This window comes from Nonomuraea sp. NPDC050663, from assembly GCF_044456985.1.
In the GTDB taxonomy this organism is placed as follows: domain Bacteria; phylum Actinomycetota; class Actinomycetes; order Streptosporangiales; family Streptosporangiaceae; genus Nonomuraea.
Map to the genome: position 1 here is coordinate 1 of NZ_JBITGL010000009.1, position 57,671 is coordinate 57,671.

42 protein-coding genes (1 of these 42 running past the window's edge) are annotated in these 57,671 nt (G+C 71.8%); 29 read left to right on the plus strand and 13 right to left on the minus strand.

All coding sequences use genetic code 11. The features are described from left to right. Window positions 1-170: 170 nt before the first annotated feature. The gene (locus ACIBH1_RS27370) at window positions 171-575 is read right to left on the minus strand and encodes a hypothetical protein (protein WP_397316788.1); all 405 of its coding nucleotides are present in this window, start codon (window positions 573-575) and stop codon (window positions 171-173) included. A 179-nt stretch (window positions 576-754) separates the two neighbouring features. Between ACIBH1_RS27370 and ACIBH1_RS27375 the strand changes: the two genes are divergently transcribed. Next, window positions 755-4,762 carry a hypothetical protein gene (locus tag ACIBH1_RS27375; protein ID WP_397316789.1) on the plus strand — a complete coding sequence of 1,336 codons (4,008 nt, stop codon included), beginning with the start codon at window positions 755-757 and terminating at the stop codon, window positions 4,760-4,762. 107 nt (window positions 4,763-4,869) lie between these two features. Here ACIBH1_RS27375 and ACIBH1_RS27380 read toward each other — a convergent pair whose 3' ends face one another. From ACIBH1_RS27380 to ACIBH1_RS27390, 3 genes are all read right to left on the minus strand, one after another. Further along, on the minus strand, window positions 4,870-5,763 hold the full coding sequence (locus tag ACIBH1_RS27380; protein WP_397316790.1) for a cation diffusion facilitator family transporter: 894 nt from the start codon (window positions 5,761-5,763) through the stop codon (window positions 4,870-4,872). A 91-nt stretch (window positions 5,764-5,854) separates the two neighbouring features. Continuing rightward, the gene (locus ACIBH1_RS27385) at window positions 5,855-6,286 is read right to left on the minus strand and encodes a hypothetical protein (RefSeq protein WP_397316791.1); all 432 of its coding nucleotides are present in this window, start codon (window positions 6,284-6,286) and stop codon (window positions 5,855-5,857) included. Beyond that, window positions 6,283-7,563 carry a galactose oxidase-like domain-containing protein gene (locus ACIBH1_RS27390; protein WP_397316792.1) on the minus strand — a complete coding sequence of 427 codons (1,281 nt, stop codon included), beginning with the start codon at window positions 7,561-7,563 and terminating at the stop codon, window positions 6,283-6,285. Before ACIBH1_RS27390 ends, ACIBH1_RS27385 begins: the two co-directional genes overlap by 4 nt. 2 nt (window positions 7,564-7,565) lie before the next feature. Between ACIBH1_RS27390 and ACIBH1_RS27395 the strand changes: the two genes are divergently transcribed. The 5 genes from ACIBH1_RS27395 (at window position 7,566) to ACIBH1_RS27415 (ending at window position 12,771) form a co-directional block, all read left to right on the plus strand. Beyond that, window positions 7,566-7,796, plus strand: coding sequence for a hypothetical protein (locus ACIBH1_RS27395; RefSeq protein WP_397316793.1), 231 nt, complete (start codon window positions 7,566-7,568; stop codon window positions 7,794-7,796). Between the two features lie 276 nt (window positions 7,797-8,072). Next, window positions 8,073-8,369: a hypothetical protein gene (locus ACIBH1_RS27400; protein ID WP_397316794.1), complete on the plus strand. Its 297-nt coding sequence runs from the start codon at window positions 8,073-8,075 to the stop codon at window positions 8,367-8,369. A gap of 93 nt (window positions 8,370-8,462) precedes the next feature. Next, window positions 8,463-10,271, plus strand: a complete 1,809-nt coding sequence (locus ACIBH1_RS27405) for a glycosyltransferase (protein ID WP_397316795.1) — start codon at window positions 8,463-8,465, stop codon at window positions 10,269-10,271. Then, window positions 10,268-11,827 (plus strand): glycosyltransferase family 39 protein, encoded by a 1,560-nt coding sequence (locus tag ACIBH1_RS27410; protein WP_397316796.1) that lies wholly within the window; start codon window positions 10,268-10,270, stop codon window positions 11,825-11,827. Before ACIBH1_RS27405 ends, ACIBH1_RS27410 begins: the two co-directional genes overlap by 4 nt. Continuing rightward, window positions 11,827-12,771, plus strand: a complete 945-nt coding sequence (locus ACIBH1_RS27415) for a glycoside hydrolase family 6 protein (protein ID WP_397316797.1) — start codon at window positions 11,827-11,829, stop codon at window positions 12,769-12,771. The genes ACIBH1_RS27410 and ACIBH1_RS27415 overlap by 1 nt, the downstream gene beginning before the upstream one ends. 4 nt (window positions 12,772-12,775) lie before the next feature. Here ACIBH1_RS27415 and ACIBH1_RS27420 read toward each other — a convergent pair whose 3' ends face one another. Further along, window positions 12,776-14,272, minus strand: a complete 1,497-nt coding sequence (locus ACIBH1_RS27420) for a serine/threonine-protein kinase (RefSeq protein WP_397316799.1) — start codon at window positions 14,270-14,272, stop codon at window positions 12,776-12,778. Window positions 14,273-14,345: 73 nt separating this feature from the next. Here ACIBH1_RS27420 and ACIBH1_RS27425 point away from each other — a divergent pair, with 73 nt between their 5' ends. The 9 genes from ACIBH1_RS27425 (at window position 14,346) to ACIBH1_RS27465 (ending at window position 31,315) form a co-directional block, all read left to right on the plus strand. Further along, on the plus strand, window positions 14,346-17,435 hold the full coding sequence (locus ACIBH1_RS27425; protein ID WP_397316801.1) for a BTAD domain-containing putative transcriptional regulator: 3,090 nt from the start codon (window positions 14,346-14,348) through the stop codon (window positions 17,433-17,435). 96 nt (window positions 17,436-17,531) lie between these two features. Continuing rightward, the gene (locus ACIBH1_RS27430) at window positions 17,532-18,734 is read left to right on the plus strand and encodes an ROK family protein (RefSeq protein ID WP_397316803.1); all 1,203 of its coding nucleotides are present in this window, start codon (window positions 17,532-17,534) and stop codon (window positions 18,732-18,734) included. Continuing rightward, window positions 18,731-19,669: a carbohydrate ABC transporter permease gene (locus ACIBH1_RS27435; RefSeq protein ID WP_397316804.1), complete on the plus strand. Its 939-nt coding sequence runs from the start codon at window positions 18,731-18,733 to the stop codon at window positions 19,667-19,669. Before ACIBH1_RS27430 ends, ACIBH1_RS27435 begins: the two co-directional genes overlap by 4 nt. Then, window positions 19,662-20,468, plus strand: coding sequence for a carbohydrate ABC transporter permease (locus tag ACIBH1_RS27440; RefSeq protein WP_397316805.1), 807 nt, complete (start codon window positions 19,662-19,664; stop codon window positions 20,466-20,468). The genes ACIBH1_RS27435 and ACIBH1_RS27440 overlap by 8 nt, the downstream gene beginning before the upstream one ends. Before the next feature lie 13 nt (window positions 20,469-20,481). Beyond that, complete coding sequence (locus ACIBH1_RS27445) at window positions 20,482-21,735, plus strand: ABC transporter substrate-binding protein (protein WP_397316806.1); 1,254 nt, start codon at window positions 20,482-20,484, stop codon at window positions 21,733-21,735. A 28-nt stretch (window positions 21,736-21,763) separates the two neighbouring features. Beyond that, complete coding sequence (locus tag ACIBH1_RS27450; protein WP_397316807.1) at window positions 21,764-22,957, plus strand: glycoside hydrolase family 15 protein; 1,194 nt, start codon at window positions 21,764-21,766, stop codon at window positions 22,955-22,957. Then, window positions 22,954-25,224 (plus strand): TIM-barrel domain-containing protein, encoded by a 2,271-nt coding sequence (locus ACIBH1_RS27455; RefSeq protein ID WP_397316808.1) that lies wholly within the window; start codon window positions 22,954-22,956, stop codon window positions 25,222-25,224. Before ACIBH1_RS27450 ends, ACIBH1_RS27455 begins: the two co-directional genes overlap by 4 nt. Before the next feature lie 17 nt (window positions 25,225-25,241). After that, the gene (locus ACIBH1_RS27460; RefSeq protein WP_397316809.1) at window positions 25,242-28,493 is read left to right on the plus strand and encodes a TIM-barrel domain-containing protein; all 3,252 of its coding nucleotides are present in this window, start codon (window positions 25,242-25,244) and stop codon (window positions 28,491-28,493) included. After that, the gene (locus ACIBH1_RS27465; RefSeq protein ID WP_397316810.1) at window positions 28,490-31,315 is read left to right on the plus strand and encodes a TIM-barrel domain-containing protein; all 2,826 of its coding nucleotides are present in this window, start codon (window positions 28,490-28,492) and stop codon (window positions 31,313-31,315) included. Before ACIBH1_RS27460 ends, ACIBH1_RS27465 begins: the two co-directional genes overlap by 4 nt. A gap of 60 nt (window positions 31,316-31,375) precedes the next feature. On the opposite strand, the gene ACIBH1_RS27470 is transcribed toward ACIBH1_RS27465, so the two are convergent. Further along, entirely contained in the window at window positions 31,376-33,268 is a 1,893-nt protein-coding gene (locus tag ACIBH1_RS27470; protein ID WP_397316811.1) for a glycosyl hydrolase family 8, read from the minus strand. A gap of 247 nt (window positions 33,269-33,515) precedes the next feature. Here ACIBH1_RS27470 and ACIBH1_RS27475 point away from each other — a divergent pair, with 247 nt between their 5' ends. The 4 genes from ACIBH1_RS27475 to ACIBH1_RS27490 all read left to right on the plus strand — a co-directional run bounded on the left by ACIBH1_RS27475 (window position 33,516) and on the right by ACIBH1_RS27490 (window position 38,632). Continuing rightward, window positions 33,516-35,189 carry a discoidin domain-containing protein gene (locus ACIBH1_RS27475; RefSeq protein WP_397316812.1) on the plus strand — a complete coding sequence of 558 codons (1,674 nt, stop codon included), beginning with the start codon at window positions 33,516-33,518 and terminating at the stop codon, window positions 35,187-35,189. Further along, a complete protein-coding gene (locus ACIBH1_RS27480; protein WP_397316813.1) occupies window positions 35,189-36,358 on the plus strand; it encodes an MFS transporter in 1,170 nt (389 codons plus the stop codon). Before ACIBH1_RS27475 ends, ACIBH1_RS27480 begins: the two co-directional genes overlap by 1 nt. After that, entirely contained in the window at window positions 36,355-37,284 is a 930-nt protein-coding gene (locus tag ACIBH1_RS27485; RefSeq protein ID WP_397316814.1) for a hypothetical protein, read from the plus strand. Before ACIBH1_RS27480 ends, ACIBH1_RS27485 begins: the two co-directional genes overlap by 4 nt. Before the next feature lie 64 nt (window positions 37,285-37,348). Continuing rightward, the gene (locus ACIBH1_RS27490) at window positions 37,349-38,632 is read left to right on the plus strand and encodes an RNA polymerase sigma factor (protein ID WP_397316815.1); all 1,284 of its coding nucleotides are present in this window, start codon (window positions 37,349-37,351) and stop codon (window positions 38,630-38,632) included. 85 nt (window positions 38,633-38,717) lie between these two features. Here ACIBH1_RS27490 and ACIBH1_RS27495 read toward each other — a convergent pair whose 3' ends face one another. Then, complete coding sequence (locus ACIBH1_RS27495) at window positions 38,718-39,248, minus strand: helix-turn-helix domain-containing protein (RefSeq protein ID WP_397316816.1); 531 nt, start codon at window positions 39,246-39,248, stop codon at window positions 38,718-38,720. Window positions 39,249-39,300: 52 nt separating this feature from the next. Between ACIBH1_RS27495 and ACIBH1_RS27500 the strand changes: the two genes are divergently transcribed. After that, on the plus strand, window positions 39,301-40,197 hold the full coding sequence (locus ACIBH1_RS27500; protein ID WP_397316817.1) for an alpha/beta fold hydrolase: 897 nt from the start codon (window positions 39,301-39,303) through the stop codon (window positions 40,195-40,197). Window positions 40,198-40,261: 64 nt separating this feature from the next. On the opposite strand, the gene ACIBH1_RS27505 is transcribed toward ACIBH1_RS27500, so the two are convergent. Continuing rightward, window positions 40,262-41,164 carry an alpha/beta hydrolase family protein gene (locus ACIBH1_RS27505; protein WP_397316818.1) on the minus strand — a complete coding sequence of 301 codons (903 nt, stop codon included), beginning with the start codon at window positions 41,162-41,164 and terminating at the stop codon, window positions 40,262-40,264. A 36-nt stretch (window positions 41,165-41,200) separates the two neighbouring features. Between ACIBH1_RS27505 and ACIBH1_RS27510 the strand changes: the two genes are divergently transcribed. Continuing rightward, the gene (locus tag ACIBH1_RS27510) at window positions 41,201-41,731 is read left to right on the plus strand and encodes a helix-turn-helix domain-containing protein (protein WP_397316819.1); all 531 of its coding nucleotides are present in this window, start codon (window positions 41,201-41,203) and stop codon (window positions 41,729-41,731) included. Window positions 41,732-41,734: 3 nt separating this feature from the next. Here the strand turns inward: ACIBH1_RS27510 and ACIBH1_RS27515 are convergent, their stop codons facing one another. Further along, entirely contained in the window at window positions 41,735-43,666 is a 1,932-nt protein-coding gene (locus ACIBH1_RS27515) for a BTAD domain-containing putative transcriptional regulator (RefSeq protein WP_397316820.1), read from the minus strand. Between the two features lie 26 nt (window positions 43,667-43,692). Between ACIBH1_RS27515 and ACIBH1_RS27520 the strand changes: the two genes are divergently transcribed. The 6 genes from ACIBH1_RS27520 to ACIBH1_RS27545 are packed head-to-tail and all read left to right on the plus strand — an operon-like array spanning window position 43,693 to window position 50,876. Continuing rightward, window positions 43,693-45,738, plus strand: coding sequence for a hypothetical protein (locus tag ACIBH1_RS27520; RefSeq protein ID WP_397316821.1), 2,046 nt, complete (start codon window positions 43,693-43,695; stop codon window positions 45,736-45,738). Continuing rightward, the gene (gene pelF, locus ACIBH1_RS27525; RefSeq protein ID WP_397316822.1) at window positions 45,735-47,135 is read left to right on the plus strand and encodes a GT4 family glycosyltransferase PelF; all 1,401 of its coding nucleotides are present in this window, start codon (window positions 45,735-45,737) and stop codon (window positions 47,133-47,135) included. The genes ACIBH1_RS27520 and pelF overlap by 4 nt, the downstream gene beginning before the upstream one ends. Next, window positions 47,132-48,523: a hypothetical protein gene (locus tag ACIBH1_RS27530; RefSeq protein WP_397316823.1), complete on the plus strand. Its 1,392-nt coding sequence runs from the start codon at window positions 47,132-47,134 to the stop codon at window positions 48,521-48,523. Before pelF ends, ACIBH1_RS27530 begins: the two co-directional genes overlap by 4 nt. Window positions 48,524-48,536: 13 nt before the next feature. Beyond that, entirely contained in the window at window positions 48,537-49,286 is a 750-nt protein-coding gene (locus ACIBH1_RS27535; protein WP_397316824.1) for a sugar phosphate nucleotidyltransferase, read from the plus strand. A 1-nt stretch (window position 49,287) separates the two neighbouring features. After that, on the plus strand, window positions 49,288-50,187 hold the full coding sequence (locus ACIBH1_RS27540; RefSeq protein WP_397316825.1) for an endo alpha-1,4 polygalactosaminidase: 900 nt from the start codon (window positions 49,288-49,290) through the stop codon (window positions 50,185-50,187). Next, complete coding sequence (locus ACIBH1_RS27545; protein WP_397316826.1) at window positions 50,184-50,876, plus strand: hypothetical protein; 693 nt, start codon at window positions 50,184-50,186, stop codon at window positions 50,874-50,876. Before ACIBH1_RS27540 ends, ACIBH1_RS27545 begins: the two co-directional genes overlap by 4 nt. 6 nt (window positions 50,877-50,882) lie before the next feature. Here ACIBH1_RS27545 and ACIBH1_RS27550 read toward each other — a convergent pair whose 3' ends face one another. The 3 genes from ACIBH1_RS27550 to ACIBH1_RS27560 are packed head-to-tail and all read right to left on the minus strand — an operon-like array spanning window position 50,883 to window position 54,811. Then, window positions 50,883-51,857: a DUF2804 domain-containing protein gene (locus ACIBH1_RS27550; RefSeq protein WP_397316827.1), complete on the minus strand. Its 975-nt coding sequence runs from the start codon at window positions 51,855-51,857 to the stop codon at window positions 50,883-50,885. Then, window positions 51,854-53,572 (minus strand): glycoside hydrolase family 2 protein, encoded by a 1,719-nt coding sequence (locus ACIBH1_RS27555; RefSeq protein ID WP_397316828.1) that lies wholly within the window; start codon window positions 53,570-53,572, stop codon window positions 51,854-51,856. Before ACIBH1_RS27555 ends, ACIBH1_RS27550 begins: the two co-directional genes overlap by 4 nt. A 6-nt stretch (window positions 53,573-53,578) precedes the next feature. Next, complete coding sequence (locus ACIBH1_RS27560; protein ID WP_397316829.1) at window positions 53,579-54,811, minus strand: MFS transporter; 1,233 nt, start codon at window positions 54,809-54,811, stop codon at window positions 53,579-53,581. Window positions 54,812-54,878: 67 nt separating this feature from the next. Here ACIBH1_RS27560 and ACIBH1_RS27565 point away from each other — a divergent pair, with 67 nt between their 5' ends. Together ACIBH1_RS27565 and ACIBH1_RS27570 are read left to right on the plus strand one after the other, a co-directional pair. Further along, window positions 54,879-55,505 (plus strand): TetR/AcrR family transcriptional regulator, encoded by a 627-nt coding sequence (locus ACIBH1_RS27565; RefSeq protein WP_397316830.1) that lies wholly within the window; start codon window positions 54,879-54,881, stop codon window positions 55,503-55,505. Window positions 55,506-55,599: 94 nt separating this feature from the next. Further along, entirely contained in the window at window positions 55,600-56,787 is a 1,188-nt protein-coding gene (locus tag ACIBH1_RS27570; protein ID WP_397316831.1) for a cytochrome P450, read from the plus strand. Window position 56,788: 1 nt separating this feature from the next. Here ACIBH1_RS27570 and ACIBH1_RS27575 read toward each other — a convergent pair whose 3' ends face one another. Beyond that, on the minus strand, window positions 56,789-57,671 hold the 3' portion of the coding sequence (locus ACIBH1_RS27575; protein WP_397316832.1) for a pentapeptide repeat-containing protein. 695 nt of this gene lie beyond the right edge of the window; only the last 883 of its 1,578 coding nucleotides appear in the window; the start codon falls outside the window, past its right edge; it ends in the stop codon at window positions 56,789-56,791.

Genomic DNA, 57,671 nt, shown 5'->3' on the forward strand with positions numbered 1-57,671 from the left:
CCCCGCCCCCCCCCCGGGGGCCCCCCACCCCCCCCCCCCCCCGCGCCGCCCGCCCCCCCCGCGCCCCCCCCGCCCGCCCCCCGCCCCCCCGGCCCCCCCCCCCCCGCGCCGCGCGCCCCCCCCCGGCGTTCACCGGCCGCCGGGCTCGCCGGCGTTCACCGGCCGCCGGGTCAGGAACAGGCGGGGTCGTCCGTGGTCACGCTGCCGAAGCGGGCGATCGGCAGCTTGGCCCGGATGGTGAAGCACCCGCCCTCCCGCGCCGCCGTCTCCAGGTGCGGCAGCGCCCTGCGGTACGGGATGCCGATCGCGACCCCGCAGGCCGCGGCGTACAGCGGAGGCAGCCGGAAGCACACCAGACCGGCGGCGGCGTCGGCGCTCCAGCCGTGCCTGTCGAGATACCCGGCGACCGCCTGCGTGGCGTGCGGGCGCAGGTAGTAGGTGCAGTTGAACCTGCTGACGCACTCCTTGTTGAAGTAGACGCCGGTGGCGGCGTGGGCGGGACCGGGCAGGACTGCGGTCACGCACACGGCGCCGGCGAGCGCCACGAGCAGCCGCGCCGATCGGAGATGGAACACGGTCGACTCCTTCCGTTGCTTGGAGATCCGACCGTCGCCGCCCGGCGGGGTGTCCGGCGACCAGGTCCGGACACCTGGCGCGGAAACCCTCCGCGACCGGCTGGTCACCGCCTAACCTGTGCGCGTGCTTCCGTGTCCGGAGCCTCCGGACATCTTCGGTTTCCGGACGGAGTCGCGCTGTGGAGAACGCCAGGACTCGCTTCGCGGCCCGCCTGCGGGAGCTGAGGACGGCCGCCGGGCTGACGGTGCGAGGGCTGGAGATCGCCAGCGCCCGGACACCGCGCAGGCGGCCAGGCGAGGATCCGATCCAGCTCGCGAGCAGCACCATCGACGGCATGACCAGCCGCAGGGCCCCGACGCGGCCCGAACGGCACAACTTCGAGGTGTTCGTCGACACCTGCCTGCGGGTCGCCGCCCAGACCGGGCGCGTGCTGCCCCCCGAGCTCGCGGATCGCGGCCGCTGGGACGAGGCCTACCGGGCGCTGCGCGAGGAGACGGAGGCACGGCCCAAGGCGGCCAGGACGCCGCGCCCGCCCGCCGAGGCCGCGCCGTACCGGGGCCTGGAGTCGTACGGCTCGGCCGACGAGCGCTGGTTCTTCGGCCGCGACGACCTGGTCGAGGCCCTGATGGACCGGGCGGGGGACGGCGGCCTGCTGGTGGTCACGGGCGCGTCCGGCGCGGGCAAGTCGTCGGTGCTACGGGCAGGCCTGGTCCCTGCGCTCGCCCGCGCGGGCAGCCGCGGCACGGTGCTCCTCGAACCCGGCGACGACCCGCTCGCCGCCCTCCGCCGCCTCCTCACCGCTCCCACCCAGGAGCAGCCCGCACCCTCGCCCCCCGAGCCCCACCCCGCCTCGCCCCCCGCCTCGCCCCCTGTCTCGCCCCCTGTCTCGCCCCCTGTCTCGCCCACTGAGTTCCGCCCCGCCTCGCCCGCCGTAGCCCGCGAGTCCGCCGAGGCCCTTGCTGGGGCGCCCGCAGGGCCGCCTGCCGGGTCCGCGGGGTCGCCCCCCGACTCGCCCGCCGAGGCCGCCGCCGGGTCGGCCGAGCCCCTTCATGTGGTCGCTCGGCGTGCGTGGAGGGGGGAGGTCGTGATCGTGGATCAGTTCGAGGAGGTCTTCTCGGCCCCCGACGACCAGCGTCGTGCCTTCCTCGCGGTGCTGGCGGCGCTGGCCGGGGCGGGTGGCGCGCAGGCGGTGATCGTCGGCGTGCGGGCCGACTTCTTCGGCCAGTGCGCCGCCTGCCCCGAGCTGGTGCCCGCCCTCGAACGGCCCGTGGTCGTGGTCCCGATGGACCGCGACCGCCTGCTGGAGGTCATCCAGGGCCCCGCCCGCGTGGCCGGGCTCACCCTGGAGGACGGCCTGAGCGAGCTGCTCCTGGAGGACCTGCGCAGCGACCGCGACCACGCCGACGCCGTCGGGGTGCTGCCGCTGCTCTCGCACGCGCTGCTCCAGACGTGGCATCACCGCCGGGACGGCACGCTCACCTTCGCCGGGTATCGCGCCACCGGCGGGATCAACCGGTCGCTGGCTCAGGCCGCGGACGCCGCGGTCGACGGGCTGGGCCTGGGCGGCAGGAGGGCGGCGCGCCGCCTGCTGACGCGCCTGGTCCAGCTCGGCGCGGACACGCCGGACACCGCGCGGCGGCTGCCGCTGGCCGACGTGGTGCGCGGTGAGGAGGACGCCGAGCTCGCCAGGAGGGTGCTCGACCATCTCGTGCGGGCCAGGCTGCTGACGGTCGACCATCACAGCGTGCAGATCGCCCACGAGGCGCTCATCCGCGGCTGGCCGCGCCTGCGGTTGTGGCTGGAGGAGGACCGGGCGGAGCTGTTGACGCGGCAGCGGCTGGCGGCCGACGCCGCCGACTGGGAGGCGGGCGGACGCGACCCCGCCTACCTGTACTCGAGCACCCGCCTGAGCGGCGCGCTGGCCCTGAGGGAGGTGGGCGCCGTGGCGGTCGCCTTCCTCGATGAGGCGCGCCGCGCCGCCGCCCGGCGTTCGCGGCGCCGCCGCGCCACGACCGCCGTGCTGGCGGGCTCGCTGGTGGTCGCGCTGGTCGCAGCGGTGGCGGCCGTCCTGTTGTACGGCGACGCGCGGAACCAGACCGCGCAGGCCGTGTCGAGGCAGCTCGCGGCGCAGACGAAGTACGTGACCGAGACCGATCCGGCCACGGCGCTTCGGCTGGCGGCGACCGCCTGGCGCATCTCGCCGACGGACGAGGCCCGGCAGGCGATGCTCGACACGCTCGCCAACCCGGCGCGCCAGGTTTTGGCCGGCCACACCTACTGGGTGTACTCCGTCGCCTACTCCAGGACCGCTGGGATCCTGGCGACGGCCGGCGGCGACACCAAGGTGCGGTTGTGGGACACGCGGATCCACGAGCAGCTGGGCGATCCTCTCACCGGCCACGCCGATCACGTGACCTCGGTCGTGTTCAGCCGCGACAGCCGTACCCTGGCGACCGGCAGCCTCGACGGCACCGCGCGGTTGTGGAACGTGGCACAGCGCCGGCAGGTCGGCGACCCGATCGACCTGCGCCCGGCGCGGATCCACTCGGTCGCCCTGAGCGACGACGGCGCCACGCTGGCCACGGCCGCCACCGACGGCACGGTCCGGTTGTGGAACGTCTCCGGCCACGAGCAGCTGGCCGTGTTCACCCGTCAGGGCCAGGAATTCTACGGCGTCGCCTTCAGCCCCGACGGCAGCCGCCTGGCGGCGGCGGGCTCCGACGGCACGCACGTGTGGGACGTCGCCACCCGCGAGAGCCTCGCCCACCTGCCCGCCGCCGCGGGGGAGCGGGTGAACGCCGTGGCCTTCGGCCCGCGCGGGACGGTGCTGGCCACCGCCCACTCCGGGGGCGTCGCCCGGCTGTGGGACACCGGCACCCACGAGCTGCTCGCCGAGATGGGCGGGCACGTCGGCGAGGTCAGGGCGCTCGCCTTCAGCGGCGACGGCGATCTGCTGGCGACCGGTGGTGACGACCGCGAGGCCCGCCTCTGGGACGTGCCGAGCGGCCGGTCGGTCCGGCAGCCGCTCACCGGGCACGGCGACCGTATCTTCGGCCTCGCCTTCAGCCCCCGGGGGCACGAGCTCGCCACCGCCAACGCCGACCAGACCGTGCGCATCTGGGACGTGTCGGTGCGCAGGCAGATCGGCACGGCCTTCGGCGACCACACGAAGGAGGTCAACGATCTCGTCTTCACCCCCGACGGCGCCACGCTGGCCAGCGCGGGAGCCGACCGCCGGGTCGGGCTGTGGAACGTGGCCGAGCAGATCCCGATCGGCCCGCCGTACCAGCTGCCCTGGGAGGTGCTCAACGTCGACATCAGCCGGGACGGAGAGCTGCTGGCGGCGGCGTCGGGCGAGCGCGCGATCCTGCCTGAAGGCGGCTTCGCGCCGGGCAACGGCAGCGGCGAGGTGCGGCTGTGGAGCCTGGCCACGCGCGAGCAGCTCGGCCCGCCCCTGGCGGCGGGCGGGCCGGTCGTCGCGGCGGTCGCCTTCAGCCCGGTCGAGCCGCGCATGGCCACGGCGGGCTTCGACAACCAGGCCCACCTGTGGGATCTGGAGACCCGGAGCGAGGTCGGCGAGCCGTTCGCCGGTCACACCACGTGGGTCAAGTCGGTCGCCTTCAGGCCGGACGGCAAGACACTCGTCACGACCGCGCTCGACAACACGATCATGCTCTGGGACACCGCCACCGGCCACCGGCTCGGGCGGCCCCTCGGCAGGCACGGCAACTGGGTGAAGGGCGTGGCCTTCCACCCCCGCGGCGGCCTCATCGCCACGGTGGCCGACGATGGTACGGCACGCCTGTGGGACGTGGGCACCCGCCGCCAGGTGGGCCACAGCATGTCGGGCCACGACGACGCCCGCCTGAACGGCCTGGCCTTCAGCCCGGACGGCTCCACCCTCGTCACCGCGGGCCAGGACGGCACGGTCCGCTTCTGGGACGTCGCCACCCAGCTCCAGACCGGGCCGCCGCTCCTGCATCCGAAGCCGGTCAGGGCGGTGACCTTCGACCGCGAGGGTGACCGGCTGGCCACCGGGGCTGACGACGGCAGGATCCGGCTGTGGGACGTGACCGTGCCGCCCGACCCGTTCGCGGCGGTCTGCGCCGCGGCCGGGCGCTCGCTCACGGCCGCCGAGTGGCCGCGTTACCTGCCGGAGGAGCAGGAGTACACAAAGGTCTGCTGACGGCCAGAGCTGGCGTCGTCACGGTTCCAGCTTGTCGCATCCTCCGGACAGGGCCAGGTCCCGTCACCAGCCGAGTTCGTCGCATGCTCCGGTCAGGGCCGGCCTCGTCACCAGCCCAGTTCGTCGCAGCCTCGGTGGTCGCCCGGCTCGACCTGGAGGGTCGCGTGCGCGACGCCGTGCCGGGCGCGCAGCACGTCGCGGGCGCGGTCGAGGACCGCGTGGTTGTCGCCCTCGGTCACCAGGTGCGCGGTGGCGACGTTCATGCCGGACGTCAGCGTCCACAGGTGCAGGTCGTGCACGTCGCGCACCCCCTCGACGGCGGCGAGGTCGGCGGCGACGGCCGAGGCCTCCAGGCCTTCGGGCACGTGCTGCCCCAGGACGGCGAAGACCTGGCGGCCGAGCGCGATGGCGCGCACGGCGACGAAGACGCCGATGGCCAGGGCGATGACCGTGTCCCAGAACGCCTGGCCGGTGGAGGCGACGAGCCAGCCCGCGGCGATGACGCCGACCGAGCCCGCCGTGTCGGCGAGGACCTCCAGGTAGGCGCCCCTGACGTTGAGGCTCTCCCCGGCGCCCGACCGGAGCAGGAACAGGGCGACGAGGTTGATCGCCAGGCCGACGGCTCCGACGACGAGCATCGGCCCTGAGGAGACCTCCGCGGGGTCGCCGATGCGGCCGATCGCCTCGGCGACCACGTAGACGGCCACGCCGATCATCAGCACGACCGCCAGGAGCGAGGCGAACACCTCGGCCCGGTAGGAGCCGTAGGTGCGGCGGCCCGTGGTGTCGGGGCGGGTGGCGATCCTGGTCGCGATGAGGGCCGCGCCGAGCGTGACGACGTCGGCGGCCATGTGGCCGGCGTCCGACAGCAGGGCGAGGGAGCCGGAGGCCAGGCCGTAGACGAGTTCGACGACGAAGAACGTGCCGACGAGCACGAAGGACAGCGCCAGCCGCCACCGGTGTCGTCCTGCGGCGTGTCCGTGTCCGTGTCCGGCGCCCATGCTGGAGCCTCCTGGGGTCGGGGAAGCTGCTCATATATGAGCAGCTGTTCAGATATGAGCAAGATTGTCAGCTGATCAGCCGCGGCGCAAGTCAGCGGGTGTCGCCGGGGCCACAGGCGATCCGGTCGCCGTTGGGGTCGAGGCGGTGGCGGTCCCGGCCGTGCACGGGCAGGGGGCGAAGGCCGTGGCGCTCCAGCCAGCCGCACCGGTCGGCCCCGCCACGCTCGGGGAAGGTCCACGGCACGCACTGATCTGGCGAGCCGTACGCGTGGTCGCAGCCGTCGACGTGCGGCGGGACGGGGGCGGGCGTGCGGCGGGCCCGCTCGCGCGGCGTGCCGAGGCGGCCGGCGAACGGCAGCACGTGGGGTGACGGGCGAGCGGCAGCCGCCGCCGTTTCCCGCGTGGACCCGGGCACGAGCGCCATGACACCCGCCACGACGCCCGCGACGACGAGGGCGACGACGCAGGCGACCGCGAATGCGGCGAGCGCGGGCGGGGCGGGCCTTCCGCGTCGGCGTGTCATGACAGGTGCACCCACTTCGCGATCGACGGCACCCCCGCGGCGTTCACGACGGTGAGCATGTACCAGCCCGGCGGTGCGAGGTTGGGGTTGGTGGTGACGTGCAGATCGACCGCGCCACCGGCGCCCGCGGTCATCGGCGGGTCGAGGTAACGCTGGTTGGGGTCGGAGGAGTGGGTGACCGCCGCCGGGCGCGGCAGCGAAGCCTTGACGACCGGCTCGCTCACGGTGACCCGCTGGGCGGTGCCGTACCTCCACCGGTCCGTGGCGAGCGACGAGAGGGCCGGTCGCGGGCCCTTGAACAGATAGGGCGGGGAGTAGAGGGAGACCCGCTGGTCGAAGCTGCCGTCGCCGGGGTTGTCGCCGACGGTCATCACGCGGCCGTCGGGCAGCAGGACGGCCGAGGAGTGGTAGGTGCGCGGCACCGGATCGGTGGCCAGGCCGGGCGTGAAGGCGCCGGTCGCCGGGTCGTAGAGGGAGGCCTCGAAGACCGGGTCGGCGCGGTTGTGCAGGGCTCCGCCGGTCTCCAGGACCGTCCCGTCGGGCAGCAGGACCGCCGAGACGTACATCTTGCCCTGCTCGCCGGTCTGGGGAGCGCCGCCGTGGTAGTGGCCCTGGGGCAGGTCGGGGCCCGGCGTGTAGGCGGGACTGGCCGCCTTGAGGTCGATGAGGTCGGTCAGCCGGTGGGCATCGGGGTTGGTCTCGTTGTTGCCTCCGCCCAGGGTGAGCACGCGCTGGTCCTGGGCCGGCGGCAGCAGGACGCTCATCGACTCGTCGCGCTCGTCCTTGCGCCGCAGCCCGGGAACGTCGGTGACGGCGCCGGTGGCGAGGTCGTAGATGGAGGCGCCGGTGCCGGGCAGGCCGTTGCCGAAGACGTGGGAGCCGGTGTAGAACAGGCGGCCGTCCTGCATGAGGATCATCGCCGGGTACAGGCCCCAGAAACGCCAGGTCTGGGTGACCTCGTCCAGGCGCAGCCAGCGGTTCTCCGACGCCGACCAGCGTTCGGTGGTGACCGAGCCGGATGAGTCCTCCTTCAGGCCGCCGACGGAGAACACGTCGCCGTTGCCGAGCGCTGTGGCCGACGGGTACCAGTGCCCGTCGAGCATGTCGGGCGTCCTGACGTAGGTGTTGTCGGCCGGGTTGAAGATGTAGGAGACGCGCAGCCCCTGGTAGCCGGAGGTCGGCGTCGGGTAGGACTTGTTGCCGCCCCAGGACGAGCACGCGCCCGTCGGGTAGCTGGACGTGCCCGGCGCAGAAGAAGTCGTCAGGGGTCCACACATCGGTGAAGCCCCTGGTGGCCGGGTCGAAGACGGTCGTCCTGAACGATCCGGCCTCGAAGGCCGCGGGGTCGTTGCCGGATCCGGCGATGAGCAGGACCTTGCCGTTGTGCAGCAGCACGGAGTGGACCGCCCTGACGGGCGCGGGATACGACAGCACCTCCCACGACCCGCGCGGGCAGTCGCCCGTGCACGGGGGATCGGGGTCGGGCAGGGTCGCGTCGGTGGTGGCGTAGTCGTCGGTGACCAGGGTGCCGACGCCGTAGATCGTGACGCCCCAGGTGAGCTGGTCGGTGCCGGCCGGCGCGGGCGGGGTGCGCACGCTCGCCTGGCGCCACGCGGCCGTCACCGGCAGCGCCGCGAGGTCGGTCCAGTAGTGCGAGCCGGTCGCGTCATGACGGAACAGGGTGATCACCGTGTTCGGCGTGGAGGTCTGGTACCAGACCGACAGGTCGTACTGATGCCCTGGCGTGACCTGCGGGGCGCAGGCCGAGGCCTCCAGCATCATCGTCTTGCGGTCGCCGGAGGCGAGCCTGGTGATGGTGACGGCCACGGCCCTGGATCCGCCGTGCGCGTCGGGCGTGACGGTGAAGGCGTGGTCGTTGTCGCCCCAGCCGGACTTCTCGAAGCAGTCGGGGAAGCCGTCGGCGCCGACCGCCTCCATGCCGGGGTTCTTGACCAGGTTCTCGGCCGCGACGTGCACGGGATGCGCGGTGAGCGATCCGGTCAGCAGGAGGAGCGTCGCGAGCTTCGTCACCAGGCCTGGCATGGGGCGCGCGTACCCGTCGAACGCCGAACCTCACGTTTAACTCTGTGTAATTTTCGGAGTAAATGTCTAGAGCGGTTTCCCCGGGGGTAGCCGGAACTGCTTCCGACGCTTCCTGCCGTGAGGAGCCTCCTCCGTGCGTGTCGCCCTGCGTCGCGAGCATGTGCTGTTCGCTTTCGTCGGCCTCTCCGTCGCCGTCCTCGGTCACCTGCTCCTGGCCCTGTTCATCCGCCAAGGCCTGCAACCGGCCGTCGCGAACGTCCTGCAGTTCGCCATCACCCTCCAGGTCAGCTTCGCCGCCAACTACGCGCTGACCTGGCATCCACGCGTGTCGGGCTCGGACGTGGGACTGGGCACCAGGTGGCGGCGCTACCAGCTCGCGCGCGGCGCCAGCGCCGTGCTGAACGCCGTGGCCTTCCCCTTCCTGGCACCCGCCGTCGGCACCGGCGCGGCCTACTGGGGACTCGTGGTGGCCTGCGCCGTGGTCAACTTCTGCTCCGACAAGTACTGGTCGTTCTCGCCGCGGCGCACCACCCTGGCCCATCCGCGGGTACTGCTCGGCGCGCTGGCCACCGTGCTGCTGGTGCTGGCCTCGGCGATCTTCGCCGACTACTTCCTGATCGGCGTCTCGCTGTTCATGCTGCTGGTCTCCGGCACCACGGTGACCTTCCAGCTCTACAAGTGGTGGTGGCCAGAGCACAACGACCCGCACCGCTACGGCGACCCCGGCGAGCCGCGCCTGCCGGGCGTGATCCTGGTGCCGATGCGGTTCGAGGAGGCCGTGGCCGGCCACACCCTGGAGCGGCTGGCCAACCTCGACCACCCCGACTACACGGTGGTCGCGATCGTCGACCACGCCGACGACCCTGGCACCGCGGCCATCGCCCACGCCAAGGCGCGCGAGCACCCGGGACGCATCCTGGTGTGCGCCTACCCCGAGGACACCGAGGTGCACAACAAGCCCACCGCGCTCAACGCCGCCATGCGCATGCTCGAAGGCCACGACGTCAGGTTCGAGTGGGTCGGCGTCGCCGACGCCGAGGACCTGTTCCACCCGGGACTGCTGCGCATGGTCGACCACCGCTTCCGCGCCAGCGGGGCGGGCATCGTGCAGTGCGGCGTCCAGCTGATGAACTTCGGCTGCGCCCTGCACGCCGTGGCGGGACGCGGATGGTGGCACGCGCACACCAGCGCCTGGTGGCGGGCCGCCAACTGCCTGGAGTACTTCAAGTGGTTCCAGTCGCGGCTGAAGATGCAGGCCAGGATCGGCGTCATGCCCCTGGGAGGCAACACCGTCTTCTTCCGCCGCCAGCTGCTGGAGGACCTGCGCGAGCGGTACGGCTCCTACTGGGACGAGGACTGCCTCACCGAGGACTGCAAGATCGGCATCGCCGCCTCCGTGCTGCGCTACCCGGTCGACGTCGTCTACGTCGACGAGATGGTGACCAGGGAGGAGACGCCCGAGAGCCTGCGCGCGCTGGTGCGCCAGCGGGTGCGCTGGATGCAGGGATTCATCCAGGTCTTCCTCACCGGCGAATGGCTGCGCCTGCCGACCAGGACCCAGCGGGTGCTGGCGGTGTACGTGCTCGGCTTCCAGTTCTTCCAGGCGTTCGTCGCCGTCCTGGCGCCGGTCGCGCTGCTGCTGGCGCTCCTGCACAAGGCGCCGGAGGCGATCACCTTGCTGGCGACGCTCCCGCTGGCCCTCACGCTGCTCAACTCGCTGCTGGACATCCAGCTGCTGGCGCAGTTCGGCCGCACGTTCGGGGAGAGGGTACGGCTGCGCGACTACGTCGGGCTGGTGCTGGGCGCCTGGCCCTACCAGCTGGCGCTGTCGTACGCGGCGTTGTGGGCGATGATCAGGCATCTGCGCCGCCGTACCGACTGGGTGAAGACCACCCACCAGGGTGCCCACCTCGACACGGACAGGGTGCTGGTGACGCGATGAGCATCATGCTGGAGAACACCGCCGAGATCCGCAAGCGGGTCTCGGCCCGGCACCGCCTGCTCGACCTCGGCCGCGCCTGGCTCCGGCTGCACCGGCGCAGCCTGCTGCTGCTCCTGCCGGTGCTGGCGGTGGCGGGAACGATCCACGCGTGGGGCATGGCGACCTACCCGCGCTGGGTGGACGACCCGGGCACCTACCTGTCGCAGGCCTGGTCGGTGCAGTACCTGCTGGCCCTGTCGCCCTACTCCTACTTCTACGACCACACCCCGGCGGGCTGGCTGCAGATCGCCCTGTGGTCGGTGCTGACGAACGGGTTCAACCGCTACGACAGCGCCATCGACTTCGGCAACGAGTGCATGCTGATCGCCAAGCTGGTGTCGTGCGCGCTGATCTTCGCGCTGGGCAGGCGCGTCGGGCTCAGCCGCGTCGGATCGGCGGCGGCCGCGCTCCTGCTCGCGCTCAGCCCGCTGGCTCTCGCCTACACACGCTGGACCTTCCTCGACAACCTGGTCACCCCGTGGCTGCTGCTGGCCTTCGTGCTGGCCTACTCGCCCAGGCGCACCATCGGCGCCGCCATGGGCGCGGCGGCCGCCTTCGCGATGGCGGCGCTCACCAAGGAGACCGCGCTGGTGCTGCTGCCCGCCTTCGTCTACGCGATGGCGCAGAACCTCGACCGGCGCAACCGGCCCCAGGTCATCGTCATGGCCGCCTTCGCCGGCATCCTGCTCATGGCGCTCTACCCGCTGTTCGCGATCTACAAGGGGGAGCTGCTGCCGGGACAGGGGCACAACAGCCTGCTGGAGACCGCGTACTGGCAGCTGGCAGGACGCCAGCCCTCGGGGTCGGCCCTCGACCCCGACAGCCCAGCCCGCTCCCTGGTCGACGGCTGGTTCGGGCTCGACCCCTACCTGCTGGTGGGCGGGCTCGTGGCGCTGCCCGCGGCACTGGTCGTGCGCCGGTTGCGTCCCGTCGCGCTGGCCCTGGTCATCCAGTGGCTGCTGATGGTCAGGGGCGGCTACGTGCCGTACATGCACGTGATCACCCTGCTGCCGTGGAGCGCCCTGCTGCTCGCCGGCGCGGCCGAGCAGATCGGCGGCACGCTCCGCCTGGCACTGAAACGTGCGCGCGGCGCGCGTCAGGTCGCGGCGGGAGCGTGCGCGGTGGCGCTGGCCGTCGTCTGGGCGCCCGCGTTGTGGCCGATGATGACCGTGCGCGAGCAGCCGCCGCTGCGCTCGGCCACCGCCTGGGTGGCCGACAACGTGCCGCGCGACAAGGTGCTCGTGGTGCACGACGCCATCTGGACCGACCTGGTGCACTACAAGGGCTTCTCGCCGCGCCCGATCATCGCCTACAAGCTCGACACCGACCTGGCGGTGGTCAGCGCCCTCGAACGCATCGACTACCTCGTGGTGCCGAACTGGTACTACGACAGCCCCGACGCGGCCCGCTACCCGACGTTGCTGGAGGCCCGCAAGCACGCGGTCGTGGAGATCGCCTTCGGCGCCGGGGACAACGGCGTGCGCGTCTACCGAGTCAGCGACTTCTGGAAACCCTGATGAGAATGCTGATCGTGGTCCTGCTGATCGTGCTCGCCGGATGCTCGCGGGCACCGGACACGACGCTGAAGCCGTGGCCGCCACAGGTCGCCTACGCTCCGCTGCGCCAGCCGTTCAAGGACGCCGAACTCCATCGCGACACCGACAGCGCGGCCATGCGGTACCGGCTGGCCAACGGCGCGGCGTGGCTCGCGCCGATCACCGGGCGGCCGCAGGCGCGCTGGATCAACGGCCCGGCCGACCTGGAGCCGCTGCGAGCCGTCGCCGCGCAGGCACGCCTGCAGGGGACGCTGCCGGTGCTGGTCGCGTACTACCTGCCCAACCGCGGGTGCGCCAAGGACCAGGGCGCCCGGAACGAGCGGGCCTACCAGCGCTACATCGGGCGCCTCATCAGGCTGCTCGGCGCCACCGACGCCGCGGTGATCATGGAACCGGACGCCGTCCCCGCCGACTGCTTCACGCGCGAACGGGGCGCGTTGATCGCCGCGAGCGTGCGGCGCCTGGCCGAGGCGGGCCACCACGTCTACATCGACGCCGGGCACAGCGCCTGGCGCACCACGGGCGAGACGGCCGAGCGCCTGCTGGCGTCGGGCATCCAGCACGCCGAGGGATTCGCGGTCAACGTCTCCAACCGGCAGAGCACCGACGCGAGCTACCGGTGGGGCAGGGAGCTGTCCAGCCTGGTGGGCGGCAGGGAGTTCGTCATCGACACCTCGCGCAACGGGCTGGGGCCGCCGCCGAAGAACGAGTGGTGCAACCCGGGCCGCCAGGCGCTCGGGCAGGAGCCGACCACCCAGGTGGTGGCGCCGGGGCTGGCCGCACTGCTGTGGATCAAGCGGCCGGGGGAGTCGGACGGGATCTGCGGCGGTGAGAAGACGTACCTGTTCTCGCCGCGGCAGGCGCGGCTGCTCATCGACAACGCGCAGTCGTCCGGGGTGCGGTGAGCTTCTAACGTTTGTGGCCCTTGCCCTTGCCGTGGCCGTTGCCCTGACCCTGGCTGTGGCCCCTGGCCTTGCCGCCGGGTGTCTTCACCTTGGGGGTCTTGACCTTCGGCGTCTTGACCTTCGGGGTCTTGGCGCCGGGGTGCTCGACGGCGGTCGTGCCGCCCGTCGATCTGACGGTCTTGTCGGGGGCGGTCTCCGACCTGCGCACGCTGTCCAGCCCGCGGACGCCGGGGTCCACCTCGGCGACCGCCGCCGGGGGCGGGTCCACGGGGCGCACGGCCAGCGGCCCGTGCGCGGCCCGGTCGTCGGACATCACCGCGGCGGCGGCGAACGCGGCGGCGAGGATGAGGATCGTCGCGGCCACGTGCAGCGCCCGGCCCCGAGACCGTACGGCACGCGCGGGGACGGGCGCCGGAGCGGGCCCGGTCGCGCCGGGTCCGTCCACGCCGGATCCGGTGACGCCGGGTCCGTCCACGTCGGATCCGGTGACGCCGGGTGGGGTGACGCCGGGACCCGTGACGTCCGGTGAGGTGATGCCGGAGTGGGCGACGCCGGCTGGGGTGAGGCCAGGTCCGGTTGTCCCGGCTGCGGGCTCGCCCAGGTCTGACGAGCCCGGTCCGGTCAGGCCCGTGTCGATCATGCCGGTCTCGATCAGCCCCGCCGCGGCCGGACCGGTCACCGCCGGGCCGCTCTCGGTCGTCGCGGGCTCATCCCAGCGGATCCTGGCCCGCAGCAGCAGGTCGCGCGTCTCGGCGAGACCCGGCCGGGCGGCCGGCTCCTTGCGCAGCAGCGCCGTGATGGCCTCCTCCAGCTCGCCCGCCCGCTCGCACGGCAGCGGCGGGTCGTGCACCACCGCGACCAGCGTGGCCATCCCGTTGGCGCGCGCGAACGGCTGCCTGCCCTCCACGGCCGTGTACAGCGTGGCGCCCAGCGACCACAGGTCGCCGGCGGGGCCGGAGGGCGCGCCCGTGGCACGTTCCGGGGCGATGAAGGCGGGCGTGCCGAGCACCACGTCGGTCTGCGTCAACTCGCCGTCGCCGCCCATGGAGGCCGCGATCCCGAAGTCGGTCAGCACCGCCCCTCCGCCCTCGGGCAGCAGGATGTTGTCGGGTTTGACGTCCCTGTGCACGATGCCCGCCTCGTGCGCGGCCTGCAGCGCGGCCAGCACGTCGAGGCCGACCGCCGCGACCCGGCTGGGCGGCAGCGGGCCGTCCTCGGCGATGACCCGGCCGAGCGTGCGCGCGTGGATCAGCCGCATGACGATCCACAACCGCTCGGCCTCGCGCACCATGTCGTAGACCGCGGCGATGTTCGGGTGGTCGAGCCGGGCGGCCAGCCGCGCCTCCCGCTCGGTCCTGCGAAGGCGGACCGGACTCCCGGCGACCTCCTTGATCGCCACCTCGCGGTCGAGGAGTTCGTCGTGAGCGTGCCACACGGTCCCCATCCCGCCACGGCCCAGCTCGGACATCAGGCGGTAGCGCCCCGCGAGCATCTGTGACATGCGGCCTCCGCTACCCCGGGACGGGCCGTGCATGCGGGTGGCGGCCGGTGGGAGGTTCTGACACGCTGCCCCTGTGCGAATTGCCGTCCTTGGTCCGATTGAGGCGCAAGCGGACGACGCGACGCCCGTCGACATCTCAGCGGCGCGGTTACGCGCGCTGCTGACCCGGCTTGCCCTGGAAGGCGGGCGTCCGGTCTCGGCCGAGGCCCTGATCGACGACCTGTGGGACGACGATCCACCAGGAGGCGCGGGGGCGGCGCTGCAGGGGCTGGTCTCCCGGCTGCGCAAGATCCTCGGCGGGACCGGGAGCGTGGAGCTGGTGGCGGCCGGCTACCGGCTGCCGATCGGTGACGTCGACGTCGACGCCCACCGCTTCGAGGACCTGGCCGCCAAGGGCAGGCGCGAGCTGGCCGCCGGCCGCTGCGGCGAGGCCCTGGCGCTGCTCGACGCGGCCCTGGCCCTGTGGCGCGGTAGGGCGCTGGCCGATGTGCAGGCCGCCTTCGCCCGCAACGCGGCCACCAGGCTGGAGGAGGAACGGCTCGCCGCCGCCGAGGACAGGTTCGAGGCGAAGCTGCGGCTGGGACGGCACGCCGAGGTGCTGGCCGACGTCGGCGCGGCGGCCGCGGAACACCCGCTGCGCGAGCGGCTGGCCGAGTTGCGGATCCGGGCGCTGGCCGCTGCCGGACGGCAGTCAGACGCGCTGGCGGCCTTCGAGGAGATCCGCGGCAGGCTCGACGACGAGCTCGGCATCGACCCGTCGTCCGATCTGCGGGAGGTCCACCTCGCGCTGTTGCGCGGCGAGCTGGACCGCCCCGCGACGGCCCGCGAGGCCCAGGCCGGCCGGCTGCCCGCCAGGCTGACCAGCTTCGTCGGCAGGAAACGCGAGCTCGCCCAGCTCGGCAGCCTGCTGGCGGGTTCGCGGCTGGTGACCATCGTCGGTCCCGGCGGCGCGGGCAAGACCAGGCTGGCCCTGGAGGCCGCCGACCGCGAGCCCAGGCGGGTGTGGTTCGTGCAGCTGGCGGGCGTGGCCGGCTCCGCCTCGCTCGCCGAGGCCGTGCTCGGCATCCTGGCCACGACGTACGGCGACGCGGAATCGGGCCGGAGCGAGCCCGTCGCCCGCCTCGCGGAACGGCTCGACGCGGGCGACGCGGTGCTCGTGCTCGACAACTGCGAGCACGTGGTCGAGGCCGCCGCCGAGCTGGCCGAGCAGGTGCTGACCCGGCTGCCGCAGCTGACGATCCTGGCCACCAGCCGCGAGCCTTTGGCGATCACCGGTGAGACGTTGTGCCACCTCGGCCCGCTCGAACTGCCCTCCGACGAAGTCGTCGACACCGACGCCGTCCGCCTGTTCCTCGACCGCGCCACGAGCGTGCGGCCGGAGTTCGTGCTGGACGGCTCCACCACGCCCGCCGTGGTGGAGATCTGCTGCAGGCTGGACGGCATGCCCCTGGCCCTGGAGCTGGCGGCCGCGCGGCTGCGGGCGATGAGGGTGGAGGAGATCGCCCGGCGCCTCGACGACAGGTTCCGGTTGCTGACCTCGGGGAGCAGGACCGCGCTTCCGCGCCAGCGCACCCTGCTGGCCGTGGTGGGGTGGAGCTGGGATCTGCTGGGCGAGCCGGAGCGTGTCCTGGCGCGCAGGCTGTCGGCCTTCCCCGGCGGGGCGAGCCTCGACGCGCTGGAGGCGGTCTGCGCCGACGACTCCCTGCCCGCCCGCGAGGTGATCGACGTGGTCGGCTCCCTGGTGGAGAAGTCGATCGTGCAGCAGTCCGGCGACCGCTACCAGATGCTGGAGACGATCCGCGCCTATGCCGCGGACCGGCTGGCGGAGGCAGGGGAGGAGACGCCCGCGCGTTTCTCCGCCTACTTCCTGGCGCTGGCGGAGGAGCACGAGCCGCTGCTGCGGACCGGAGACCAGCTGCGCGCCATCGCGCTGTTCGACGCCGAGCACGACAACCTGGCCTTCGGCCTGCGCGCCGCGCTCGACACGGCCGACGTGCCGACGGCGGCGCGGTTCGTCAGGGCCATGCTCTGGTACTGGGGACTCAAGGGCATGACGGCCCAGTTCAGCTCCTCGATCACCGAGGTGCTCAGGTTCGGCGAGGCGCTGCCCGTCCAGGTGCACGCCGCCTTCAGCGTGGCTCTGGGCGTGGGCGGCGAGTTGCGGGAGCGCGGTGACGAAGACGCCGCGCCGCTGACGCACTCCTTCCACCCGGCACTGCCGATGTTCCACATGGCCAGGCTCGCCGGCAGGGAGGACCAGGAGCGGCACCTGGCCGAGTCGATGCGCTCACCCGACCTGTGGGTCAAGGCCAGCACCCTCATCGCCCTGGACGAGATCCGCGTCAACCAGGGCGACCCGTGGTCGGGCGTCGAGGACAGACGCGAGGCGCTGCGCCTGTTCGAGGCGGTGGGCGACCGGTGGGGCATGGTGATGTGCCTGATGCGCATCAGCAGCGAGCACTCCCTGCGCGGGGAGCACCCGCAGTCGCTGGCCGCCGCGGAGCGCGCCGTCGTCGCCGCGGCCGAGCTGGGCACCGAGATGCACCAGCTCTGGAGCAGGCTCAGGCTGGCGCGGGCGCGGATGAACGGCGGCGACCTGGAGGGAGCGCTGAGCGACCTGCGCGCCGCGTTGCGGCAGGCCAGGGAGCGCGGGCACCGCCGTACGGAGACCAATCTGTGGGCGTGGGTGTCGATCGCGCACCGCCTGGGCGGTGACGTGGCCGAGGCGGAGGCGGATCTGGACCGCATGGAGGCGCTGGCCGCGAGGCTGCCGTCTTTCGAGGGTCTGCCCAGCGACGCGGTCGCGGGCTTCCGCATGTGCAACCGGCTCGTGCTGGGCCAGGCCGGGGCCGCGCGGGCGCTGCTGCCGCAGGTCGTGCCTCCGCTGTTCTCGCAGGCTCAGGCGAACGGCCTGGCCTGGGGCGCGGAGCTCGTCGCGTGGCTCCTGCGGCTGGAGGGAGACCTCGCCGGCGCGGCGACCTGGCTGGGCATGAGCGAGGCCATCCGAGGCGCGCTGTCCCAGGGCGACCCGGAGGTGCGGGCCCTGGTGCGGGCCCTGCGCGAGGAGCTCGGGGACGACGGCTACCTCAAGGCCTACCGTCAGGGCGCGAGCCTGCCGCGGCAGGAAGCCCTGGACCGGCTCGCCGCCGAGGCGCGGCGCTAGGTTTCGGAACGATGTCGGAGTCTTGACAACGGGCGAAGCCGGGTCGCATATTTTCACCACTAACTTTATTTTCGAAGAAAGCCTGGTTACCCCCTGATGGCAGGCACTGACCGCGGCGACCTGACCAGGACGGCGATCCTCGCCCTCCTGGGCACGCTCGGACCGCTCAGCCGTACCGACATCGCCCGCGAGCTCGACCTCAGCCCCGCCAGCGTCACCCAGCTCACCCGCGAGCTGATCGGCGCGGGCATGCTGGAGGAGCTCGACCTCAAGCCCTCGCGCGGCGGCCGTCCGGCCCAGCTGCTCGGGCTGATCGGCGCGGCGGGCCGCGCCCTCGGCGTCAAGGTGACCGCCGACCACCTCGTGCTGGTCGACGTGCGCCTCGACGGCGTGGTCCTCGGCTCGTGGGAGCACCCCTTCGACCCGGCCTCGCCGCACTCGCTCGACGAGCTGGCGGCGGCGGTGGAGACGACGCTCGACTCGCTCAGCGACGGGCCGCCCCTGCTCGGCGTCGGCGTCGGGGTGCCCGGCGCCGTCGACGACCAGGCGGTCGGCACCGTCAACGCGCCCACGCTCGGCTGGCAGGGCATGCCGGTCGGCGAGCGGCTGCGCCGCAGGCTCAAGCTGCCCGTGCTGGTCGAGAACGACGTCAACGCGCTGGCGGCGGCCGAGCGGCTGTACGGCAGGGGCCGCACGCACCGCGACTTCCTGGTGCTCACCATCGGGCGCGGCGTCGGCGCCGCGATCGTCACCGACGGGCGCGTGTACCGGGGAGCGCGCGGCGGCGCGGGCGAGTTCGGGCACGTGCCGGTGGCCGAGGACGGCCCGCCCTGCGGATGCGGCTCCTACGGCTGCCTGGAGGCCTTCGTCGGCGCGGCCGGGCTGCTGTCGGCCGCCGCCGCCAAGAACCTCGGCGCGGCCGGGCCCGCCTCGGTCGACGAGCTGGGCCGGGCCGCCACCGAGGGGTCCCGCAAGGCGCTCGACGTCTTCGCCGAGGCGGGAGCGATCCTGGGCCGCGCCGCCGCCGGGCTGATCAACGTGGTCGACCCCGAGGTGGTGGTCGTGCTTGGCGAGGGCGTGTCGCACTGGCCGTTCTGGCAGCCCGGCTTCGACCGCGCCGTGCGCGCCCAGCTCATGCCGGGCAGGCGCGACATCTCCATCGAGGTCGAGGGCTGGGACGAGACGAGCTGGGCGCAGGGCGCCGCCGCGCTGGTGCTGGCCACGCCCTTCGACGCCGCGGGAGCCGCCGGGGAGCAGGGCAGGCTGGTGCGGGCCCGGCTGATCGGGGCCCAGTCATGAGCGTCACCACCCAGGCGCCGCCGCAGGTCAAACGGCACGCGGCCCCGCCTCGCCGTACGGCAGGGCGGCGCTGGCGTTACGCGGGCACCGTCGCGATCTTCCTGCTGCCCAGCCTGATCCCGCTCACCCTGTTCACCCTCGTCCCGATGGCCGGGTCGCTCTGGGTGAGCCTGCACGAGTGGGACCTGCTGCAGCCGATGCGGTGGGTCGGTCTGGCCAACTACGTCGAGCTGCTGGGCGAGGAGGAGACCAGGGCCGCCTTCCTGCACACCCTGTACTTCATCGCCGGCTACCTGCCGCTGGTCTACGCGGGCGGGCTGGGCCTGGCGATGCTGCTCAACCGGGCGATGAAGGGCCGCAACCTCTTCCGCGCCGTCTACTTCCTGCCGGTGATCACCAGCTGGGTGGTCGTGGCGCTGATGTGGAAGTGGCTGCTCAACCCGGCCAGCGGCATCGTCAACTGGGCGCTGGGCCTGCTGGGGATCGACGGTCCCGGCTGGTGGACCGACCCGAACTGGGCGATGCCCTCGATCATCCTCGCCTCGGCGTGGAAGGACCTGGGCTTCGTCATGATCATCCTGCTGGCGGGGCTGCAGGCCATCCCGGGGGAGTACCACGAGGCGGCCCGCGTCGACGGCGCCTCGGCCTGGCAGCGCTTCCGCAGCATCACGCTGCCGCTGCTGTCGCCCTCGACGTTCTTCGTCGTGGTGATCTCGCTCATCAACGGCTTCCAGGTCTTCGACCAGGTGCACGTCATGACCGGCGGCGGCCCCGGCGGCGCCACCCAGGTCGCGGTCGAGCAGGTCTACAAGATGACCTTCGAGTACGGCCGGGCCGGCGCGGCCTCGGCGCTGTCGTGGCTGCTGTTCGCCGTGGTGCTGCTGGTCACGCTCATCCAGGTCCGCGGCCAGCGCAGGTGGGTGAACTATGGCTAGGGCGTTGAAGTACCTGCTGGTGACCGTGGGCGCGCTGGTGATGCTCTTCCCGTTCGCCTGGGCGGTCATCACCTCGCTGATCCCCGACGGCGCGGTGCTCGCCTCCCCGCCCGACTTCACCCCGGAGGGCGCCGGGCTCGGAGCCTACGAGCGGCTGCTGGAGGCGATGCCCTTCTGGCGGATCCTGGCCAACAGCCTCTGGATCGGCCTGGCCTCCACCACCCTGCAGCTGATCACCAGCGCGATGGCCGCCTACGCCTTCGCCCGCCTGCCCTTCCCCGGACGCGGCGCGTTGTTCGCCGTCTACCTGGCCACGCTGATGGTGCCGCTGCAGGTGCTGATCGTGCCGCTGTTCATCGAGATGCGCACCTTCCAGCTGACCGACACCTACTTCGCCGTGCTGGCGCCGACCGTCGCCTCGGCGTTCGGGGTGTTCCTGCTGCGGCAGGCCATCCAGCAGGTGCCCAGGGAGTTCGACGAGGCCGCCGTGCTCGACGGCGCCGGCCACCTGCGGATCTTCGCCTTCGTGGTGCTGCCGCTGATCAGGCCCGCGCTGGCCACCTTCGCCATCTTCGCCTTCATGGCCAGCTGGAACAGCTACCTGTGGCCGCTGGTGATCCTTCGCTCGCCGGAGTTCTTCACCCTGCCGCTCGGCCTGGCCGAGCTGCACGGACGCTTCACCACCGAATGGAACGTCGTCATGGCCGGCTCGGTCGTCAGCGTCGTGCCGATCCTCATCCTCTACCTCTTCGCCCAGAAACACGTCATCGCCTCCGTCGCCCAGTCCGGCCTCAAGTAAGGACCAACCCCCCATGAAGAAGACCATCGCGCTCCTGGCGCTCGCCGTGCTGGCCACCGCCTGCTCCCAGGGTTCCGCCACCCGCGACACCACCCCGGCCGAGGGCGGCAAGGTGACGCTGCGCTACTTCACCTTCTCCGCGGCCCCCGACCACGAGAAGGACCTCGACAAGATCGTCCAGGCCTTCGAGAAGGAGAACCCGAAGGTCGACGTGGTCGTCGAGACCGCTCCGTACGACCAGTACTTCACCAAGCTGCAGACCAGCATCGCGGGCGGCACCGCGCCCGACACCTTCGAGCTGAACTACGAGAACTTCGTCACCTACGCCAGCGCCGGCTCGCTGCTCGACCTCGGCACCGTCGCCGGCGACACCGCGCCGACGGGCTTCGCCGAGGAGTCGCTCAACTCCTTCAAGCACGGCGGCAAGCAGTTCGCCCTGCCCGCCTCGTTCTCGACCGTGGTGCTCTTCTACAACAAGGAGCTGTTCGAGAAGGCCGGCGTGGCGCTTCCCACCGCCGACTGGACCTGGGCCGACGAGCAGGCCGCCGCCGAGAAGCTGACCGACAAGAAGGCCAAGGTCTACGGCGACTTCCAGCCGGTGCAGTTCTTCGAGTTCTACAAGTCGCTCAAGCAGGCGGGCGGGACGTTCCTGTCCGACGACGGCAAGAAGTCGACCTTCAACAGCCCGGAGGGCGTCAAGGCCGCGACCTGGCTGGTGTCGAAGGTCGGCAAGACCATGCCGACCGAGGCGGAGATCGGCGGCACCGCCGACTACGACACCAACCTGTTCAAGTCCGGCAAGCTCGCCATGTGGCACAACGGCATCTGGCAGTTCGCGGGGCTGAAGGACGTGCCGTTCGAGTGGGACGTCGTCGTCGAGCCCGGTGACGCGACCAAGGCCAGCGCGGTCTTCCACAACTCCGTCGCCGCCTCCGCCGGCACCAAGCACGGCAAGGAGGCCTACGCCTGGGCCAAGTTCCTGGCGTCGTCGAACGTAGCGGCCACCACCCGGATCGAGTCGTCGTGGGAGCTGCCGCCCGTCTCCGACCAGGCCGTGCTCGACGGCTACCTGAAGGACCCCAAGCCGGCCAACCGCCAGGCGGTCTTCGACTCGCTCAAGTCGATCGCGCTGCCCCCGGTCATCAAGCGCCAGCAGGAGATGCAGGACGCCGTGACCCAGGAGCTCGGCAACGCCGCCGCCGGCCGCGTCACCGTGCAGGAAGCGCTGACCGCGGCAGCCGCCAAGGTCGACGCGCTGCTCGGCTGAACCCCCACCAATCAGGAGAACTGACTCAGTGATCGTAGGAAGCGACCTGGCGCGGGCCCAGCTCGTCGCGCGCAGCATCGATGTGATCAGCACGCATCAGTCGCCGTCGGGGGCCTACCCAGCCAGTCCCACCTTCTCCGCCTACCGCGGCTACGCCTGGCTGCGCGACGGAGGGTTCATCGCCGAGGGCATGAGCCGGGCCGGGCAGGTGGAGGGCGCGAGCGCCTTCCACGCCTGGTGCGCCCGGGTGATCGGCGCCCGCCGCGACCAGGTGGCGAGCCTGATCTCCCGGGCCAGGGCCGGGCTGCCGGTGTCGGCGGCCGAGATGCTGCCGACCCGGTTCACCCTCGACGGCGGCGACGGCGCCGACGAGTGGTGGGACCACCAGCTCGACGGCTACGGCACGTGGTTGTGGGCGCTGGCCGAGCACACCGCCCGCCACGGCGCCCGCGTGCCGGGCGCCGACGAGGCGGTCCGCGTCGCCGCCCGCTACCTGACCTGGTTCTGGAACCAGCCCTGCTACGACTGGTGGGAGGAGCACGTCGACCAGCGGCACGTCTCGACGCTCGGGGCCGTGCACGCGGGCCTGCGCGCCGCGGTGGCGAGCGGCCTGCTCGCCCGCAAGGAGGCCGCCGCCGCCGAGCGGGCGGTCGCCGACATCGCCGCGCTGGTGGCCGAGCAGGGCGTCGCCCCCGCCGGGCACCTGCGCAAGTGGCTGCCGTCCGGGCAGGGCACCGTCGCGCTCGTCGACCCCGCCGAGGCCGTCGCGCCGCTGCACGACCTCGACACCCAGGGGCTCGGCGGCGACGCCGTCGACGCCTCGCTGCTGGCCTGCGTGGCGCCGTTCGGCCTCTACCCGGTCGACCATCCGGTGGCCGTGGCGACGGTGGCCGAGGTCGAGCGGCAGCTCGCCGCCGACGGAGGCGTGCACCGCTTCCGCGCCGACACCTTCTACGGCGGCGGCCGGTGGGTGCTGCTGTCGGGCTTCCTGGGCCTCAACCACGCCGCGGCGGGACGCCGCGCCGAGGCGCTGCGCTACCTCGACTGGATGGCCGCCCAGGCCGACGCCGCCGGTGAGCTGCCCGAGCAGGTCTCCGACGTGCTGCTGGCGCCGCCCCGGCTGCAGGAGTGGCTGCAGCGGTGGGGGCCGGTCGCGCAGCCGCTGCTGTGGTCGCACGGAATGTACCTGATGCTCGCCGACGCGCTGGAGGTCCGCGCATGATCACCCACCGACCGTACGGCTCGGGCCACCCGTACGCCGACACCCAGGACCAGCGCCTGCCCGTCACCCCCCTCGACGGGCAGCCCGTGGAGCTGCGGGTGCGCGCCGCCGCGTCGGTGCGCGAGGTCGTCTGCCAGTGGCGCGTCGACGGGCGCGACGAGACCGAGCTCGCGCTGGTCAAGGGCGGTGCCGACGCCCCCGGGCCCGAGGGCGGAGCGTCCGAGGGCGACACGACGGCCGGGGTGTCCGAGGGCGACACGACGGCCGGGGAGGGTCAGGGCGAGCCGGGGCAGCTCGACGGCGGGCACCTGGCCGCCGCGCAGGCCAGGGCCGCGCGGGCCGCCTCCGGTTCCTGGAGCGTCACCACGCCGCCGCTGGCCGCCGGTCACCGTTACAGCTACCGCTTCGTCGCCACCACCGAATCCGGCGCCGGCCGTACCAGCCGGTGGTTCGACGTCACGGCGGCGGGCTGGCACGACGGCGGCGGCAAGCTCACCGCGCGCGGCGCCGACCGCATCGTGCCGGGCAGCGCGCGCTGGCTGGCCGACGGCGACGGCGTGCTGCGCGGCCGGTTCGAGATCGCCCTGGCCCCAGGCGAGCACGTCGTCGGCTTCGGCGAGCGCTTCGACAGCGTCGACCAGCGCGGCCGCTCGCTCGACTCGGTCGTCTTCGAGCAGTACAAGGCCCAGGGCGCGCACGGCCGCACCTACCTGCCGATGCCGTTCGCGATCGTCGTCGGCGGCGGGCGCAGCTGGGGCTTCCACGTGGCCACCTCCCGCAGGACCTGGTACGACGTGGGCGACACCCTCACCGTCGAGGCCGAGGGCGACGAGCTCAACGTCACCTTCTACGAGGGCGGTCCCGCGCAGATCCTCGACGCCTTCCTCGACGACGTCGGCCGCCCGGCCGAGCTGCCCGACTGGGTGTTCGGCCTTTGGGCCAGCGGCAACGAGTGGAACACCCAGGCCCGCGTCATGGCCGAGATGGACGCCCACCGCGAGCACGACGTCCCGGTGGGGGCCCTGGTCATCGAGGCGTGGAGCGACGAGAGCACCTTCACGGCCTTCCGCGGCGCGCAATATGAGCCGGGGGAGGTGCCTCACACTCTGGCCGACTACACCTTCCCGGCGGACGGCCCGTGGCCCGACCCCAAGGGCATGGTCGACGAGCTGCACGAGCGCGGCATCAAGGTGCTGCTGTGGCAGATCCCGCTGCAGAAGATGCGCCCGCACCCCCGCCACCAGGCCGCCGTCGACGCCCGGCAGCTCGTCGAGCAGGGGCACGGCGTCAGGGAGGCCGACGGCAGGCCGTACCGCAACCGGGGCTGGTGGTTCCCGCTGGCGCTCATGCCCGACCTGTCGAGCCCGAGCGTGCGCGAGTGGTGGACGGCCAAGCGCCGCTACCTCGTCGACGAGGTCGGCGTCGACGGGTTCAAGACCGACGGCGGCGAGCACGCCTGGGGCCACGACCTGCGCTACGCCGACGGCCGCCGGGGTGACGACGGCAACAACCTCTTCCCCGTGCACTACGCCCGCGCCTTCGGCGACCTGCTGCGCGAGTCGGGCAAGGCGCCGGTGACCTTCAGCAGGGCCGGGTTCGCGGGATCGCAGCCGCACGGCGCGTTCTGGGCCGGCGACGAGGACTCCACCTGGGAGGCCTTCCGCTCCTCGATCCGGGCCGGCATCACCGCCGGGGCCTGCGGCATCGTCTACTGGGGCTGGGACCTGGCCGGCTTCTCCGGCCCCGTGCCCGGCGCCGAGCTGTACCTGCGGGCCGCCGGCACCAGCGCCTTCATGCCGATCATGCAGTACCACTCGGAATTCAACCACCACCGCACGCCCAGGCGCGACCGCACCCCGTGGAACATCGCCGAGCAGAGTGGCGACGAGCGGGTCATCGGGATGTTCCGCGCCTTCGCCAAGCTGCGCGAGCGGCTGGTGCCGTACCTGGCGGGCGAGGCGGCCAAGGCGGTGCGCGGCGGCGCGCCCCTGATGCGCGCCCTGTTCTTCGACCACCCCGGCGACGAGACCGCCTGGGCCTACCCGCTGCAGTACAAGCTCGGCGACGCGCTGCTCGTCGTGCCCGTCACCGAACCCGATGTCGACCAGGTCGAGGCCTACCTGCCCGAGGGCGAGTGGGTGGACGTCTGGACCGGCGAGACCCACTCGGGCGGGCGGGCCCTGACGCTCGCCGCGCCCCTGGACCGGCCGCCGGTGCTCTGCCTCGCCGAGCGCTGGCCCGAGCTGTCACCCGTCTTCCGCGCCTGAACGAGGAGCACCCCCACGTGAAACGGTTACGGTCCGGCGCCGTCGTCGCGATCATCGTCCTGCTAGCGTCCCTGATCCACGCCCCGGCCCACGCGCTGGACGGCGTCTTCCACAACCCCACCGGCATCGACGAGCTCTACTCCACCGAGGCCACGGAGCGCGCGCCGCGCGACCCGATGGCGGGGGAGTCCGTCCAGATCAAGGCCACGACCTGGCCGATCGAGCCGGGACAGACCGTGTGGGTGACGTGGACCAAGAACGGGGTCGCCCAGACCCCGATCGGCGCCGCCTTCGACTACAACAACGGCAACAACTCCTACTGGAAGCTCACCCTGGGCACGTTCGCCCGGGGTGACAAGATCTCCTACACGGTCAACGCCGACGTCAACGGCGGCGGGCAGCGCAGCACCGGCCCGTTCGCCTTCACCGTCACGTCGTGGAGCACGGTCACCAACGTCACCGGCTACACCGACAACGGCACCTCCGTGGACGTCACCACGGGCGACAGCGCCGGCAGCTTCACCCCGAAGATCCGCTTCACCTTCCCGGCGCTCGACCGGTTCAGGACCCAGATCGCCCCCAGCGGCAGCGGCCTGAACATCTCGGGCGTCAGCGGATACACGGTGACGAACTCGGCGAGCACGCTGACGCTGTCCACGAGCTCGCTGGTGCTGAAGATCCAGAAGACGCCCTACCGGCTGTCGGTCTACAAGGGCGACGGCACCACGCTGATAACCCGGCAGTACGACCCGGCGGTCTTCCGCAACATCGGCTGGGCCAGCGACGGCGCCACGACGATCACCAAGATCGAGGACCACCTGCTGTCACCCGCGGGCGAGCGCTTCGAGGGCTTCGGCGAGCGCTACGACCGGCTCGACCAGCGCGGCACCGACGTGCACAACTACGTCTACAACCAGTACCGCGACCAGGGCGCCACCCGCCGCACCTACCTGAGCGTGCCGTTCTTCCTGAACTCCGCCGGCTACGGCGTCTACCTCCCCAGCACCCGCTACGCGATCTTCAACCTCGGCACCCACCTGAGCGACCTGGCAGGGTTCACCGTCGACACCGGCGGCGCGCTCAACTCCACGCTCGACTACCACTTCTTCGCCGGCTCCCCGGCCGAGATCGTCGACGACTACACCGCCGTCAGCGGCCGGCCGCAGCTGCCGCCCAAGTGGGCCTTCGGCGTGTGGATGTCGGCCAACGAGTGGAACACCCAGACCGAGGTCGCCGCCGAGCTCGGCAACGTCACCACGCACAACATCCCGCACACCGCGCTCGTGCTGGAGCAGTGGAGCGACGAGGCCACCTTCTACGTCTGGCACGGCGCGACCTACACCGCCAAACCGGGCAGCGGGAAACTCGCCTACTCCGACCTGACCTTCCCCGCGGGCACAGCATGGCAGAACCCGCAACAGATGATCACCAACGCCCACAACCAGGGCATCAAGGTGGTCCTCTGGCAGATCCCGGTGCTGAAGGAGAACTTCGACACCAACCCCTCCACCCCGCCGCAGCAGCACCTCAACGACAAGTCCTACGCCCAGGCGCAGAACTACGTCGTGCCCAACTACCGCATCCCCACCGGGCAGTGGTTCGGCGACTCGCTGGTGCCCGACTTCACCAGCACCGCCGCCACCAACTGGTGGATGAGCAAGCGCGACTACCTCTTCGACATCGGCGTCGACGGCTTCAAGACCGACGGCAGCGAGGCCATCTTCGGCCGCAACGTCACCTTCGCCGACGGGCGCAAGGGCGACGAGATGCACAACGCCTACCCCAACAGCTACACCAGCGCCTACAACACCTACGTCAAGGGCAAGAACGCGCAGAACACGATCTTCAGCAGGGCCGGGACGTCAGGGGCGCAGAAGTACTCCATCTTCTGGGCGGGCGACCAGAACTCCAGTTTCTCCGCCTTCCAGGAGGCCGTGCGCGCCATGCTCAGCGCCGGGCAGTCCGGCGTGCCGTACACCGCCTGGGACCTGGCCGGGTTCACCGGCACCTTCCCGAGCGCCGAGCTCTACCTGCGCTCGGCCGCGCAGGCGACGTTCTCGCCGATCATGCAGTACCACTCGGAGAAGGCGGCCCCGGCGGTCTCCGAGGCGCGCACGCCGTGGAACGTGCAGGCGCGCACCGGCGACACCAGCGTCATCCCGTCCTTCCGCAAGTTCGCCAACGTGCGCATGAACCTCATCCCCTACCTCTACACCGAGGCCAAGGCCGGCTCGGCGACGGGCGTGCCGATGATGCGGGCGATGAGCTTCGCCTTCCCCGGCGACTCCACCGCCGCACCGCTCGACCAGCAGTACATGTTCGGCTCGCAGCTGCTCGTGGCCCCCATCACCACGCAGGGCGCCACGACCAAGAACGTCTACCTGCCCGCGGGCGAGTGGTACGACCTGTGGAACGGCGGGCGCGCCACCGGACCGGTCACCAAGTCCTACTACGCCGGGCTGGACAGCATCCCCGTCTACGCCAGGCCGGGCGCGATCATCCCGCTCAACCTCAACGCCGACTACCAGCTCGGCGGCACGATCGGCAACAGCGTGACGAGCTACACCAACCTCGTCTTCCGTATCTACCCGGCCGGCTCGACGTCCTACTCCTACTTCGAGGACTCCGCCGGGGTGAACCGCACCATCAGCTCGGCCGAGAACTGGGCCGCGCACACCGCGACGGTGACCGTACCGGCCCTCACCACGACCAGCACCCTGCAGGTCGCCTCGACGCAGCCGAGCAGCGTCACCGGCGCCACCGCCCGGGCCAGTCTGGCCGCGCTCAAGGCGGCCGCCGAGGGCTGGTGGTGGGACCCGGTCCAGCAGCTCACGCACGTCAAGCTGGCCTCCTCCGCCTCCAGCAGGACCGTCACGCTCAACGGCGTCGACAAGGCCGGCTACGAGGCCGAGTTCGCCACCGGCACCGGCACCTCGACCAACACCAACCACCCCGGCTACACCGGCACCGGCTTCGCCGACGGCTTCAGCGCCTCCGGCGACGCGCTCACCTTCGGCGTCAAGGCCGACGCCGCGGGCAGCCACTCGCTGAAGTTCCGCTACTCCAACGGCGTGGCCACCACCGCCACGGCCACCGTCCAGGTCGACGGCGTCAGCGTCGGCACCCTGTCGATGCCGTCGACGGGCAACTGGGACACCTGGGGCACCGCCTCGATCCCGGCGACCCTGACCGCCGGCGCCAGGTCGATCAAGATCCTGTACGGCAGCGGCGGCGTCAACCTCGACCACCTGGTGGTGGCACGCCCATGAGACGCACCCTCCTCCTGCTGGCGGCCCTGCTGCTGCCGCTGCTGGTCGCCCAGCCCGCCCACGCGGCCGTGCAGCGGGTCCAGTTCACCAGCGGCTCGACCTACCTGATCGTGGAGTTCCTCGACGACGACCTGGTGCACTTCGAGCTGGCCAACGGCACCAGCCCTGGCACCTCGTCGCCGCTGTTCACCACTCCGCAGGTGGCCAAGACCAACTACACCGGGCCGACGAGCTTCAACCAGAGCGGCAACACGCTCACCACGGCCTCGATGAAGGTCGAGGTCACGGCGGGCACGCTCTGCGTCAAGGTCTCCGATCCCACCCGCCTGCTGTACGAGGCCTGCCCGCGCAACCTGTCGGCCGCGTGGAAGGGCCTGTCGATCACGAAGGGCTCGATCCAGAACGCCTACGGCCTGGGCGAGCAGTTCTTCATGGGCGGCAGCTCCGACGGCGACTGGGTGGGCCGCACCCGCACGCCCGGCGGCACGTACGGCAACGCCATGGCCTACGACACCGACAACGGGCCGGTCGGCAACGCCCAGATCCCCGTCCTGTTCGCGGTCGGCGCCTCCAACCTCAACTACGGCTTCTTCCTCGACCAGGTCTACAAGCAGGAGTGGAACCTCACCGGCGACCCGTGGACCGTCGACACCTGGGGCGACCAGGTGCGCTGGTACACGATGACCGGGGCCGACCTGCCCGACCTGCGCAAGGACTACATGGAGCTGACCGGCCGGCCGCCGGTGCCGCCGAAGAAGGCCTTCGGCATGTGGGTCTCGGAGTTCGGCTACGACAACTGGACCGAGATCGACAACCGGCTGGCCACGCTGCGCACCGCGAAGTTCCCCGTCGACGGCTTCGTGCTCGACCTGCAGTGGTTCGGCGGCGTCACGGCCGGATCCGACAACACGCGCATGGGCACGCTGGCGTGGGACACCGCGAACTTCCCCAACCCGGCCACCAAGATCTCGTCACTCGCGTCCACCGAGGGCCTCGGGCTGATGACCATCGAGGAGTCGTACATCGGCAAGAACAACGCCGAGCACGCCGACATGGCCACCCGCGGCTACCTGGTCCGCGCCGGATGCTCCTCGTGCGCGCCCACGTACCTGACCACCAACGACTGGTGGGGGCGCGGCGGCATGATCGACTGGACTCAGGACGCGGCGGGCGACTACTGGCACACCACCAAGCGCCAGCCGCTGATCAACCAGGGCGTCCTGGGACACTGGCTCGACCTGGGCGAGCCGGAGATGTACGACGCGGCTGACTGGACCGCGGGGGTGCTGCCCGGCAAGCACGCCCACGCCGACTACCACAACGTCTACAACCTCAAGTGGGCCCAGAGCATCGCCCGCGGCTACACCTCCGGCACCAAACGCCCCTTCATGCTGGCCCGCTCGGGCGCGGGCGGCATGCAGCGGCACGGCGTGGCGATGTGGTCGGCCGACATCGGCTCCAAGCTGACCGCCCTGGCCCAGCAGCAGAACGCGCAGATGCACATGTCGATGTCGGGCATCGACTACTACGGCTCCGACATCGGCGGCTTCCGCCGCGAGATGCTCGACTCCGACCTCAACGAGCTCTACACCCAGTGGTTCGCCAACGGCGCCTGGTTCGAGGTGCCGATCAGGCCGCACACCGAGAACCTGTGCAACTGCGCGCAGACCTCGCCCGACCAGATCGGCCACACCGCCAGCAACCTGGCCAACCTGCGGCAACGCTACGAGCTGACGCCGTACTACTACTCGCTCGCCCACCGCGCCTACACCACGGGCGAGCCGGTGGTGCCGCCGCTCGCGTACTACCACCAGAACGACCCGAACGTGCGGGAGATGGGTCACCAGAAGCTCATCGGCAAGGACCTGCTGGTCGGCGTCGTGGCCGGGGCGGGCGAGCGCAAACGCGACGTCTACCTGCCCGCGGGCACCTGGTACGACTACGCGACGGGGGAGAAGCTCACCAGCACCGGCCAGTGGTTCACCGACCGGCCGCTGTGGGTCAACGGCTCCTTCCGGCTGCCGGCCTTCGCGCGGGACGGGGCGATCCTGCCCAAGATGTTCGTCGACGACAAGACGATGAACGTCATGGGCAAGCGCACCGACGCCACCACCCGGGGCGAGCTCGTCGCCCGCGTGTACGCCGGAGGCTCCAGCAGCTTCACCCTCTACGAGGACGACGGCGCCAGCACCGCCTACCAGGGCGGGGCCGTGCGCACCACGCCGCTGAGCCAGCAGCTCAGCGGCTCCACCGCCACGGTCACCGTCGCCGCCTCCAGCGGCACCTACACCGGGGCGCCGTCCTCGCGGCAGAACGTCGTCGAGCTCGTGGCCGACACCCAGGCGTCGGCCGTCACGCTCAACGGCTCGGCCCTGACCCAGCACGCCACCAAGGCGGCCTTCGACGCCGCCTCCAGCGGCTGGTACAACGCGGGCGGCAACCTGATCGTCGCCAAGTCGGCCTCGACGGCGGTCACCACGGCCAAGACCTTCGCCTTCACCCTCGGGCAGGCGCCGGTCTCGGTCACCTTCTCCTGCTCCAACGGCACCACCACCGGCGGGCAGTCGGTGTACGCGGTGGGCAACGTGCCCCAGCTCGGCGCCTGGTCGGTGGCCAGCGCCGTGAAGTTGTCGCCGACGTCCTACCCGACGTGGACGGGGACGATCTCCAAGCTGCCGCCGAACACCACGGTGGAGTGGAAGTGCGTCAAGCGGCAGGAGGCGAACTTCCCCGACACGGCCGACGCGTGGGAGCCGGGAGGCAACAACACGGTCACCACCCCGGCGACCGGATCGGGAGGCACCACCACGGGCGCCTTCTGAGCACGTAGTACAGCATCGGCGGGCGGGGCCGCCCCCCGTGAGGAGGGCGGCCCCGGTGAGTCACGGCACCCAGTGGTTGTGGGTGACGGTGATCATGACCTGGAGCTGGATGCTGGCGGCGAAGTAGCTGCTGGAGTCGATGCCGGTGCCGACCATCTTGTTCCAGAGCGCGTCGAGCCAGGCCTGGCTGCCTGAGTCGGTCATCGCCGCGACGGCGAACGGCGCGAAGTAGGCCGCCGAGCTGCCGCTGGAGATCTGCGTGCCGTTCAGCTTGTACCCGATGGCGATCTTGTTCGGGTCGCCGCCGGTCTTGCTCTTGATCCAGGTGTTGAGCTTGCGCGCCTGGGCGAGCGACTTGGCGTCGCTGCTGGTGACCGCGTCGTCGCCGATCCGCCACGGGGTGCGGCAGGCGTTCCAGTAGTACTGGCCGTCGTTGGCCGACTCCAGCACCTCGCCGGGGGCGGGCCTGGGGCTGGTGTTGGTGTTGACCACGAAGTCGGGCAGCAGGCCGGTGCCGGAGGCGAAGCCGCTCTGCAGGCTGGTGATCAGGTTCTGGTGGGCGTTGCGGATGGTGTCCCAGGCGGCGTCGCCGGTGGCCTTGCGGAAGGCGCGGAAGTGGTCGGCCATCCAGTCGGAGGTGCGGCTGATGTAGTAGTGCTCGCCGCCCGAGCTGCTCCAGTCGCCCAGCTTCAGCAGGTTCGTGGAGGGGTTGATCTCGTCCTTCTTGATGGCGTTGATGTGCCTGATCGCCAGCTGCTTGTAGTTGTAGGTGCCGGAGCTGCCCCACTGCTGGTCGGCCAGGAGCAGGCCGTAGGCCACGTCCATGTCGCCGTCGGTGGCGGCGTCGGTGCCGTTGACGCTGACACACGAGGTGTTCTGCTCGGCGGCGAGCAGGTCGGGGTTGATCGAGGAGGGGTGGTCGATCTTCCACTTGACGAGGCCGTCGAAGATCTTCTTGGCGTCCGGGTCGGCCCCGGCCATGGTCGCGGCGATCACCATGCCGTAGCCCTGGGCCTCGGCCACGTAGGGGTGGTCGGCGTCGGGGGAGATGACCTGGTACCAGCCGTTGCCGCAGTTCTGGCGGACGAAGGCGGCCTTCCAGCGTTTGTAGTAGTCGACGACCTGGGCGTCCAGGGACGCCTGGCTGCCCGAGGGCCGCAGCATGCCGGAGGCGTAGGGCCGGCTGTGGCTGCCGAAGGGCACGGCGGGGCCGCTGCCGGACGGCTGCGTGGTGGCGGTGACGGAGCCGCTCGCGCCGGAGGTGTTGCCCGCGGCGTCCCTGGCCCTGACGGTGTAGCTGTAGGACGTCGAGGCGGTGAGGCCCGTGTCGGTGTGGCTGGTGCCGGTGACGCTGGCCACCTGGGTGCCGCCGCGGTAGACGTCGTAGCCGGTGACGCCGACGTTGTCGGTCGAGGCGCTCCAGGCCAGGCTCGCCGTGGACGAGGTGGTGCCGGTGCTGCGCAGGTCGGCGGGGGCGCTGGGAGGCGTGGTGTCGGAGCCGCCCGCGGGCGTGCCGTACACGTCGAACTCCCACAGGGAGTAGCCGTACGGCGTGCCGCGCTGCGTGCCGTACATGCGGACGTAGCGGCCGGTGCCGGTGAGCGTGAGGTCGTCGACGCCGCCGTCGCCCGCGCTGGTGGAGTAGACGTCGGACCAGGCGCTGGCGTCGTTTGACGTCTGGATCTTGTAGGTCTTGCCGTAGGCGGCCTCCCAGTTGAGGCGCACCCGGCTGATGGTGTGCGATGAGCCGAGGTCGACGCGCAGCCACTGCGGGTCGCTGCCCTCCAGCGAGGCCCAGCGGGTCGAGGTGCTGCCGTCCACCGCCTTGCCCGCCTCGAAGCCGCTCGCCTCGATGGAGGAGGCTGACGCGGGCTTGCCGCGGGAGATCAGGGGGTCGGCCGTGGCGCTCACCAGCATGGGTAACGCCAGGGCGACGGCGAGGAAGACTTTCACGGACTCTCCAGGTTAGTTAAGAAAGATTCCTAACTCTCAGCGGAGAGTATGGGGTGGGGAATCGGTACACAAGGCCCAAGTCTCTTCAGGTTAGGAATGTTTCCTAACTTTCTTGACAACGCCACGGCCTGCTTGCAGGATCGCGGAGTGAAGGGCTTGGCGCGGCGTCCCACGCGGACGTGACGTGCTCAGCTGTCTCAGCTGCCCCGGCCCTGAAGTCCCCCTGCCTGACTTCCGGGAATCCTTCATGAGACGACTGCTCTTACCCCTCGTTCTGCTCGTCCCCCTCCTCAACGGCGGCACCGCGTCCGCGTCCGCCGCCGAGACCCTGCTCTCGCAGGGCAAGCCGGCCACGGCCTCCTCCGTCGAGGACGCCACCTTCCCCGCCTCTCTCGCCTTCGACGGCGACACCACCACCACCCGCTGGGCCTCGATCGAGGGCAGCGACCCGCAGTGGCTCCAGGTCGACCTCGGCGCCAGCCGGCAGCTCAGCCGCGTCAAGCTCACCTGGGAGGCCGCCTACGGCAAGACCTACAAGATCCAGCTCTCCGCCGACGGCTCCACCTGGACCGACGCCCACTCCACCACCACCGGCGACGGCGGCGTCGACGAGGCGGCCATCACCGGCACCGCGCGCTACGTCCGCATGCACGGCACGCAACGCGGCACCTCCTACGGCTACTCCCTCTACGAGATGCAGGTGTACGGCGAAGGCGGCACCGGCCCCGCACCCGGTTACCAGGCCGAGAACGCCACCCTGTCCCAGGCGTTCGTCGACACCAAGCACGCCGGCTTCACCGGCACCGGCTTCGTCGACTACGTCAACACGACCGGCGGCTACATCGAGTGGAGCGTCACCGCGGCCGCCGCGGGACCCCACCGCCTCGACTTCCGCTACGCCAACAACTCCACCACCGGCAACCGGCCCGTCGCGGTGACGGTCAACGGCGCGAACGCCGCCTCCGTGACCTTCCCGCCGACCGGCGCGTGGACCACCTGGACCACCCAGGCCGCCACCGTCACCCTCAACGCGGGCGCCAACACCATCCGGGCCACCGCCACCAGCAACGACGGCGGGCCCAACATCGACCGCCTGGACATCACCCCCGACACCGGAGGCGGCACCAGCTTCGTCGTCGCCGCCGCGGGCGACATCGCCCAGCAGTGCACCGCCAGCTCCAGCTCCTGCATCCACCCGAAGACCGCCGCCCTCGTGCAGACGATGAACCCCGAATTCGTCATCACCATGGGCGACAACCAGTACGACGATGCCCTGATCTCGGACTTCCGCAACTACTACGACAAGTCGTGGGGCGCGTTCAAGAGCAAGACCCGCCCCACGCCCGGCAACCACGAGACCTACGACCCCGCGGGCTCGCTGGCCGGATACAAGGCCTACTTCGGGTCGATCGCCTACCCCAACGGCAAGCCGTACTACAGCTACGACCACGGCAACTGGCACTTCGTGGCGCTCGACTCCAACGACTTCGGCTCCACGCAGCTCAACTGGCTCAAGGCCGACCTGGCCGCCAACACCAAGAAGTGCGTCGCCGCCTACTGGCACCACCCGCTGTACAGCTCAGGCGAGCACGGCAACCAGCCGGTCGCCAGGGCCACCTACCAGGCCCTCTACGACGCCCGAGCCGACCTGGTGCTCGGCGGGCACGACCACCACTACGAGCGGTTCGGCCCGCAGAACGCCAACGGCGGCTCCGACACCCAGGGCATCGTGTCCATCATCGGCGGCACCGGCGGCGCCTCGCCGTACGCGATCGAGAACGTCCAGCCCAACAGCCTCAAGCGCCTGACCGACACCTACGGCGTCGTCAAGCTGAACCTGGGCCCGGACTCCTTCCAGACCCAGCTCATCGGCCTGGACGGTTCGGTCAAGGACTCCGGCCCGACCTACGCCTGCCACTGATGTACGTTGCGACACCACAGCTGAACAGGCTCAGACTGCTCCTGGCCGTCCCCGGAAACGTGGCCGCGCTGGGAGCGGTGAGCCTGGTCACCGACATCTCCTCCGAGATGATCACCGCGATCCTGCCGTACTACCTGGTGCTGGTGGTGGGGCTCAGCCCGCTGGCCTACGGGCTGGTGGACGGGCTCTACTTCGGCGTCACGGCGCTGGTACGGCTGGGCGCGGGCTACGCCGCCGACCGGTGGCAGCGGCGCAAGCTCGTGGCCGGCATCGGCTACGGCCTGTCGGCGCTGTCCCGGCTCGGCCTGCTCGCGGCGGGCGCCTCGGTGCCCGCCCTGGGCGCGGCGGTGGCGGTCGACCGGGCCGGCAAGGGCCTGCGCACGGCGCCGCGCGACGCGCTGATCTCGCTCAGCGCCGAGCCGGGCCGTCAGGGACAGGCGTTCGGCGTGCACAGGGCGATGGACACCATCGGGGCCTTCCTCGGGCCGCTGGCCGCGTTCGGCCTGCTCGCCCTGGGCGGAGCCTACGACCTGGTCTTCGTGGCCAGCTTCGCGCTCGGGCTGCTCGGCGTGGTGCTGCTCGTGCTCTACGTGCGCGACCACCGCACCCCGGCACCGCTGACTCTGGTGGGGGCGGCGCCTTCGGGGGTGGCGCCATCCATGCCGTCCATGCCGTCCATGCCCGTCGGGGAGCGGCGGCCGGGCCTGCGGCTTCCCGCCGACCCGCGGTTCCGCCGCATCCTGCTGCTGGCCTGCCTGCTCGGCCTGCTGACCCTCAGCGACGCGTTCATCTACCTGCTGCTGCAGGACCGGGTGGCGCCCGAGTTCTTCCCGCTCCTGCCCCTGGGCACCGCCCTGGTCTACCTGCTCACGGCGGTGCCGGTCGGGCGGCTGGCCGACCGGTACGGCAGGATGCCCGTCTTCCTGGCCGGTCACGGACTCCTGCTGGCCCTCTACGGCCTGCTCGCCTGGCAGGCCCACGCGCTGGTGATCCTGGTGCTGCTCGGCCTGTTCTACGCCGCCACCGACGGCGTCCTGATGGCGGCGGCGGGCCCCCTCCTGCCGGACGCCACGCGCACCAGCGGCCTGGCCTGGCTCCAGACCGGCCAGGCGGTGGCCCGCATGCTCTCCTCGATCCTGTTCGGCGCGCTCTGGACGGTGCTGGGATGAAAAACGGTGCTGGCACGAAACGCCTGCTGATCGTCAGTCTGACCGCACTCCTGCTCGGCCTGGGCGTGACCGGCTACGCGTGGTGGCGGTCGGGCCCCGCCCCGCGCGAGGTCGACACCATCCGGGTCAGGGACACCGCCTCCGGCATGATCACCGGCACCGACCGGCGCTGCGACCGCTTCTACCAGGCGGCCGGCACGGCGGTCTGCCTCATCGTCGAGCCCGGAGCCGTGCCGAAGACCTACGCGCTCATCCTCGACGCCGGCCTGCGCGAGGTGCGGCGCGTGCGCATCGCCGGCATCCCGAGCCGGGCCCGGGTGTCGGCCAGCGGCCGCATGGTCTCCTGGACGGTCTTCGTCACCGGCGACTCCTACAACAGCGGCGGCTTCTCCACCTGGACCGGCATCCTCGACACCAAGACCGGCTACCTCGTCACCAACATGGAGGAGATCCCGCTCTTCATCGACGGCAAGCGCTACTACTCGGTCGACGTCAACTACTGGGGCGTCAGCTTCGCCGCCGACGACAACCGCTTCTACGCCACCGTCTCCACCAAGGGCCGCACCTACCTCGTCGAGGGCGACTACACCGCCTGGCAGGCCAGGACGTTGCGGCAGAACGTGGAGTGCCCGTCACTCGCTCCCGACGGCACCCGGCTGGCGTTCAAGAAGCGCATGCCCGCCGGCGCCTGGCGGCTGCACCTGCTCGACCTGGCCACCATGCGCGAGACCCCGCTCGCCGAGACCGCCGAGGTCGACGACCAGGCGGCCTGGCTCGACGGGAACACGGTGATGTACGGCAGGGCGGGCGACGTCTGGGCGGTCGCGGCCGACGGCGGAGGGCAGCCGCGGCTGCTGGCCAGAGGGGCGTCGTCGCCGGTCCCACCTGGGGGACAAATCTCCCGCGCGATGTCGATCCGCCGCTGACCCCGTTCGACCTGGAGGTGAGAGGCTCGGACGGAGTGAACCCAGAGATGATCAAGGAGCGGGCGTGCGGCAGGTGAGTGAGGCGGCGCGGCGGGCCGTCGAGGCGGTGTGGCGCATCGAGGCGCCGCGCATCGTCGGCGCGCTCGCCCGCTACACCGGCGACTTCGCCCTCGCCGAGGACGTCGCGCAGGAGGCGCTGGCCGAGGCGCTCGTCACGTGGACGCGTGAGGGCGCCCCCGCCAGCCCTGCCGGCTGGTTGCTGTCGACGGCCCGGAGGCGCGCCATCGACGGCTTCCGCCGCCGCACCGCCCTCGACAAGCGCTACGCGATGCTGGCCGGTCCGCTCGGCGAGGGGCAGGCGTCCTCGGGCGCCACGACGGTCCCGCCCGAGGACGACCTGCCCTGGGACCCCGACCGGGTCGACGACGACGTGCTCGCCCTGATGTTCACGGCCTGCCACCCGGTCCTGTCGCCCGAGTCGCGCGTCGCCCTCACCCTGCGCGCGGTCGGCGGCCTGACCAGCGAGGAGATCGCGCGCGCCTTCCTGGTGCCGGTCCCGACGATCCAGGCGCGCATCACCCGCGGCAAGAAGACGATCGCCGCGGCGGGTGTCCCGTTCGAGCTGCCCCCGGCCTCCGAGCGCAGGGAACGGCTCGGCGGCGTCCTGAGCGTGCTCTACGTGATCTTCACCGAGGGTTCGACGGCCACGGCCGGCGAGAGCCTCGTGCGCCACGACCTCGCCTACGAGGCGATCAGGCTGGCCAGGATGCTGACCGCGCTGCTGCCCGCCGAGCCGGAGGCGCACGGCCTGCTGGCCCTGTTCGAGCTCACCTCGGCCCGCTTCCCGGCCCGCACCGGCCCCGGCGGCGAGGCCGTCCTGCTGGAGGAGCAGGACCGGCGGTTGTGGGACCGCTCGGCGATCCTGCGCGGCGGTGCCGCGCTCGGCCGCGCGACCGCGCTCGGCCGGGGTCTGGGGCCGTACGGCCTGCAGGCGTCGATCGCCGCCTGCCACGCCGCGGCGGAGTCGGTGAAGGGGACCGACTGGGAGCGCATCGTGCTGCTGTACGAGGCGCTCGGCAGGGTGGCGCCCTCGCCGGTCGTCGAGCTGAACCGGGCGGTGGCGGTCGCGATGGCCGAGGGGCCGCTTCCCGCGCTGGAGCTGGTGGACGCGCTGGCGGCGGCCGGGCGGTTGTCGGGCTCGCATCTGCTGCCGAGCGTGAGGGGCGAGTTGCTGGCCCGGCTGGGCCGTACGGTCGAGGCCAGGAAGGAGCTGGAGCGGGCGGCCGGCATGTGCGGCAACGAACGCGAGCGTTCGCTGCTGCTGCGCAAGGCTGCTGAGCTCGGGTGAGCTGAGCTGGCCCGAGCTGGCCCCGAGCCGGCCCCGAGCTGGCCCCGAGCTGGCCCCGAGCTGGGCTGAGTTCGGCTGAGAGGCGCTATTCCCGCTCCAGGGGGAAGATGATCGGGCTCAGCTGGTAGAGCCGCCGTCCTTCGCCCGGACCGTTGCCCGCGTGGGCGAGCACCGCCGGGATCACGGTGGCCAGCAGTCCGGCGAGTTCCTCCGGGTCGAGCCACAACGCGAGCTGCCGGTAGCCGACCGAGTCGGCGGCCGGATCGGCGCCCTCGTGGTCGAGGTAGGCGTTGAAGTCGGCGATCAGGGCGGTCATCGCCACGGCGAAGGTGCGCCGGTGGTCGTCGAGCGACATCGACGCCGCCGCCTCCTGGTCGATCGAGGCGCGGGCGCGGTTGAGGCGGTAGCGCCGCTCGACGGCGCCGTGCACCCGCTGCTCGCCGTCGACCTCCAGCACCCCGGCCTCGGCCAGCAGGGCGACCTGGCGGTACAGGCTCGTCTTGGGCACGTCGGGCATGCCCGCGCACAACTCGGTGGTGGTCCGCGTCCGGCCGGCGGACATGGCGTGCACGATGCGCATGCGCACGGGGTGGAGGAGCAGCTCCAGCAAGTCCATTCCCCCATGTTCCCATATTTGGTACTGTTTCCAAAAATGGGAAAGGTGGACCATGGATCACGAAGTGAACGGACGCCGCCTGTACATGCGGAGCGCGGGCACGGGCGCTCCGCCCGTGGTGTTCCTGGCGGGCGGCGGTGCCGTCGGGCTCGACTACTGGGGGCTGCAGCAGCGCGTCGCCGAGCTCACCACCGCCGTCGTCTACGACCGCTCCGGCACCGGCTGGAGCGACCGCTCGTCCGGACGGCTGCCCGACGCGGGTGAGACGGTCGAGGAGCTGCGCGAGCTGCTGCGGGTCGCCGGCGTGCCAGGGCCGTACGTGCTGGTCGGCCACTCGCTGGGCGCGCTGTTCGCCCGCCTCCACGCGATCCGCTACCCCGGCGAGGTGGCGGGGCTGGTCCTCATGGATCCCGCCCACGAGGACTACGACACCTCCATGCCGCAGGAGCTCCAGGAGCTGCGCGCCTCCTTCGACCCCGGCGCCATGGAGCTGCCGGACGAGCTGCCCGCAGAGGTCCTCGCCTTCTACCGCGACCTGTTCGGCCGCATGATGAGCGGCTGGCCCGCCGACGTGCGCGAGCCCCTCATCGAGGCGCATCTCGGCCGCGAATGGTTGTCGGACGGCTTCCGCGCGGTCGCGGCCGTCAAGGGGTACTACGACGAGGTCGGCAAGGCGGGCCCGCTGCCCGACCTGCCACTCATCGTGCTGACCGCGACCGGCGTCGACGACTTCAAGCGCGCGGTCTCGGCGGGGGAGTCAGAGGCGCTGATGCTCGCCGAGATCGACGCCAAGCGGCGGCTCTACGACACGTTGGCCGCCTCCGTCCCCCGCGGCGAGAACCGGCCGGTGTCCGGGGTGGGTCACGCGTCGCTGCCGTGGCTCGGCGCCGATGACGTCGTTCGCGCGATCCGTGACGTGCTCACCCGCATTTCGGGTGGTATTGGGTAAGGCGATTGACGGATTTATAGCGCTTTATCGTGCCTCTTTAACGGCCGAGTAGCGTTCTATTCTCCTAAATGTTTTCTCGCAGCCACTCGGCGATGTCGTCGATGACGACGGGATCGACATGCTGGGCGGCGAGATAACTCTCCGGGGTGGAGGGTCCCTCACCGGGAAAGAACAGATGGTCGTCGGCTTCGTACACGCGGATCGTGACGTCGGGCCGATGCCCGAGCCCCGCTCTCCACAACGACAGGTCGTCGGCGACGGTCACCTGGTAGTCGCGCCCGCCCTGAAGGAGAAGCATCGGCAGCTCCAGCGCGGACGCCGCGGCCACCGGGTCGTAGTCGCGCAGCTCGAGCCAGTAGGAGCCCGGCAGCCCGAGAGGCAGGTCCGCGGCGGGCGTGTCGGCCGTCAGGCCGGGGTCGTCGACGGCGGCGGCCTGGCGGGCGACCTCCTCGGCCAGTTCCTTGACGGCGGGGTCGTCGCCGACCGAGGCCAGGTAGGACAGGACGCGCACCGCCGACCGGTGCATGGGCTGCGCGTCGGCCGCCAGGGTCACCAGGCCGGCGACGCCCGGATGCGCGGCCGCCACCCGCGGCGCGATCTTGCCGCCCATGCTGTGCCCCACCACGAAGACGCGGCGGGCGTGCTTCTGCAGGAGGTCGAGCGCGGCCACGGCGTGCGGCACGTACTCCTCGGTCATGGTGAAACCCGGCGAGGTCATCAGGGTGACGTCGAGATGGGTCGCCTTGTCGAAACGCAGCACGGCGACGCCGTGGGAGGCCAGCCCCCAGGCCAGGTCCCTGAGCGGCTTGTTCGGCCCGCTGGACGCGTCGCGGTCGAACGGCCCGCCGCCGCTGAGCAGCACGACTCCGGCCCCGGCCGGGCCAGAGGACGGCAAGGTGAGCGTTCCCGGCACGGCGAGCGGTCCGGTGTCCAGGACCACGTCTTGTTCGATCCAATCCTTTCTCATAGATGAGAAAGGTAGCACATGTGAGAACATTGGACCATGGACACCTTGGAGCTCCTGGCGCACCCCGTGCGGTTGCGCATCGTGCACGCCATGCGCGGCGAACGCCTGATGACCACGTCCGAGCTGTGCGAGCGCATCCCCGACGTCTCCAAGGCGACCCTCTACCGTCACGTCGACCTGCTGGCGGCGGGCGGGATCCTGGAGGTGGCCGAGGAGCGCAGGGTGCGCGGAGCCGTGGAGCGGCAGTACCGCCTGCGCGAGGAACGGGCGGTGATCGACGCCGAGGCCGTCGCCTCGATGACGACCGACGACTACCGGCGCGGATTCGCCACCGCCATGGCGATCATGCAGGCGGAGTTCAACGCCTACCTCGAGCGCGAGGGCGCCGACCCGGCCGCCGACCTGGTCGGATACCGCCAGCACGCGGTCTGGCTCGACCCCGGCGAGGTGCGCGACCTCATCGCCGACCTGCGCGAGGTCATCGTGCCCCGCCTGGCGCACCAGGCCACCGCCGAACGCGGGCGCTACCTCCTGAGCCCGATCCTGTTCCCGATGGAACGCCCCTGAGCCTCACCCCGCGGGCGAGCGGGCCAGCTGCTGAGCGGCGTACTGCCGCAACATCTCCAGCAGCCGGTATCTCGTGCCGTCCTGCGCCCGCTCCACGTACAGCAGCGAGTGCTCGATGAAGATGCCCACCAGGTCGCGCATGCGCTCGGCCGTCACCCCCATCCCGCCCCTGGCCAGGGCCGTACGCGCGTCCTCCATCCGGAACGGCCTGGTGAACACCGACAGCTGGTCGAAGGCCCGCTGCTCCTCGCCGCTGAGCCGCGCGTAGCTCCACTCGATCGCCGCGCGCAGCGAGGCGTGCCGCGGCGTGTCGCCACCGGACCTGGTGAGCAGGTCGAGCTGCCGGTCGAGCCGGACGGCCAGCTGCTCGACGGGGATCGACACGGTCAGCTGCCCGGCCAGCTCCAGGGCCAGCGGGATGCCGTCGACGGCCCGGCAGATGCGCGCCACCTCGGCGGCGTTGTGCTTGCACAGGGTGAACTCGCGGTCGGCCGACGAGGCCTGCTCGATGAACAGCTGTCCCGCGGGCGAGGACCGCACAGCCTGCACGCTCTGCTCGTACGGCAGGGCGAGCGGCGCCACGCGCCAGACCGACTGCCCCTCGGAGGGCAGGCGCTGCCGGCAGGTGGCGACGATGCGCAGCTCGGGCAGGGTGTGGTGCAGGTCGCGGGTGAGCGTGGCGAACTCCTGCCGCAGCGGGTCGCAGTTGTCGAGGATGAGCAGCGCGGGCGAGGCCGACAGCCGCCACAGCAGCTCGGCCATCGGGAGGGTGTTCCCGTCGCGGTCGGTGGCCGTCGCCCACAACGTCGGCGACGAGGGGGAGACGTTGGCCAGGTCGGCGGTCCAGACGCCGCCCGGGTAGCTGAGGTGCTCGCGTTCGCCCAGCTCGCGGGCCAGCCGCGACTTGCCGACGCCGGGCGGCCCGATAAGGGTGACGAGGGGGGTGCGGCGGACCACGACCGAGAGCTCGACCAGCTCGCGGGCGCGGCCGACGAACCCGGCCTGGATGGCAGGGGCGGGTTCCTTCTCCGCCTCGCGAAGCAGCAGCGACGGGTCGCGATTGAGGATGGCGTGCTCGAGGCGGCTCAGCTCGATGGAAGGTTCCAAACCGAGCTCGGTGTGGAGCAGGTCGCGTCCTTCGCGGTAGATCTGCAGGGCCTCGGGCTGTCGCCCGTCGCGGTAGAGGGCGGTCATGAGCTGCGCACGGAAACGCTCCTGCAGGGGGTACTCCTGGACCAGGCCGTGGATCTCGCCGATGAGGTCGGCGTGGCGGCCCAGCGCCAGGTCGGCGTCGATGCGCAGGGCCAGTGCCCTGATCCGCTTCTCCGCGAGCCGTACCGCGACCTGCTGGAGCAGCGGCACCCCCTCCAGCCCGCTGAGCGCGGGCCCGCGCCACAGGTCGAGCGCGGAGCGCAGCAGGTCGCTGCCGCGGGTGGGGTCGCCGGTGTCGATGAAGCGCCTGGCCTCGCCCGCCAGCGCCTCGAACTGCCAGCTGTCGATGGTCTGCGGCGGGACGTGCAGGACGTAGCCGGGCGCCCGGTAGGTGATCTGGGCGGTGTCGCCGAGAAGGCGGCGCAGGCGGTGGATGTGGAGGCGCAGCCGGGTGGCGCTGCCCTCCTGGTGGTCGGGCCCCCAGAGGGCGTCGACCAGAACATCGGTCGGAGTCAACTCGCCTACTCGACACAAAAGGATTGCGAGAAGAATGCTCTGTTTCACGGAACGTATCGGAATTAATGTCCCTTCGCGGACAACCTCAAGTCCTCCCAGAATGGAGAAGTTCATGAGTTCCTCCGCGGCAGGTCCTCGGTGGGCGAGTCTAGGATCAGCGTTGTGTGAAACGTAGGAGAAATCAAGAAGAAACGGCTCTAATTCAGACTCCCTCTGTTGGTCGAGGTCATCGATCAAGGGGTGGGAAAATGCGTAAGCGCACGTCATTACTTAGATCGTTCCAAGCACTCCTGGTGTTGCCGCTCCTGTTGACGGTGACCGCTGCCGGACAGCTCGAACCGGGGCACTCCCACGGCGATCCCGTCCGGGCCCGCGTCGCCCCCGACAGACCCGCCAAGACGCCCGGCCGCCTCCCGATCAAGACGGGCAAGGTGAAGGTCGAGACGCAGCGGAAGGCCACGGCGACCGCCCTGACCGCCCTGACCGCCACCGACCAGGTCTCCCTGCGCACCCTGGTGCTGGCAGTCGACGACGACGACTTCGGCCTGGCCACCTGGAAGGCCACCCTCGACCGCGTCGGCGCCTCCTACGACGTGATCAGGACGAGGACGGAGGCGCTGACCGGCGCCACGCTGGTCCGGCCCGACGGCTCCGGCAAGTACAACGCCATCCTGCTGACCAACCACTCGCAGCTCTACTTCGACGGCTCCGGCTACGTCAGCGGCCTGGACGGCACCGAGTGGAACACGCTGTGGGCCTACGAGCGCGACTACGCCGTGCGCCAGGTCTCCCTCTACACCAGCTACGGCACCTGGCCGGAGGACTACTGCCTGCGCGGCGTCAGCGAGGGCGGAGTCGAGGGCACGCCGCTCAACGCCACCCTCACGGCGCAGGGCTCCGGCGTCTTCGGCTACGTCAAGCCGGCCGCGGTCATCCCGATCACCTACTCCTACGTCTACCGGACCTCCCTCCAGGCCGGCTGCGCCGCCGACCCCGTCCTGCAGTCGGGCACGAACGTTCTCGGCGTGCGCTCCACCTCCGCCGACGGCCGCGAGCGGCTGGCGCTGACCTTCACCTCCAACCAGTACCTGCTCCAGGCCAACCTGCTGGTGTACGGCGCGCTCCGCTGGGCCTCGCGGGGCCTGTTCCTCGGCGAGCACCGCCGCTACCTGTCGGCCGACGTGGACGACTGGTTCAACCACACCGACCACCTCCACGCCGACGGCACCCTGGAGACCGACCCGGGCTACCGGCTGACCCGCGCGGACGCCGTACGGACCTGGAACGCCCAGAACACCTTCCGCAACCGGCCGCTCACCTCGGACTTCCGGCTCAGCCTCGCCTACAACGGCGAGGGCTTCGACCCGCTGGCCCCCAACTCGTGCAGCTCGGCCAACCCCGACGGGCTGACCAGCTACTCGCGCTGCCGCGCCGCCGACTTCCGGTGGATCAACCACACCTTCACCCACCCGAAGATGAACTTCACCGACTACGCGACCAGCCACTACGAGATCTCCCACAACACCACCGTCGGCCTGCCCGTCCCGGCGACCGTGCTGAAGACGGGGGAGTACTCCGGGCTCGGCGTCTACAACCCCGACCCGAACGACGACATCGGCCCGCCCACCGACTACGGCCTGGCCGCCTCGAACCAGAACCTGCTCCAGGCCGCCAAGGACGCCGGCGTGCTGTACCTGCACGGCAACATGTCGTTCGGCAGCCACCAGCCGGGCTGCTTCAACTGCGGCATCCACCACCCGCTCGAGCCGAGCCTGCTCATCGTGCCCGACTGGCCCACCAACGTGGCCTACCACGTGACCACGCCGGCCGAGCAGACGCTGTTCTACAACTCCTACTACGGCCCCGGCGGCCGCTTCCCGTACTGGCCCGCCGACCAGACCTACACGCAGATCCTCGGCCACGAGTCCGACGTGGCGCTGCAGCACGTGATGACCGGATCGGCCTACGCGCACACCTTCCACCAGGGCAACCTGCGCGCCTACGAGAACAACCAGAAGAGCCTGGTCTTCGACTGGCTCAACAAGGTGCTCGACAAGTACGCCCTCTACTACAGCGCCCCGCTCCTGACGCCGGCCTGGCCCGACCTGGCCGCCTACGTCGCCAGCCGCAACGCCCACTTCGCCGCGCTGTCGGCGGGCGCCGAGGCTCTCTACGACCGGGCGGCCGGGACCGTCACCGTCACCTCTCCCTCCGCCGGGACCGTCTACCTGACCGGCGCCCAGGCCACCGGGTTCGCGAGCTACGGCGGGGACTCCATCTCCACCGTGACGCTGCCCGCGGCCACCCCCGTCACCGTCCCGGCGAGCGTGCTGCCGTGAAGGTGACCCTGGTGTCGGAGGGCACCTACCCCTTCGCCATGGGCGGCGTGAGCGTCTGGATGGACCAGCTCATCCGCGGCATGCCCGACTACGAATGGGACGTCGTGACGCTCACGGTCGACGGGAGCGAGCAGCCGATCTGGAGCGCCCCCGCCAACCTGCGCAACGTGGTCTCCATGCCGATCTGGGAGCCGGTCCCGCCACGGATCGCCAAGCCGTACGCGGGAGACGCCTTCCACCACATCTACGCCGACTTCCTGGAGGTCATGCTCACGCCCGCCGTCCTGGGCGAGGACAGCGACCGGTTCCTGTCGGTGCTGCACCGGCTGTTCTGCTACTCCAACGACGGCGGCGACCTGATCGGCGCGCTGTCGACCAACGAGTCGCTCACCCAGCTCATGGACGCCTGGTACTGGAACAGGGGCGACGGCATCAGCCTGCACGACGCGGTGATCGCCGCCCGGCTGATGGGGCGCATGCTGCGCCCGCTGACCGTGACCCCGGTCGAGACCGACATCGTGCACCTGGCCATGAACGGCGTCAGCGCCCTCATCGGCATGGCCGCCAAGTGGCGGCACGGCACGCCGATCGTGCTGTCGGAGCACGGGGTGTGGCTGCGCGAGAGGTACCTGCAGTACCTGGCCGAGCCCGTCTCCCACGGGATCAGGGTGCTGCTGCTCGGCTTCTACCGGCGGCTCGTCGGGGCGGCCTACCAGGTGGCCGACAGGATCGCGCCGCACTCGTCGTACAACAGCCGCTGGCAGCTGCGCAACGGCGCCGACCAGGCCAGGATCCGCACGATGTACAACGGCGTCGACCCCGTCGACTTCCCCGTCGCCCAGGGCGAGCCGCACGAGCCGACCATCGTGTTCATGGGCCGCATCGACCCGCTCAAGGACCTGCACACCCTGATCCGCGCCTTCGCCCTGGTCCACGGGGAGCTGCCGGAGGCCAGGCTGCGCATGTTCGGCGGCTTTCCCGAGGGCGACGTCTACGCCCGCAGCTGCGCCGAGCTGATCGAGGAACTGGGCCTGTCGGGCGTGGCCACGCTGGCGGGGCGCGTGGACCACCCGGTGGACGCCTACCACGCCGGCAGCCTGGTGGTGCTGACCAGCATCTCCGAGGGCTTCCCCTACACGATCGTGGAGGCCATGGCCTGCGGCAGGCCGGTGGTGGCCACCAACGTCGGCGGGCTGGCCGAGGCGGTGGGGGAGGCGGGGCTGATCGTCTCGCCCCGCGACCCGCAGGGCGTGGCGGACGCCTGCCTCACGCTGCTGCGCGACCCCGAGCTGCGGGCCAAGCTCGGACAGGCCGCGCGCGAGCGCATGCTGGAGCGCTTCACCCTGGAGAAGTCGCTCGACGACTACCGCCGCGTCTACCGGGAGCTCGTCCCATGACGGCGCTCACCGGCGACCTGGCCCCCGTCGACGACCTCGTGCGGCGCATGCTGCCGCGGATCGAGTGGGCCGTCGAGCCGCTGCAGGTGGCGGCGGCGCTGGAGTCGGACGGCGTCACCGACAGGATCGCGCGCGACAGGTACGGCTTCAGCGACGTCTTCGAGCTGGCTCAGGCGGCCTTCGCGCGGCTGCCCGCCGTGGTCGCCGGTCCCGTCGTGCCCGACGCCGCGCCCCGGCAGGCCAGGCCGTTCGCGCAGATGGCGCACGGCCTGCTGTACGCCATGCCCGCCGCGCTGCTGCCCGCGGCGTCGGCGCTGGTGGGCGTGCGCTACCTGATGCCCGGCCTGGTGCTGACCACGGCCGTCGGATGGATCTGGGGCAGCACCGGGGCCAGGGCGGCCTACGGGCTGCTCGGCAGGGGACGGCCGGCGGCGGCCGGGCGGGCGTTACGGATCACCATGCTGGGCGGCGTCGCCGCGGCCCTGGTCATGATCGGCTCCCTGGCCGTGTGGTACGGCGGCGGCGCCGGGCTGATCGTGCTCTGCATGGGGCAGATGGCCTTCCAGATGGCCTCCGCCGTGCTGCTGTTCTACCGGGCCGAGATCCGCCTGGCCGTCCTCATGGCTCCAGGCGTGATCGCGGGCGTGGCCTACCTCGCCCTGCCGGGACCGCGCGCCGCGCTGGCGGCGGTGGGACTGGGCATCTGCTCCATCGTCGGGATCTTCGTCGCCGCCCTGGTCATGACACGCCGCGCCGGAGCCGACACCACGGCGGGGCGGCCCCTGGCCGGGGCCGACCTGGCCGCGATGCTGCTGCCGCTGGTCTACAGCATGGCCTCGGCGTTCTTCCTGCTCCAGGCCGAGGCCAGGTACGTGCTCGACCGGGCCGACATCGCCATCGCCGGCGTGCCGCTGGTGCTGGGCATGGGCGTCCTGGAGTACCGGACCCACCGGTTCGAGGACGATGCCCGGGCGCTGATGGGGCGGGTCAGGTATCCCCGCCAGTTCGTCCTGCGCAGCCGGCGGCTGCTCAGGCGGGGGCTGCTGAAGTGCCTGGGAGCGCTCGGCGCGCTCGCGGCGCTGCTGCTGGCCGTACTGTCGCGGGCCGATCCCGTGGCGCCGGAGGTGGCGCTCATGGCCGCGGCCCACGTGGTCGTCGGCGGGGCCTACTTCCTCTCGTTCGTCCTGGCCAACCAGGGCAAGATCCGGCAGCTCTGCGTGGCCCAGGGACTGGCCCTCGCGGCGCATCCGGGAGTGTGGCTGGTCCTGCCGGCCGCGCGTACCTCGCTCGCGGACATCGCCGTGTTCCTCGGCGCGAGCGTGCTGTTCCTGCTCATCCTGCTGGGATTCGCCCTGGCGAGTCTGCGGCACGTCCAGCAATACGGCTAACAGGAGGCACCTCATGCACGTGGTCATCCTCGCGGGAGGGCGGGGTGTGCGGCTGCGTCCATACACGTCCGCGCTGCCCAAGCCGCTGGTCCCCATCGGCGAGGAATACGCGATCCTCGACATCATCCTGCAGCAGCTGCGGGCCTACGGGTTCACCCGCGCCACCCTCGCCGTCGGCCATCTCAGCCCGCTCATCAGGGCGTTCGTGGGCGACGGCTCGCGCTGGGACATCGACGTCGACTACACGGAGGAGTCGGCGCCGCTGTCCACGATCGGGCCGCTGTTCGCCATCCGCGACCGGCTGCCCGAGCACTTCCTGGTCATGAACGGCGACGTGCTGACGACCCTCAACTACGCCGAGGTGCTGGATCACCACCTCGGCTCGGGCGCGCCGCTGACGGTGGCCACCGCCCCGCGCATCGTCAAGGTCGACTTCGGGGTCCTGGAGACCCACCAGGGGAAGATCACCGCCTTCCGCGAGAAGCCGCTGCTGAGCTACCTGGTCAGCATGGGCGTCTACGGCCTGTCCAGGCAGACGATCGCCTCGTATCCGGAAGGCATGCCGCTCGGCTTCGACGAGCTGGTCCTCGACCTGATGGCGGCGGGCGACCCGCCGCGGGTGTTCGAGTACGACGGCTACTGGCTCGACATCGGGCGCCCCGACGACTACGACGAGGCCAACCAGCGGTTCGAGGAGATCCGCACCCTGCTGCTCCCGGCGCCGGAACCCCGGCGCCACCCGGCCACACGAGGAACCAGGTGAGATGAGAGCGGGTTCGGTGACCGCGGGCGTGCTGGCCCTCGCGATGATGTCATGCTCCACGAAGCCGGCCGCGCCGCCGCCACCGGCCCTGGACTCCGTGACGTCCTTCGCCTACCAGCTCCAGGGGTACGGGAGCGGGTGGCTGGAGGAGCTCGAGCGTTCGGGCCACCAGCTCGCGATCATCGACCTGTCCCGCGACGGCAGCGCGCGCGGCCACTTCGGCGCGGACGAGGTGGGCCGCCTGCGCGGCTCCGCCAAGCTGGTGCTGGCCTACTTCGAGATCGGCTCCATCGAGGAGTTCCGTCACGAGTGGCCGGCCGTGCGCGACTCCGGGCTGGTGCTCAACCGCTGGCACGACTGGCCCGACGAGCACTTCGTGCGCTACTGGGAGAACCTGTGGTGGGAGAGCGTGGTCAGGCCGCGCGTCGACCAGGCCATCGCGGCCGGGTTCGACGGCGTCTACCTCGACACGCCGCTGGCCTACGAGGAGCTCGACCTGAAGCTGGTGCGCGGCGAGACCCGCGAGAGCCTGGGCCGCCGGATGGCGGACCTCATCATCAGGATCAGCGTCTACGCCAAGGCCCGCAGGCCCGGCATGCTGATCGTCCCGCAGAACTCTCCCGAGCTGCGCCACTTCTCCGGCTACACCGAGGCCATCGACGGGATCGGCATGGAGGAGCTGTTCTTCCAGGCCACCGACCGGCGCTGTGTCGAGGACTGGTGCGAGGAGAACCTCGCCGAGGCCCTCGCCCTGCGCCGCAGGGGCAAGGCCGTGCTCGCCACGGACTACGCCGTCCGGCCGGAGAACGTGCGCTCGGCGCGGGCCCTGTACCGGAAGTACGGCTTCGCGGGCAACGTCACGGTGCTCGCCCTGGACCGGATCAGCGAGGAACACGGATGACGGAGCCCATCGGTTTCTACTACGGCGCCGACCGGCTGGAGAGCCTGGCGCGATTCGAGATGGTCGTCCTGCAGGCCGGCTTCTACAGCCCGGGGGAGCTGGCGTGGCTGCGTTCGCGCGGCGTGCGGCCCCTGGGCTACCTCACGCTGTCGGAGGACCCGGGGCCGCAGGCGCCCTGGCACCGGCAGGAGCGCAACCCCGACTGGGGAGGCGCCTACGTCCACGTCGGCGACCCGCGCTGGGCCGCGCACGTGATCGGGCAGGCGCGCAGGGCCATGGAGGCCGGGTTCGCCGGGCTCTTCCTCGACACGCTCAACCTGGAGTCGACCTACCCGGAGGACCTGCCCCACCTGCTCACGCTCATCGCGGCGATCAGGGAGGAGGCCAGGCCCGACTACCTGCTGGCCAACCGGGGGTTCGCGCTGCTGCCCAGGCTGGCCGAGCTGGTCGACGGGGTGCTGTTCGAGTCGTTCTCGGCGCGCTGGACCGACGAGGAGCACTACGCGCCCTGGCCCGACGACGTCCTGGAGACGCACGCGTCGATCGCCGAGAAGCTGCTGCAGCTCGACGTCGACGTCTACGCGCTCGACTACGCCGACAGCCGGGAGCTGGCGGAGTTCGCGCATCGCAGGGCGCGGGAGTTCGGCCTGCTGTGCTTCGTCAGCGACCGGGCCCTGTCACGGATCTGACCCTTTTCACCACCGGTTGCGGGCCTCCTCGGCCCAGCCGGTGAGGCCGTCGAGGTCGATCCAGGAGCCGTCGTCGGCGCGGGCGCGGCCGGTGAAGTGGCCGAAGCACTGGTGGGTCTCGTTCGCCACGACCAGCAGGGCGGTCTTGGCGACCTTCTCGTGGTAGGGGTGGAACTCCGCCTGCACGCGCGGCCCGGTGATGCGCCAGGGCCGCTTCCAGTCGTGCCGGTCGTAGAGCCACTCGAGCTCGTCGCCGATCTTGTGCATACGGCCGTCGAGGAAGAGCGCGTTCTCGGTGGAGCCGGTGCCGTCGGTCCACTTGCCGCCGAGCTGGATGGCGCGGCCGGGCGCGCAGCCCGCCGCCCAGTTCCACACGACGGAGTAGGGCCACTTGCCGCGCCCGTGGTCGAGCACCGCGAACGCGTCGACGATCCGGTGCGTCAGCGAGCCGACCCTGAGCGTGCCGCGGGCCGGGCGGCCCAGGTCCTTGACGGTGTACTGGAAACGGTCGGCGCCCCACGGCACGACCACGCCCAGCGACTCGTGGCCGCCGGGCCTGGCGACCTCCACGTCGAGCTCGATCGCCTCCGACACCGCGCGGATCGTGGTGCCGCCCGCGTGGTCGGCCAGGTCGATGCGGAGCCCGCCGCCCGACACCGAGGCGGTGCCGGAGCCGCTGCGGTCCGGCATGACCGCGCCGCGCGCCAGCGGCACCACCACGTCCTTGGCGCTCTCCCGCCCCGTCGCGCGGTCCAGCACGTACAGGCCGTGCAGCCCGGCGTAGTCGAGCGAGGCCGCCACCAACCCGACGATGTGGGTGGGGGTGACGATGCCCCAGTACTCCCAGCGTTTGCGCCGGCCCCAGCCGCGCAGGTTGGCGCGATGGAGCGGCCGTCTGGTCCAGCCGACCGCCTCAGGGTTGAGCCGCCCGCCGGGCAGGCACAGGTCGACGGGATCGGTGATCTCACGCTCGTGGGTCACGCCAGCTTCAGCCTCTCGTTGATCGAACGCACCAGGTCCTCGTCCATTTTGACCACTTCGCGGTCGTAGGTGAGCAGCCCGTTCAGCTCGTCCTCGACATCGCTGAGCTGGGTGTACACGGTGGCGCTCAGCCCGCGGGGGATCGCGGGAAGGATCTCGCGGTGATGCAGGCGCGCGAAGGCGGCGCCGAGCCGTACGGCACTGTCGAACCGTTTGTAGCCGAAGCGGCCCTCTCCCCAGACGAGGCCTTCGACGGGCAGGCTGTAGCCGCCGTACTCCGTCAGGGCCAGCACCCGCCTGTCGGGACGCGGCGGGCGGAAACGCCGGAAGTAGACGTGCAGGCTGCGCAGGTCGCCCGCGCCCTGGTCGTGCCAGCCGCTGGCGTGGTCGACCGGCCGGGTGGGGTCCAGGGCGGCCACCTCGGCGGCGACGCGCGCGGCGTCGAACTGGCCCCACCCCTCGTTGAACGGCACCCAGAGCGCCAGGCTCACGACGTCGCGCAGGTGCTCGACGCAGGCGCGCGCCTCGGCCTCGAACCGCGCCCGCCCGGCGGCGTCGCCGCGACCGAACACCCGGTGGCGCCGGTCGTCGAGCCGCAGCGGGGTGAGCACCGGCGCGGTCACGACCCACGGCCGGTACGGCTCGCCGCCGTTGACGAGGTCCTGCCAGACGAGGATGCCGAGCCGGTCGCAGTGGTGGTACCAGCGCAGCGGCTCGACCTTGATGTGCTTGCGCAGCATGGTGAAGCCGAGCCGCTTCATGGTCACGATGTCGTGGACCATCGCCTCGTCGGAGGGCGGGGTGTAGAGGCCGTCGGGCCAGTAGCCCTGGTCGAGGATCCCGGCGTGGAAGTACGGCCGGCCGTTGAGCAGCAGCCGGGGCACGCCGCCGGCGTCGGGGCCCACCCCGAAGGAGCGCATGCCGAAATAGCCGCGGACGCGGTCCCGGCCGAGCGTGACCGTGACGTCGTACAGGAACGGGTCCTCCGGGCTCCACGGCCGGGCCTCAGGCACCGGGACCCGGACGGGCGTGCCCGCCTCCGCGGTCGCCGTGGCGACGGGCTCGCCCCGCGCCGAGATCTCGACCAGGGCGCTCCCCTCCGGCGCGTGCACGGTCACCGCGACCGCCGATCCGGCCAGGTCAGGGGTGAGCGTCAGCCGCTCCACGTGCACGGCGGGCACGGACTCGGCCCACACTGTCTGCCAGATGCCCGACTGGGCGGTGTACCAGATGCCGCCCCGCTCCAGCTTCTGCTTGCCGCGCGCGCCGATGCCGGTGTCGTCGCGCACCCGCACGACCAGCACGCCTTCCGGCCCTGCGGTGATGCCGCCGGTGATGTCGCAGGTGAAGGGCAGATAGCCGCCCTCGTGCCCGCCCACCTCGACGCCGTCCAGGAAGACCGCGCACTCCTGGTCCACGGCGCCGAAGTGCAGCAGCACCCGCCCGCCCGGGACCACGAAGCCGTCGGGCAGCCGCAACGTGCGCCGGTACCACAGGGTCTGGCCGGGCTTGAGCTGCCGCCCGACCCCGGACAGCGGCGCCTCGGGCGAGAACGGCACGATGATCTCGCCCTCGTAGACCGCGGGCTCCTCGTCGGAGAAGGCGTACTCCCAGCGGCCGTTGAGGTTGAGGTAGCTGTCGCGCACCAGCTGCGGCCGGGGGTATTCGGGCAGCACGGCGTCGGGGTCGAGCGCCCGGCCCCACCGCGTCAGCACGGGCGCTCAGCGCACACCGCGGATCCTCCAGACCAGGCAGGCCCCGGTGACCGCGAAGGCCGCCGCCACGCCGTACATGAGCGGATAGCCCCCGGCCGAGGTGACCAGCGGGGCGGCGATGACCGGGCCGAGCGTGTTCGACGCGGAGTTCGACAGGCTGACGATGCCCAGGTCCTTGCCGCGGTCGGCGTCGGCGGGCAGCAGCTGCGTGACCATGGCCTGGTCCACGGCGGCGAACATGCCGTACCCCGCGCCCAGGAGCGCGGCGGCGGCGATCGCGGCGCCCCAGGTGGTCGCGGCGGTCAGCACGAGAGCGGAGGCCGCCATCGTCAGCCCGCCGAGGAAGACGGCGGGCCGGCGCCGCCCGGTGCGGTCCGACAACCACCCGGCCAGCAGCGTCGGCGCCACGCTGCCGAGCGTGAAGACCGCCACCAGCACCACCACGCCCTGCTCCACCGATTCGGTGGGGTAGTGGACGGCGTCGCGCAGGAAGTACTGCAGGTAGCCGATGCCCATCGCGAGCGTGAGCGTGATCATCAGGCGGCTGAGCCAGGCCCAGGCGAAGTCGGGATGGCGGCGCGGGCTGACCCAGAAGCCGCGAGCGAAGTCGCGCAGCGAGAACGGCGGGCACGGCTCGGTGTCCGGCTCGCGCGTGAACAGCCCGAACGGCAGGATCAGCACGAGCACCAGCACGGCCATGGCCAGGAACGCCGGGCGGGAACCGGTCAGCAGCACCGTGGCCACCACCCCGCCGAGCAGCGGCCCGCTGAGCTGACCCACCCCGGCCAGCGCCGAGGCCGTGCCGCGCTGGAGGATCGGCACCTGGTCGGGCACGGTCGCGATGGCGGTGGCCAGCGCGGCGGTGAAGGCCAGTTGCGCCACCGCCCAGCCGGCCACCAGGCCCGCGATCGTGTCCTGGAAGGCCAGGAACGCCAGCGCGCCCGCGCTGAGCAGAGCGCCGCCCACGATCCACGGCCTGCGACGGCCGAAGCGGGAGCTCGTCCGGTCCGACATCGCGCCGAACAGGGGATTGGCCACCGCCGTGCACACGGCCGCGACCGCGAGCACGACCGCGAGCGAAGCCTCCTTGGTCACCGGATCGATCGCGGCGACCTGGGAGGGCAGCAGGATCTGGCCGCCCACCGTGGCCGCCATGATGACGCCCATCTGGGCCAGGGCCAGCAACGCCATCCAGCCGAAGGAGACCCTCGGCGGGTCATCGATCCTGACGTCGCTCACACGCTGCCTCCGCGAACATGACGGAGCATCACGTTAGAACATGACGAGGTGTTATGTTAAGAGCGCGATGGAGAATTCCGGCGTCCGGCGCAGGCCGGTCCAGCGACGCAGCATCGAGCGGGTCGAACGGATCCTCGACGCCTGCGCCGACCTGCTCGACGAGGTCGGGTTCGACGCCCTCACCACGGTCGAGGTCGCCAGGCGCGCCCGGGTGCCCGCCGCGACCGTCTACCAGTTCTTCGACGGCAAGCCGGGCATGATGCGCGCCCTGGCGCTGCGCAACCTCGACCTGCTCCTGGTACGGCTGCGCCGCAGGGCCGCCGCCGAGCACCACCTCACCTGGCACCGCGCCGGCGAGATCGTCCTGGAGGAGACCGTCGGGATGCGCCGCACCGTGCCCGGCTTCACCGTCGTCGACTTCGCCGACACCCGGCCGGGCGGCGCCTCCTTCCTCCCGCCCGGCCAGGCCCAGGAGGGCGGCGACATCCTGGCCGAACGGCTGTACGCCTTCGCGATCGACGAGGCGGGGCTGCCGCCGCTGCGCGACCCGCTGCGCGCGACGCGGCTGGCCATCGAGGCCGCCGGAGTGGCGCTGCGCCTGGCCTTCCAGCACTCGCGCGACGGCGACCCCGCCATGATCGCCCACGGCCGCACCATGCTGACGGCCTACCTCGACCGGCTCACACACGACTGAAGCAGGCCCCTGGTTCCGGTTTGCCCCCCGAGAAGGGCGGGCATCAACGCGCACGCCGCGAAAGTCCCGCGACTCCCAGATGGGTGGACAGGCGATGACGCCAGAACTGCCGCTCCACATGCAGCGCGAAGGGTTCGGGCCGGTCGGCGAACTGGCCCGCGTCCGCGACGGCGAGGGCATGCTGCGGCTCGACTCGCCCTTCGGCAGGCCGGTGTACGTCGTCTGCCGGCACGAGGACGTGCGCCAGGTGCTCGCCGACCCCGCGCGCTTCAGCAGCGCCCTGACCTCCTTCCCCGGCGTCGACAAGCTCGACCCCGACGAGCGCGCCAGGCTCAGGGCCGGGCAGCTGATCGGCTTCGACCCGCCCGAGCACACCCGGCTGCGCAAGATGCTCACCGCCGAGTTCACCGCCCGCCGGATGAAACGGCTCGAACCCCGCATCGCCGAGATCGTCGAGTCGGCCCTCGACGACCTGGAGCGCGCCGGGCCACCCGCCGACCTGGTCGAGCACTTCGCGCTGCCGGTGCCGTCGCTGGTGATCTGCGAGCTGCTCGGCGTGCCGTACGCCGACCGCGCCGAGTTCCACGAACGCTCCGCCAGGCTGGTCGACTTCTCGCTGCCCATGGAGGAGCGCGCGGCCGCCCAGCGCGAGGACCGCGACTACATGGCGAGCCTGGTCGAGCGCGCCTACGCCGAACCCGGCGAGGACATGATCGGCATGCTCGTGCGCGAACACGGCGACGACCTGTCCGCCGACGAGCTGGTCGGCATCGCCAGCCTGCTGCTGCTGGCCGGCCACGAGACGACCGCCAACATGCTGGGCCTGGGCACCCTGGCGCTGCTGCGCCACCCGGAGCAGCTGGCGCTGGTCCGCGACGACCCGGCGCTGATGGAACCGGCGATGGAGGAGCTGCTGCGGTGGCTGTCCATCGTGCAGACCATGCCGCCGCGCACGACCACGGCCGAGGTGGAGATCGGCGGCCAGACCGTGCCGGAGGGCTCCCTCGTGATCGTCTCGCTGCCCGCCGCCAACCGCGACCCGCTGTTCATCGACGACCCGGAGAGCCTCGACGTCACCCGGGGCGCCATCGGGCACTTCGCGTTCGGGCACGGCGTCCACCACTGCCTGGGCGCGCCGCTGGCGCGGATGGAGATGCGCATCGCCTTCCCCGCCCTGCTGCGGCGCTTCCCCGGGCTGGCGCTGGCCGAGCCGTACGAGAAGATCGCCTTCCGCGCCTTCAGCGCGGTGTACGGCGTGCAGTCGCTCCCCGTGACCTGGTGACTCAGTTCTTCATGAGGCGCTTCAGATCCTTGCGGCCGCGGTTGAGAGTCTCGCGCGCCTGGTTGAGGTCCCCGATCACGCTTGCCTTCTCCACCTGCTCCCTGGCCTGCTCGTAGGTGTCGAGGATCCGGTGCCAGTCGGCCGCGCTGGCCTCGCGGGTGCGGCCGTCGGCGGCGTCGATGGCCTCGCCGAAGCGGGTCACCTCCTCCGTCAGCTCCGCCCTGACCTGGGCGAGGCGGGCCGCGGTGCGGGCGTCGCGTTCGCGCAGGGCGCGGCGGCGCTTGGCGGATCCGCGCACGATGCCGTAGCCGATCAGGAGCAGCACGGCGCCGAGGATGCCCCAGAAGATCTTCCAGCCGAGCGACACGGTCGAGTGCGAGCCTGACAGGTCGGCGCCGGTGTCGCCGCGGCCCAGGTCGAGCTCGGTGACGTCGGCCCCGGCGAAGCGGGCGCCCGCGAGCATGGCGCTCTGGAAGCGCGCGCGGATCAGCGTGGCGCTGCGGAAGTCGGCCTTGCGGGCGTCGGCGCTGGTGAAGCGCGTGTCGTTGAGGTTGGCGCCGACCAGCGTTGCGCCCTCCAACTTGCCGCTGACGAACTGGGCGCCGCTGAGCTGCGCGCCGCTCAGGTCGGCGCCGGTCAGGTAGCGCAGCGAGGCGCCGTTGGCCGACACGTTGCGCAGCAGAGCCTTGCGGAACCTGATCGACGACAGGTCGACGCCGTCGAGCTTGGCGCCGGTCAGGTCGGCGCAGCTCAGGTCGTCGGGGAACTCGGTGACCTGGGTGAAGTCCTGCCCCGAGAAGTCGGGGCCGCTGCCCGGCGCGCAGTCGGCGGCCGCCTCGGGCAGGTCGGCGGGCATGCCCTTGCTGCCGGCGAGGTCGAGGCCG

What these genes read in the sequence shown, in the direction of transcription:
- ACIBH1_RS27530 (WP_397316823.1), top strand. Translation starts at nt 47,132, where the DNA reads ATGACGGCGCTCACCGGCGACCTGGCCCCCGTCGACGACCTCGTGCGG.
- ACIBH1_RS27485 (WP_397316814.1), top strand. Translation starts at nt 36,355, where the DNA reads ATGAAAAACGGTGCTGGCACGAAACGCCTGCTGATCGTCAGTCTGACC.
- ACIBH1_RS27505 (WP_397316818.1), bottom strand. Translation starts at nt 41,164, where the DNA reads ATGAGAAAGGATTGGATCGAACAAGACGTGGTCCTGGACACCGGACCG.
- ACIBH1_RS27475 (WP_397316812.1), top strand. Translation starts at nt 33,516, where the DNA reads ATGAGACGACTGCTCTTACCCCTCGTTCTGCTCGTCCCCCTCCTCAAC.
- ACIBH1_RS27515 (WP_397316820.1), bottom strand. Translation starts at nt 43,666, where the DNA reads ATGACGTGCGCTTACGCATTTTCCCACCCCTTGATCGATGACCTCGAC.
- ACIBH1_RS27495 (WP_397316816.1), bottom strand. Translation starts at nt 39,248, where the DNA reads ATGGACTTGCTGGAGCTGCTCCTCCACCCCGTGCGCATGCGCATCGTG.
- ACIBH1_RS27430 (WP_397316803.1), top strand. Translation starts at nt 17,532, where the DNA reads ATGGCAGGCACTGACCGCGGCGACCTGACCAGGACGGCGATCCTCGCC.
- ACIBH1_RS27480 (WP_397316813.1), top strand. Translation starts at nt 35,189, where the DNA reads ATGTACGTTGCGACACCACAGCTGAACAGGCTCAGACTGCTCCTGGCC.
- ACIBH1_RS27445 (WP_397316806.1), top strand. Translation starts at nt 20,482, where the DNA reads ATGAAGAAGACCATCGCGCTCCTGGCGCTCGCCGTGCTGGCCACCGCC.
- ACIBH1_RS27435 (WP_397316804.1), top strand. Translation starts at nt 18,731, where the DNA reads ATGAGCGTCACCACCCAGGCGCCGCCGCAGGTCAAACGGCACGCGGCC.
- ACIBH1_RS27420 (WP_397316799.1), bottom strand. Translation starts at nt 14,272, where the DNA reads ATGTCACAGATGCTCGCGGGGCGCTACCGCCTGATGTCCGAGCTGGGC.
- ACIBH1_RS27390 (WP_397316792.1), bottom strand. Translation starts at nt 7,563, where the DNA reads ATGTGTGGACCCCTGACGACTTCTTCTGCGCCGGGCACGTCCAGCTAC.
- ACIBH1_RS27455 (WP_397316808.1), top strand. Translation starts at nt 22,954, where the DNA reads ATGATCACCCACCGACCGTACGGCTCGGGCCACCCGTACGCCGACACC.
- ACIBH1_RS27465 (WP_397316810.1), top strand. Translation starts at nt 28,490, where the DNA reads ATGAGACGCACCCTCCTCCTGCTGGCGGCCCTGCTGCTGCCGCTGCTG.
- ACIBH1_RS27545 (WP_397316826.1), top strand. Translation starts at nt 50,184, where the DNA reads ATGACGGAGCCCATCGGTTTCTACTACGGCGCCGACCGGCTGGAGAGC.
- ACIBH1_RS27540 (WP_397316825.1), top strand. Translation starts at nt 49,288, where the DNA reads ATGAGAGCGGGTTCGGTGACCGCGGGCGTGCTGGCCCTCGCGATGATG.
- ACIBH1_RS27380 (WP_397316790.1), bottom strand. Translation starts at nt 5,763, where the DNA reads ATGGGCGCCGGACACGGACACGGACACGCCGCAGGACGACACCGGTGG.
- ACIBH1_RS27570 (WP_397316831.1), top strand. Translation starts at nt 55,600, where the DNA reads ATGACGCCAGAACTGCCGCTCCACATGCAGCGCGAAGGGTTCGGGCCG.
- ACIBH1_RS27535 (WP_397316824.1), top strand. Translation starts at nt 48,537, where the DNA reads ATGCACGTGGTCATCCTCGCGGGAGGGCGGGGTGTGCGGCTGCGTCCA.
- ACIBH1_RS27500 (WP_397316817.1), top strand. Translation starts at nt 39,301, where the DNA reads ATGGATCACGAAGTGAACGGACGCCGCCTGTACATGCGGAGCGCGGGC.
- ACIBH1_RS27410 (WP_397316796.1), top strand. Translation starts at nt 10,268, where the DNA reads ATGAGCATCATGCTGGAGAACACCGCCGAGATCCGCAAGCGGGTCTCG.
- ACIBH1_RS27510 (WP_397316819.1), top strand. Translation starts at nt 41,201, where the DNA reads ATGGACACCTTGGAGCTCCTGGCGCACCCCGTGCGGTTGCGCATCGTG.
- ACIBH1_RS27415 (WP_397316797.1), top strand. Translation starts at nt 11,827, where the DNA reads ATGAGAATGCTGATCGTGGTCCTGCTGATCGTGCTCGCCGGATGCTCG.
- ACIBH1_RS27385 (WP_397316791.1), bottom strand. Translation starts at nt 6,286, where the DNA reads ATGACACGCCGACGCGGAAGGCCCGCCCCGCCCGCGCTCGCCGCATTC.
- ACIBH1_RS27565 (WP_397316830.1), top strand. Translation starts at nt 54,879, where the DNA reads ATGGAGAATTCCGGCGTCCGGCGCAGGCCGGTCCAGCGACGCAGCATC.
- ACIBH1_RS27440 (WP_397316805.1), top strand. Translation starts at nt 19,662, where the DNA reads ATGGCTAGGGCGTTGAAGTACCTGCTGGTGACCGTGGGCGCGCTGGTG.